This window comes from Acinetobacter gyllenbergii CIP 110306 = MTCC 11365 (assembly GCF_000413855.1).
Taxonomy (GTDB): Bacteria; Pseudomonadota; Gammaproteobacteria; order Pseudomonadales; family Moraxellaceae; genus Acinetobacter; species Acinetobacter gyllenbergii.
Genome location: NZ_ATGG01000009.1, coordinates 1 through 57,671, shown reverse-complemented (window position 1 = coordinate 57,671; position 57,671 = coordinate 1). Strand labels below are relative to the sequence as shown.

The following is a 57,671-nucleotide window of genomic DNA, read 5'->3' as shown; positions in this document are numbered from 1 at the left end:
GTTCATCCCATGCACGAACTGAGATACCAAGTTGCTGTTTGACTTTCTCTGCATTGAATCGGGTGCTGTGCGGAACCTTTACCACACCCGTATTCCCTTGCTGTCCACGTAAAGCGATCGCCAAAGTGTTGTTACAAACCACTCGAATGGATGTGAACTGAGCTGTGGTTGCCAATGTGCCGTCACAGGCTGTTGCCAAGAGAATATAGCCATTACTCACATCCTTTCCTTTTAAGGCAGTTGTTTGTCCAGTCTTTGCCAATGCCCAGAATTTCTTGCCGCCTTTGAGTACACCTGCGGTTTCCAGTTCAAAACCTGATTGTTCAGTTAAGTCTCGATAGAACTCCAGAATTTCCATTGGCTGGACTTCCTGAAAGCGCTGGCTGACTACGGATAACGGTGCATGGGTATCGGAACGGTATAAAACTCGCTGTTCTTCAAAGGGCATGATGATACTTTGCCCACGTTGGTTTTGAGCTATGTAACTGACATCTGACGATTCAATCCGCCAGTCCATCCCTGCCTGCTGTGCCCAAACCTCTAAAGGTTGGTTTGGTGTCAGTTGATTGCCTAAGCCATGCCAAGGGGTTTGTCCAGTGAATGCCATTGTTTCAACTAAATGTGCCATAAGATATGTCCTTTAATTCTGTTGTTAATTGCATACTCAGTATTTAGGTGTGCTGATATTGGATCGGGTTTGATCTGCCAGCACTAAAATCACACCACCTAAGGCTGCGCCTGCCACACCACCCAACATCGGTGAAAAACCTATCGACTTGGCAAGGTTCATGCCTAATATCGCCAAAGTTGTGGGTGCACTGGCTAGGCTGAGTTGCGGTGGTTGTGGTTCGCGAAAGCGAGGACTATACGGTTCTTCTTCTGTTTCCAAATACGACATGGACGTTCTCCAATGTTAGAAATGACTGTTTAAAACGCTGTTGCAGATCTCATTACGATGCTGCTTGGCATTTCTTCATTTCAGTAATATGTATTTGAAATAATTTAGAATCGTATGCCTGTTCATTTTTTACTGGGTTATACAGAACATCAGGACAAATCGAATTGACCTATGAAATCGTTATGATTATGATGGGCCTGCTGACCCACATGGTCAGTCGGTTTTGACAGACCGTTTACCCAAAGCACACTAAAAAGTCTAACTTTTTGGTGGGCGACCCTGCGTCTCCCCCTCTGCGGCGGAACGGGAGGGGGACACCTTCGGGTGTGCTGATCTTTTTGGGTATCAGTCTGTCAACCCCTTTTCGTTTCGCCACCATTATTTGACAGTGATGTGGTGAAACTTCTTTATACCCAAAGGAGTCAATCATGACTGTTTTTTATATTTCTAAATATTCTTCGCCTTTCCCTTTCTGTCATGGCTCATCGCCACATAAGACAGATCATTTAACAGACTAAAGCGATCTGCATCACAGCATTTTTAACGCTGATCAGGCATTTACTTTTCTAATTCCTCAATGAAACTTTAGTCATTGAAGTACTTCTATGTCTGAAATGTAGCAATGCTGTCTGTCTGCACGTTCTAAAAATCAATAAACAACAATAATCAGGATTTAATTTAATGAACAACCGAATCAAAGCATTTTTACAATACAGTGCTGTCACAGCATGCTTATCCATCGCCTCAGTTTGTCATGCTGATATGAATAAAGTCATGTCACTCATTAATGAGCCTTCCTCTGCTCCAACAATTAAACGCTGCGAAGGCAATGTAAATTGCAATGCTTTTGTGGCAATTAGCAGAGAATGGCAAATTATTCCTAAAGATGATCGATTACGTTATTACATCTATAGCGGTGATCTGAATGCCCTTATTCGAGAAGGTAAGGATTTAAAGGAACAGAGGTTAATTGATATTGATGACTTTGCTTATCAGGTCTTTGATTATCATGCCGAGAATATTAATGACAGATGGTTGTACATCAAAGGTATAGCTGTTCTGAAGTACGTCCAACGTACCCAGTTTAGTTCTCAGTAAACAAGCAATCTTTGTGTCATCCATTCTCGAATTAAAAGGAAATTCTGTCATGAAACAGATCTTCATTACGGCTGTCATTCTAGTGACTCTAACAGCCTGTCATAAAACACCAGAACCTTCCTCGCCAGATATTACAAGCGAATCAACTAATACTCCTATCCAAGATGATTCCAAGCAGCAATTGAAAGAGCAGGAAGCCGAAGCTGCTGCAATTGCCCATGATCGTTATGATCCAGACAGTATTTATACAGGAGCTGATAATACTGATATTCCCCCACCTCAACTTAAGCGCGAACTGCTACCAAGTGAAGCTGTAGAAGTTAAGTTCCGCCCTATTGGTTCTCCTCCAAACTTTATCGTAGTCACACAAACCATTTATGACACCACTCGTTTGAAAGTGGTCTCTGAGGTAAACGATGTCATTGATAAGGTTGAAATGGACAATCCAAACTGTAAAGTCGTTGGTCTAGAACCATTTACAGCTAAATTTCCAAATGTGTCTTATTACGGAGATGTATTTAAACTTGTTTTAAAGGGGTGTACTGCTGAAGAAATCAAAGAAGTTTATTTGTATACCACACATGGCAAACTTACTTATCAAGCCCTTGCCGAAGAATGATTTTATGATAATAGGCGCACGCCAATAAAACTCTAATCCAGACTATGTTAATTTTATAAAATTAACATAGTACAAAAATATATTTGAAACAATAGAAACAACAAGTTGTTGTATTTATTATTATTTCATTATAGATTTGATTAATTTCTTGATAGAAAATCAATCAATGTCTGAAACAAATAATTTAAAACTTGCAGTCTTGATCGATGCTGACAATGCTCAAGCTTCTGTTTGTGAAAACTTACTAAAAGAAATCGCTCGTTTTGGCACAGCCCACATCAAAAGAATCTATGGTGATTGGACTAAACCAAACTTAAAATCATGGAAAGAAGAATTACATAAACATGCAATTCAACCAGTCCAACAATTCAGCTATACATCAGGGAAAAATGCAACCGACTCTGCTCTAATCATTGATGCAATGGACCTACTGCATCAAAGTCATTTAGATGGGTTCTGCTTGATCTCTTCAGATAGTGACTTTACAAGATTAGCAACAAGAATTCGAGAAAATGGATTAGTTGTATATGGGTTTGGAGAAAAAAAGACTCCGAATGCCTTCATAGTTGCATGTGATCAATTTATTTTTGTTGAAAATCTTACACCTAAAGTTGAAGAAGTAGCATCAACTGAAACAGAGGATCAGAAACAGCCCAAAGTACCTAAAAAAGTTACCTTATCTAAAGATAAAAAGTTAAAAGATGCACTAAAAGTTGCCATTAATGCTTCATCGAAAGATTCAGACTGGGCTGCTCTATCTGGAGTAGGCGGATATATGATTAAAAGTGATCCTTCCTTTGACCCTCGTAGTTACGGCTATGAGAAACTAAGTGCATTAGTAGAAAATTTAAATTATCTGGAAATAGATAAACGTAAACCGAATGACTCATCTCAAATTTATCATATGTATATTCGGCTTAAAGCTTCCTAACTCCCAAAGATAGCTGTATTGATTAGATTAATTATTATTACATAGGATGCGTATTGCAGTAATACATTACACATCCTACTTTCTTACCATCTTTCCTGTTGAACGCTTTTACTCAGCTTAAATAGTCCCTCTACGCTTATTAAGCTCGTACTGCCCTTTGCCAAAGCTACGCATCCTTGGAGTTCTAGCTCGAAGATGTTGGTTATCTTTTTCTGGATTTACCAAATACATAGCTGCATTGATGGCGTTCTGAATTTGCTCAGGCTTATTCCTATGGATCATACCAATTCCCAATTTACCCTTTTTTTGAAATTGCTCCTTGTACTCAGGGGAGTTAGAGATAAAGTAATAACCTTTGTTCGCTGTTATCTCACTCCAGCACTGTCCAACCTGTATTGCCATACCAAAATCTTTTTGGTGTTTATGTCCATCATAGATCAGTAAGACATGACAGTGATAACCCTTAGTTGCGCCTTGTTCTAAAGCCCATGCATAACCTTGTAGACCTTTAAAACAAGTATCTTGGTTTTGCACTCTATTTATAAAAGTGCGTAGATAGGCATTAAATTGCTCAATATCTACAGTATGCTGATGTTTAAGCTCAACACTCAAATCTATACGAATAAATAATAGTTTGGAGTAATGTTGAGTTAGTTGTTGTAGATACTCGCGAAGACTACGCTGATTACGTTGCTCTTGGGCTTTTAACCCTATCATCTCAAGTGCAAAATTTAACTTCCCGTAATGTAGCAACTCTAATAAACGAGACATTTGCATAGGATTAAGATGCTTTACAGCAGAGATATCTTCACCATTCAACATTTTATCAATAGCTTTCGTCAAAGAATGAAAAGTCTCAATACTTTGGGCATATCGTAAGTGGGATTGATAGATTGCCTTAAATTGAGTAGTGAGTTGTATTAAACCATCTTTAAAACCTTGCTCAGTGTATCTCTTATACGACATAGAGGTAATGAAGTTATCTATATCCATTAATACTTTAGATTCATTAAGAGTAGGAGTAGATGTATTCATTGATGCTTCCTAGTTTGTTTTGAACTACATACAACTAGGAAGTTATTGAAGTTTTACAGAATGTACTTATGATATGTAATGAATTGATTATGAATAAAGCAATATTACTTAAGATATTAAAGAGATATATTCATTATATTAATAACCCAGTAAATTCCATAAAGTAAAAGACCGTAGTACACGAGCACTTAAACTATATGCATTCCCACATATCACAGAAGTCTATAATAAATCTTACAAGCTTAAGTTACGTTATGGTTCATCTGCATTCTTATGGCTCACTTAAGATGAGCTGGAAATTTTTTCCAGTTTTTTGTTGGATGTAGCCCTCTTTTTCTTCGTCGCAGCGATACTACTTTTTATCAAAAGTTTTGAGTCTGTTTCTGCTTGTCTATGTTCTTCAGCTGCCATAGTATTTTCTATAAAAACACTATGGCTTAAGAAAGTTGGAATAACTTTTTTTAAGAAATCTATCTTCCTTTCTTTATTGGTTGACTCAATAAGCAAGTGCTCCAAAAAATACTCCTTATTGGCCTGCATCATTGGTTTGCCTTCTACTTTACAAATTTTAAACTTAGGATTTTCATCCCAATTTAGCTTTGACTGAGCTTTATCCTTTACAAAGTTACACCACTTTTTATTTAACAATCGAGGTATCGAATTTTTATCAGCAAATGCTCGATGATCCAGCACAAAAAAGACATCAGCATAAAAATGTCCTTCATTATTTTTACTCCATAATCCAAAGTAGCCTGTCTTCCATGATAGGGGCTCTGCCCGTTGTGCTTGATGTAAAAAAGCAGTCCACAAAACAGCTAACTCAGCTTGAGGAATATGTCCAACTTCTGGAATCAATTCAACAGTCATTCTATAAATTAAACAATCTTGTTTCATCAATTCTTTGAACAAGACATTCGCTGCATTTATTCGCTTTTTATATTTCCAGTACGCATCCGTTCTCATTTCTTTAATTGTCTTTCTGTCATAACAGACATAATCTTGTGTAAAAGTATTACGCAAGGCAGATACATAAGATTGTGTGTAAACAACTATCTCTTTAGGATTATGCCCATTTACGATTTGCGTGAAAATTTGCTTACTTATTTGAAAAGCCTCAGATTCGTACAGCTTTGAATAATGTATTGTTTTAATAAAGTATTCATTTTCTACCTGAATTTTTCCTAGTAAAAGAAATCTCTGACCAAGACGAGTTATTGCCCGACGTAAAAGCTGCACTGTCAGTTGATCTTGATCTAAAGAATCATTTAGATCAAATGCCTTAAATTGGGCAGTTATCAATGTTTCAATAAAAATCTCAATATGCATCATAGATTGAAGCTTTTGCTCATCAGATTCAATCTCTCGATAGTAGTGCATTACTGCTTCTATATAGCCTTTACTTACGTTAGATAAGCTCTTAGTGTTCCAAACATTTTTTTCATCTTTCTCTGAGAAAAAGGGCTGAACTATTTTCTGCAAAGCTTTATTCGCTTTTTCTAAATCCTTTAAGGCATTCTCCACGGTAATGTCATGCTTGCGACTCTGATTCTCACTCTGCGCCACAACCGCATTGATGTAGAAGTCTAAATTTGCGTTAATAGCCAAATGATTTTTTAATTGCCTTGGCAAATAGGGCTCAATATGTAAATCAAGCGTATAGAAAAAGCTTAAGATCCAGTATTTGAATGCTGCAACATTCTTGGGTTGTGAGGCCCTGATAAGACCTACAGCAGTTTTAGAATAATTTTTTTTGATTACTGTATTCCAATTTCGAATATCAATATGATTTAAATTTCCTATAACCTGTTGGAGATACCGCCTTAACATCTCTATTGTATTTTTTTCTGAAAAACCTTTAGTAGGTTCAAACATTAAAACACAATGTAAATTCAGCCCTTCTTTGAAATGGGTCTCGATCTTAATGATCCCATGGAGGGGAGCAAGCTGGGCCAGAATCATACGAATCTGTTCAATCTGATGTATTTTCAACTCCCCTGATACCGAAGTCGGCTCTGATAATGACTTGAAGAAGCTCTCAAAGTAAATATCTAACACCAACACATAAACAGACTTATGTTTTCGTAATAAGTCATCAAAAACTCTCGTCTGCTGATTGAAATTATTAAATACATTTTCCTCTTGTGCTAACTGCCTATGGATACCTCGATCAATTCGATTCTGAATTTGAGAAATCACCCACAATAAATCTTCAAGAAATTTATTCTGTTCTAGCATAATTCCAAAAGTCGTAGTGTCGACACCCCTAGGTTTATCTACAACAAATGCTCTCTTTAAATATACCAATTCAATCTTTTTTTGCATCTGGGCGGAAGAATTAAGAGAATTGTCTTTTCGAATTTCGCTCTCTAGTATTTGATCAAAAAGTCTATATGCCCCATACACACTTTGAAAAAATAAATGATTGAACATTTCGGGGTGTGGGAATAAATATGCTTTCAAACGTAGATCATTAAATTGCTTTTTAATCTCTGGGTATACACATTTTAAAACTAATGAATCTTTCTCCCACACACTATCTTTAATCTCAAAAGCAAAGTTCTCTAACAGCTTTAAAGCATCTATGGTTTCTTTGAAAATTATACCTTCCCGCAAAGTCGAGGTAGTACGTTTTGAATAGCATGAGAAGATTCGATGTTTCATCAACTTAAAAAAATCATCATTAGAAATTTTTTCTTGAAAATCCATATAAATCCTATTCAAATGCTTTCATAGCAAAGGCTAATTTAATTTAATACTACATTACAACTTCCTATTAATCACAGTTATTTTCAAATAGAATCACACGAGTTTTAACTAAAATAACAGAGCCCTATCTAGTCCTAATCAAAAAAATCTGTACAAAAATGTGCAGCCCCCTGCTATTAAACTCCTCACTTCCGTTTGCAGTTTTCTAATGTATTTAGGCCAAGATTACTTTGGCATGTCTAATATTTGAGTGAGAAAGTCAGGTTGTTTACGTAATAAATTTTTGATCACTTCAGGCTGATAAGCTGTATTAAATGGAAGCTGCTTCTTCAGCAAAATTGATGGGTCATCAATCTGCAAGGCGTTTTGAAGCTCTCGGCATGTAACTCTAAGTTGTCTAATTTTATTGATATAGGTCTGCTCTCGAGTTGCAGTTATGATTAAGCCTGAACCTAGTTTGTAGCTTGGCGGATTTACTTTAAATTGTTTGAACTCTTGCTGAAGCTCTTCTAGAGTTTTCATTTTTTCTTCTAATTGGGTTTCTATCCACTTTTTATCAAATTGCTTAAGTACAAGGTCTAATTCTGGTAAGACACTGTCTACAGCTGTATTCAGATTATCCCATTTGCCTTGGGCTTGAGCTTTATTCAGCATAAAGTCAAAAATCACTTGATGCTTTTTATATAGGTTCTTTTGATACCGTTTATTTGCTCCACGCACTCCTCTTATTCTAGTATGAATTTTCTTGCTAAAAAGAATATCTACATCCATCTCAGCATACTGAATAATTATTTCTTTATACGCTTTTTTTATCTCTTTATCTGAGAGCTCATCAAATTGTTCTATCAGCTCAAAGATGAGACTTAAAACTTCTAAAAAGTCATGACTTGAATACGTTTTATTATATCTTTTAACAATAATAGGCTGCTCCATGAGTTCAACAATTTGTTGTAACTCCTCTTCCTTAAAATTCCTCTGAATCTCTTGCAAATAAGCTAGCCCCAAATCATCCCTATCGGGTGCTTCGATATCATGCTCATATGTAGCTTTCGTACAGTAGTTAAGAAACCCTTGGCATACCTCAAAAACAAATACAAATAATTCATTTTGATCTACATAAGCCATAAAACTTCCACCTCAATTATTCTGTTATTTATCAGATACGTTTTATATCACTATAGTATAGTAAATCTTTACTTAACTAGAATTATTAAAATCATGGACATGGATCGATATGATTGTGGCATAGCAAGTTAGAAAGGATCTAGCCAATTAGATTCATAACTTAAATGTCAATTTATTACTGGAATCATATACCATGCTAGAGCATCGTTATCGTGTTAGAGATTTGGTCAACTATCCTGAACGTCCCGCAAAGGACTATGTGGATCGTGGTGGCCGCAGAAGAAGACTCTCAAATAAGTCTGCCAGCAAAGGTTTGTTAAATATTGCAGAATCTACTTTTTGGAAGATGGTACGTCGAGGAGACTTTCCCGCACCGACATACCTGACCTCAAGTATGCCGACTTGGACTGAAAGCCAGATCCATGAGTGGCTTGAGCAGAAAAATAATTAAGCAGTATAAAAAACTGCCTGTCATAGACAGGCTGTTTTTTTATCGCGAATTAAATCATGAGATTTTGCATAAGCTTTGTTGTAGTTAATTTTAGAAAACTTAATTATCAGTATCATCTACTTCATAGGAAAACTCTAATGGGGTTACTGAACCCCAGCCAGCTCGTTCAGGCATTCCATTATAATGTCGTTTTGTACTTCCTTTAGTTGCAATAACTTTAAACCCTCTACGCATAAAAGCATTCACAACACGATCTCTTGGATGCTTTTTAGAGGATTGGGATGCTGATACAAATGCCGTCTTATTTAAAATAAGATTATGCGCATCAAAATTGATCGGCTCACCTAATAAACGGTTTAGTACAGTAGTAGATACATTTCTCCGACTACCGTGATGTGGTACTTGAACAAACTTTAAATCCTCTTTCAGTCTTAAATTGTTTTGTTCAGCAAAAATACAAGCTCTATCAATAGCTTCGACACCACTATCACCAGTAAGTACGAATCCGCGTCCTAATAAATTTGCATATAGCACTACACTACTATTATTTTCTGCTGAAGTTTGAACGTTATTAGGAAGATTCTCATCAGTCCATGATTCCTCTAGTAGCTTCGCAACTGTTTCAACAAGATTTTCTAAGCCATCCATAATATTTTCAAAAACCATTTTTGCTTTTGGTGGAGTTTTTGAAAAGTCTGGTACTAATGTATTTTTGTACCAATCTTCATCAGGAGACAGAACTGTAAATGGTCCAATTTGTGCGCCTGCATAAGGTTCATACACTGGAATAGATTGCTGTATAGCTAGTTCATACACACGATGTGCAAGTCTCAATTTAGTTTTCATACGTTCACTAAGACTATTTGCAGTCATACGTCCATCATGAAATAGATCTAGAATCTCTGCACTATATTTCCACGGTTGATGGATCCAAACTTCACCAACTTTCATATTTTCCAGCACATATGTTAATCCAGAAACATGATCACCGTCAGGATGTGAATTGATAAGATAGTCAATCTTATCCATACCATAGTATTTTTTAATATGTTCAACCATAGCTTTGCCAGATGTTTGAGTTCCACCATCATAGGCAATGATTTTTTCTACATTATCTTCAACGTAATGAAAAAGTATGCAATCTCCACTTTTTTCCCCATTTCCAACAGGCAAAAACTCTATCTCATAACTTGTAATCAACTTAAAACCCCAAAACCATTCTTGTATAGTAAGTGGTAGCTATTTTTTATATTTCAATTAAAATTTAATGATTTCTTTTAGTTAGTAAGTTATGCGTTGTTGGACTTTTTTGAATTTCTCCATCCCTGAAGTTAGCTATAAATTTTACTGATAACCTTGGGAGTGCGAGAGTAAGTCTTTAGAATTCCTGTATAGGAGTATCTAAACGCCTAATACTAAAAAACCTGCATCCTACCGAAACTACATATACTTTATAGAATGAGAAAATATAGTGAAACTATCCGACTATTTTGATCAATACTCACTTTCTGCACGAGTAAGACCTGCACTCTTTATTGTGTTACCAATTATATTAACGGCATATATACTGTTTGAACCACTTAGAACACTATTAGGCTCTCTGTTAACAATCTTATTGACTTGTGGAGTAGTTAATTTTTTTCCAACCAAATGTCATCAAAAGGAAATTTAATTCAACAGACATTATTTACTAAATGGGGTGGTGCCCCTACAACTCTTATTTTACGCCATTCAAACAATGAGCTTGATAAATTTACAAAACAAAGATATAGAGAAAAGCTAGTTTCCCTAGTATCAAATTTTAAAAATGTTACTGAAAGAGCTGAAAGGTCTAATCCTGCTAATGCTGATCAATACTATATTTCAGCAATTAACTACCTAAAAGAAAAAACAAGAGATAGTAAAAAATATCCTTTAATTCTTAAAGAAAATATGAATTGTGGATTTAGCAGAAATCTATTAGCTTTTAAAACCACAGCTATAGTAATTATCTTAGCCTCCTTACTAATAAGTCTTTCAATAATCTTTGTTAAATTCAAAGATAAATATGTTGATATAAACTCTCTAAGCTTATTACCATCTGAATACTATGTTCTAATCATCCTACACGTTATTTTTCTATTAATTTAGTGTTTCATGATAAATGAAACATGGGTAAAAGTTAGAGCATATGCATATGCAAAATGTCTTTTATCCTCTTGTGAAGAGATAGCTTAAAAAATTACTCACTCAGCACTCATTACAACTGCTATTTAAGACAATGGTCATTATATAAAATTAATTACTTATGCATAAACACCTCATTTCTTTAAAATAAACAGAGCCAATTTGAAAAAAATTGGCTTCTCTTAGACTTGTCTTTAATATTTTTTCCTAGCAATTTAATTACAAGATCAGCATTCTTCTCACTTCAGTTCACTATATTCAAGCAATGATTCCAAATAGTTAGCCCATTCCTGCATCATCTCCCTACGATTATTCAGAAACTTAGTTCGGTTGTAGGCTGTACCATTATTGTCTTTTACTTTATGGGCTAACTGGTGCTCAATAAAGTCCACACGCTGCTCCAGAATTTCATCCAGCATGGTACGTGCAGTTGCCCTAAAGCCATGTGCTGTCTGTTCACCACCATAGCCCAAGCGTTTTAAAGCGGAGTTAATGGTATTGTCAGAAATAAAGGTTTTACCATCCCGCCCTACGAAAATGTATTCGCTGTATGGATGCAGATCAATAATTGACTCAATCAAGTTAAAAGCTTGATCTGACAGAGGCACAATATGAAGTTGCTTGGTTTTACTGGCTGTAAATTTAAAGCAGCGTTCCTCACGATAGAAATAATCCTTTTTCAGCTTGCGAATCTCCCCAGGTCGCTGAAAAGTCAGGACCGAGATTTTTAATGCTACCTGTGTGGTCAGCAAACAACGTGTATAAAGCTTAGAGTAATTCCAAATTTTATTCAGCATTGGGGCTAGGTCTTGCTCTTCTGTCACAGCTGCAAAATTTCCACTCTGTGGTTTTGGTAATTCAATATCTTCAATCGGATTATATTGGATGAGCTTTTTTTTACGCGCAGATTTAAAGATTTGGTTGAGGTCTGATTTAAGGCGCTTGGCAACAGACAAAGCTCCACGCTCAATAATGCGCTTAAAGACCTTAATCTCAAGAATTTCTAAGGTAAGCTGTGGAAAGGTTAAATCACCAACGTATGGATAGACATCATGCTTTAAACGACGGATCGTCTCTTCATCTTGTTTTTGCTCTAGCTCACGTTTATACAGCCATGCTTCAGCGACGATACGAAAGGTGTTTTCTGCTTCTTTCTGTTTCTGAGACTTGGTTTCAATCCGCTCCATTGCTGGATCAATACCCTGCTTGATGAGTTTCTTATATTCATCACGAATAGTACGAGCGTCGTCTAACGAAACTTCTGGGTAAGTACCTAAAGATAAATCGTTACGCTTGCCTAGGAACGGACGTGTGTAATTGAAGATCCAATACTTGCTACCACTCTGGTCTATACGCAGATAAAGGTTTCCACCATCTGACAGTTTATACATCTTATCAGGATCAGGTTTAGCTTTTTTAACCTGTAAAGCACTAAGCTTGTTTATTCCACGAGTTGCCATAATTCAGACATAAAAAAATGCAGTAAGAAATAATCTTACTGCATTTTTTACTACTTTATAACTACCGATTGGCGTAGTGCGTCACGGCTTGTTATATTGTAAATCTCCAACTTTAACCTTATAAATCATAAACTTATATCGTGTTAAACAGTGTCAGAAACTTGAATTTGGCGGAAGCGGTGAGATTCGAACTCACGGAGGACTCACACCCTCGTCGGTTTTCAAGACCGGTGCATTAAACCGCTCTGCCACGCTTCCAATGGCGGCTATCATATAAATAAAAGTTCAACTTGGCAAATCTTTTATTCAAAATAATGCATCAACCGCTCAAAATAAAATCAACATCCTGTAATTTTAAGCATTTTCAGGTTTTTCATAGCGAATGGAATTGATATACCACAGTTTTTTTCCCAAGGGTGTATGTACTTCTACTTCATCATCCACTTGTTTCCCCAGTAAAGCACGGGCCATTGGTGACTCAATCGAAATATGTTGCGGGTGATGATCGTAAATTTCATCGACCCCCACCAAACGCAATTTTTTTTGCTCCCCTGCATCATTTTCAATTTCAACCCAAGCACCAAAGTAGACTTTCCCCTCCTGCTCAGGTACATAGTCAACAATTTTTAATTCTTCTAAACGCTTTCCTAAGTAACGGACCCGACGATCAATCTTTCTAAGTATTTGTTTATTATATTGATAATCTGCATTTTCAGATCGATCTCCAAGGCTAGCGGCCCAATTCACTTTCTTGGTGATCTCAGGACGTTCATCATGCCAAAGCTTTTTGAGCTCGGCGACCAATAAATCATGTCCAGTACGCGTAATTAAATTCGATTTCATAAGCCCAAATACGTTAATACAACAGTCCATTTACAAGTTTTTGCATTGTATTCCTTATTTCGCCACCACTAAAGTGTATAAATTTTATTCTTTTCCAAATCATAGGTTTGTGATGCAACTCTCAGTTTTTTATTGTGCAAAATTTGACATTCTTAGTTTTGCCGCTTAATATGCGCCCCTAAGTTTGTTTTTGTTTATTTTTTATACACTTTGTAAATGTTGTGAAACATTTGCATCATTTTTCCCTTTAATCAATGTCATTTTGAATGACGTTCATGATTTGCCCACCCCTTATTGAATTTATCAACTTTTAAAAGTTAAGGCAGTGTTTTGCTGAACTTTTTGGGCATAAATTATCTGTAGCGGAGACAACATGCACAGTAATTCAAGTTCTGGGTCGAGGCCTAGCCTTAACTCTTTATCTTCCAAACGACCTTTTCAAGCTTTAGCCTTAGGAGTAGCCATCCTTCCTTTCAATAGCTTGAATGCTGAAAAATCACATCAATACAACACGATTGTGAACACCAATATTTTAACAGTGGTTGCGGTTGAAACCCCAACAACAGTGTTTAAAGAAGGTGAATTCCTACATGGTTTTGGTTACGATTTAGCGCGTAAATACGCACAAAGTTTAAATGTAAAGCTCGATTTTAAAACGGTTCCCGACAATGCCACGGCATTGAAATGGGTTGCTCAAGGTAAAGCGAATATCGCGATGACCACAGCGAATCTGGCTGCAATTGAAAGTAAACAACTGGTTTCATTTTCAGCAAGTTGTGGTGACCAAGCAAGTTTGAGCAAAAATGGTTTAAATCCTCAGTTAAACTGGGTATTCAAACAAGCTGATGATCCGCTCACCCTGACCGCAAGTGGTTTTATCTGTCAAAGTAAGCAATCGGGTATGACCCAGCAATTGGCCTCGTTCTATAACCGCAATGTGGTTAAACCAGAGTCGTGGTCAACCATTCAAAGAGATTTGAAACAACGCTTACCGATTTATAAGGCCAGCTTTAAACAAAGCGCGTCTAAATACAATTTAGATTGGCACTTACTCGCAGCAATTGGCTATCAAGAGTCTTATCTTAAACCCAGCTCAGTTTCTCCCACTGGTGTCCGTGGTTTAATGATGTTGACTAATAGTACAGCCAAGGCAATGGGTGTGAGCAACCGCTCAGATCCTCTGCAAAGTATTCAAGGCGGTGCGAAATATTTTGATCTGATGCTAGATCAATTTGGCAATGTACCTTATCCAGATCGTAACTGGTACGCCTTAGTGGCTTATAATATGGGACCTGGCGCAGTCAGCCAGATTCAAAAACGTATTCGTGCACAAGGCAAAGACCCGAATCAATGGGTCAACTTATATGACTATTTACAACGCAACCAAGCGCGAAATGGTCGCTATAAGCAAGCGGTACAATATGTAACGCGTATCCGTACTTATTTAGAACACCTCAAAACCAATAGCCGTATTGATGTCTAAATAGAGATAAAAAAAAGCTTACCACTGGGTAAGCTTTTTTTTTATGCCAACAGTAATTAAGCTGTTTGCTCAAGTACTTTCTTAAATAAATCTTTTTGTTCTTGGCTTGGCTTCGCTGTTTGTAAAGCCATAAGTTGTGACATATCGCCTTGTACTTTGATTTTACCTGTCATGAATGCTTGCATTGCAGCAGCCATGTCAAATTCCAAGAATACTTTACGTAAAGTTTCAGCATCCATGTTCAAAGTTGTTTTCGCATTTGAAGATAAACCTTTTTGGATTTTACCTGCATCTAAAGCCAATTCAGTATTACCTGCTGCATCTGTTACAACCAAGTTAATCGCTAAATTCGCAAGTGCTGGTGGTAAATTTAAATCACCAGCTTCAGCAGTCAGTTTTTCAACAGTTGCAAACCAATCATCAGTTAAAAATGCAGCCATGATTATTCCTCAAATGTATTTGTTCAATTTCTTGTGCCATCTATCCAGACGACATCTCATGAAGCAATTTGCTTGTGCCCTGTTATAGCATGTAATTTTTAATTTAGGCTATGATTTTTTGTACGCGTGATTCAATTTTTAAATTTTTTATAAAAAAAAGGTACTTAAGCAGTACCTTTTAAAAAAGTTTTACACTTTACTCAGCAGCAAAACTCAGATTCACCACATCCAAACGATTTTTCAGCTCTTCTGGATCTTTCATGTCAAATTCACGTTGACCATCCAATGCTTCAAAATCGAATAGCTCACGATCCGCCAATTGCGAAGGAGAAACATTCTGTAAGGCACCAAAAATACTGTGTAAGCGCTTAGGATGCTGTTTATCCCATTCACGCAACATATCATTAATAATGGCACGCTGTAGATTTTCTTGTGAGCCACATAAGTTACACGGAATAATCGGGAACTGGCGTAACTCAGCATATTTGATAATGTCTTTTTCTTCGACATAAGCCAAAGGACGAATCAAAATATTCTTTTTATCTGAAGAAAGTAATTTTGGCGGCATTGCCTTTAAGCTACCACCATGGAATAAATTCAAAAAGAAGGTTGCCATAATGTCATCACGGTGATGACCCAACGCGACTTTGGTTGCACCAATTTCTTGTGCAAAGCCATACAGCGAACCACGGCGTAGGCGTGAGCACACTGCGCAATAGGTTTTACCTTCTGGGGTTAAACGTTTGGTAATGGTATAGGTGTCTTTTTCCAGAATGTAATACGGAATATTGTTTTCTTCCATATAACGTGGCAATACATCTTCTGGGAATCCCGGTTGTTTCTGGTCAAGATTCACCGCAACGATATCAAAATTGATCGGTGCAATACGTTTAAACTGCAACAAGATATCGAGCAAGGTATAGCTGTCTTTACCACCAGACACGCAGACCATGACTTTATCGCCATCTTCGATCATGTTGTAATCACGAATTGCATGCCCAACCTGACGACGAAGCTTTTTCAATAGACGATAATACGCTGAACTTGTCGGTAGTTCTGGCTTGAAATTAAATCCTTGATTGGACTCCACTGGCGCGTACATAGACGTGATTTACTCATAAACAAAAATACCGCAAGATTTTATCTCATTCCGAAAAAATGCGCATCTAAAGAATTTTTCAATTTCTTTCAATCGTCATATTTCAGTTTCATACTGGTAAAATTCTGATCAAAAAATGTCAAATTGGCCTAGATTGCTTATATTTCAAACTTTTCCACAGTTGTCCACAAAAGCTGTGGATAAATTTGTGGATTTCTTCGCTATTGACAAACTGTTTTTATCTTAAAATAAGGCTTCCCATTAGATTGATCATTTTTTAACCAATGATTTTATTAAAATGAAATCAACTAGTTACATAAGTCAAGACTTGGTTTTTAAAAAAAATATTTTAATTTTTTTTGCTGAACATTCGAACAAAAAGACTTGCTTTTTGTCCGACAGCCAAAAATAAAAAAATTGTAGCCAAAGTTCTTTTTTTACTTTTTTTTGTTAAACTGCTGTGAAGAACTTATGCTCATCCTTTCGTGAATATTATAATGATGAACAAAACAACGTATTTTTTTACCCTTTGTTTGGGGACAATCGGTTTTTTTAATGGCATAACTTCAAGTTATGCGGGGCAGACCATTTATCAATTTAAAGACAATAATGGCACTACCCTGCTCACCAATAAGAAAAAAGCTGAGTACAGTCATTTAAAAGTGATTAAAGCCACCTATTATCCAGACAGTAATATCCATAGTTATAGCAACTGGGGCGCCAGTGAGGCCTCAGTACTGCCAAGCTATAGCCGTAATAAAAATGCCTTTGATCACCTGATTCGCCAAGCAGCACAACAACATGGTATTTCAGAAGGCTTAATTAAAGCCGTTATGCATACCGAATCAGGTTTCAATATTAATGCACGCTCACCGGTAGGTGCCCAAGGCCTGATGCAGCTCATGCCTGCCACAGCACGCCGCTTCAATGTCAATAATGCCTATGACCCACAACAAAACATCTTTGCAGGTGCACGTTATCTGAGCTGGTTACTCAAGCGCTTTAATGGCGATACCCGACTGGCGATTGCAGCCTATAATGCAGGTGAAGGCAATGTGGATAAATATGGTGGCATTCCACCATTTCGTGAAACCCAAGATTATGTGCGTCGTGTGACCAGCCGTTATCAAAATCTTTATGCCTCAGGCTTAGGCAACTCGCTCAATACTTCCAACAACGCACCTACAAATGCCCAAGTATTGGCCCAATCGGCAAATTACACAGCCCCTGCCAATGAAACGACTGAAACCACACCAGCCCCAAGGCAATATAATCGCCAAATTATTACCCTTGACGATGGTACCTTTACCGATGCACCATCAGGGACATATACCACCACCAATGCCACTGCTTCTGCCAGAATACGCCTCAGTGATTAACAATTCAGGCCAGCTATTCTCGCAGAATGATTTTGCCTAATATTTTTTAGACAAAATTTCATTTAAGTCACTGTTTCATAGCCAATTCATCGTTTTATAGGCTAAATGTATCTGTGCCCACTTTTTGCTTGAATTTTTACAATTCGCCCTGCATATTAGCGTTATGATTTATAATTTATAAATCAGATCACTTTTTCTTTATAAGAGGGTTTTCTCAATGATGCGGATTGGTTTGTTCTTGCTAACCAACCTCGCGGTACTGGTTGTAGCTGGCATTATCTTGTCACTCTTCGGTGTCGGTAGTTACCATGGCGCGGGTGGCTTGAATCTAGGCAACCTACTGGTCATCTGTTTTGTCTTTGGTATGGTAGGTTCTTTAATTTCCTTATTCATGTCGAAGTGGATGGCGAAAAAAACCACTGGAACTGAATTAATCGACCCAAATGCACCTCGTAGTCAAGCAGAAGCTTGGTTATTACAAGAAGTCGCGCAATTATCGCAACGTGCAGGTATTAAAATGCCTGAAGTCGGTATTTTCCCTTCTTACCAATCCAATGCATTTGCGACAGGTTGGAATAAAAATGACGCCCTGGTAGCTGTTTCAACAGGTCTACTTGAGCGCATGAACAAAGATGAACTTCGTGCAGTACTCGCACACGAAATTGGTCACGTTGCCAACGGCGACATGGTGACCCTTGCATTGATTCAAGGTGTCGTGAACGCCTTTGTGATGTTCTTTGCACGTATTGCAGGTGACTTTATTGACCGTAATGTGTTCGGTCGTGAAGAAGGTGAAGCACCTGGACTTGCTTATTTTGCCATTACCATCGTACTCGACATCGTATTCGGTATTATGGCCTCTGCCATCGTGATGTGGTTCTCTCGTCAACGTGAATACCGCGCAGACGAAGCTGGTGCCCGTTTAGCAGGTAAACAAGCAATGATCTCTGCCCTGCTTCGTTTACAAGCAGAATCAGAAATGCCAGACCAAATGCCGAAAGAAATGAAAGCATTTGCGATTGCGGAAGGTAAGGAACAAGGCTTTAGCTTAGCGGCTTTATTCCAAACCCACCCAACTATTGAACAACGTGTTGCTGCCTTACAGCAATTAAATGTTCAATAATCAGTATCAGATAAATGATAAAGCCTCCATCATGGAGGCTTTATTTTTGCTTAAAAATCTAGTGAGCTTGAAAAGACTGATAAAATTGCCATAGATAGCTAAAACCAGCCCAAACCGCGACGATCAATAAAATCAGCACAGCAATACCCAATAAATCGGGGATTCTTAACCAAATCCAACTGACAATCGGATTACGCCAAAAAGCTGATGTTTTTTGCTTTTGTTCCAATGATTCGTGTAGGAATGGATGCACCACATGAATATCACTATGCACCTGATACTCTTCACGGATATGTGCATGTACGATTTCCAGTGTCCTGCGGCTTGGTCGAATAAAGACATCGAATACAGTGCCGACAATGGGAACAAATCCGACCAGCATATCCATAATTGCCAGCTTAAGCACACCTTTGAGTTTATGTTGCGGTACGCCCACTTCTCTGGCTTTTTTAAAGGCATATAGTGTCAAAACAAAACCCGCGATATCGCCAGCAAAAGGAATAGTACTCAATGCAGCATCGGCCCCGACTCCCTGTTTGGTAAAAGGAATCCGTACCAAACTATCCATGGTGTTGGCAAATTTGGCTAAATCACGCTCTACAGCGATGGCTTGCTGCTGAGTTAATTTTTTTTGTTCTGTTGAACCTGTCATTCACACAACCTAAAACAATGTTTATGCTTGAGAATAAAGCAGATTTCCCTGTTTGTCGGTACAATTATTATTACCAATCAGAATAAAATCATCGACGCGATAAATAAATACACCAATACCCCTGTCGCATCACAAATTGAGGTGACCAACGGCGCAGAAGCACTGGCAGGGTCAAGTCCAGCCTTATTTAAGATAAACGGCAAGCTCATACCAATCAGACAGCCCATCAATACAATCCCCATCATACTCAGCGCCAGTACCAAGGCCACCATCTCATCACCACGGAAATACCCCAGTAATGACACTGCAACCGCCATGGTGCCACCTAAACATAATGCCACTAAGCTTTCTCGCCCTAACAAATGAAACCAGTCTTTGAATTGCACATCACCTGTGGCTAAGGCACGCACCATCAAGGTCGAAGATTGAGATCCGGCATTCCCGCCGCTTCCCACCAATAAGGGCAAAAAGAACACCAATACTAGATTTTTGGCAATCACATCTTCATAGTGGGCAATCCCGATCCCTGACAGCAAGCTACCAAACACCAAGAAAACCAACCAAAACACCCGTTTCTGGTAAAGTTGTAGAATGGGCGCAGATTTAATACTGAGCTTAGATGATGCATTGACCGCACCAACTTTTAAGAAGTCTTCGGTTGCTTCTTCACTCGCCACATCCATCGCGTCATCGTAGGTGACGATCCCGACCATCATCTGTTGATGATCAATAATTGGCAATGCAAGCAAGTCATAACGAGCAATGGTTTTTGCCACTTCATCTTGGTCGGTATCGACATAAGCGGTTAAGACATTGGTCTCCATCAACTCGTTAATATTTTGCTCTTCAGGTGCAAGAATCAGTTGTTTTAAAGACAATACACCCAGAATTTTACGTGCTTCATCCAACACATAAGCAAAATAGATCATTTCGGTATCTGGTGCTTCAAGACGCAACATTTTAATTGCATCATTGACCGTCATATTCGGTTTTAAAGTCGCATATTCGGAACTCATAATCGCCCCTGCTGTGCCCTCTAAATAAGATGACAGTTGGCGGATATCCTCTCTCTCCGCCTGTGCTAAGGCTGGTAATAGCGCATTTTGTTGTTCTTCATCCAAGCATTTGAATACGTCAGCACGTTTGTCCGATGACATTTCACCAATCAATTCAGCCAAGACATTTCTAGGCATGGCTTGGGCCAGTTTGACCTGTTCACTAGGGGGAAGATAGGAAAAGACATAGGCCCGATCGGGTAAATGCGTCAGCAGTAATTGACTCTGCTCAACCGCAAGTTGCGTTAATACATCGGCAATATCCACCGCCTGAAAGGTTTCAACCGATGCCAATGCAAGATCAATATGATTATTTTTAAGTGCGTCGTTTAATAAATACAAAAAATTATTGTAGCTCATGTCTGCCTCTTCACTACAAAACATCTGCAATGAAGGTGACTAGACGCAGCGTATTATTTTACTGTCGAATAGGGAGCTTCATTCAGATGTGAATCAAGATAAAAATGTGTAATTTGAAATAAACTACAACTCTGCGTGTCCATTTGGGGGATCAAACCTCATTCAACCGCTTATGCGGCATCGCAATACTACAAATATTTTTTTATATTCTCAACTTAGACAACAAAAATGAACAATTCGAACCTTGATGAATGGAACGAATTGTTCATTGCTGCCGCTGATTTTGACTGTGCTTAAGCCGTTTCAATTTTTACTTTTGGCTTAAACATGGTTCTGACCAACACGTACATAAACGGAATAAAGATCAGCACCAGAATCGTACCAAACACCACGCCACCAAACACACTATAGCCAATCGCTTGTCGGCTTAATGCGCCTGCACCACTAGAGAACATCAATGGAATCACACCCGCGCCGAAGGCAATCGAGGTCATCAAAATCGGTCTAAGACGGAGACCTGCAGCATGTAAAGCAGCGTCCAGTGCAGTCTGGCCTTGCTGCTGCAAACTTGCTGCGAACTCGACCATTAAAATGGCATTTTTACAAGATAGGCCAATAGTGGTCAGTAACGCAATCTGGAAGTAGATATCATTGGCAAAACCAAACCAATAACTAAACAGAATGGTTCCGCCAATCCCGAGCGGAATCGCGGCCATGACCACTGAAGGAATTGACCAGCTTTCATACAGTGCAGCAAGACAGAGGAAAATAAAGGCCACAGACACCAGATATAACCAGATTGCCTGATTACTGGACTCCTGTTCCTGATAAGACAAGCCACTCCATTCTAGTCCCACGTCTGGCATTTTATCGACTAAACCACGAATGGCCTGCATCCCCTGCCCACTACTAAAGCCATTTGCTGCATCTGCTTCCAAGCTGATCGCAGGATAACCCATAAAGCGCTCCAACATCGGTGGCGCACCTTGCCAATTAATCTGACTAAATTGTGAGAATGGCACCATCTGCCCATTGGCATTTTTGACATACCAGTAATTCAGGTCTTCGGGCTTCGAACGATACGGCGCATCCCCCTGCAAATAGACGCGTTTAATTCGCCCACGATCAATAAAGTCATTGATATAACTACCACTCCATGCCGTCGAGAGTGTGCGGTTAATTTCACTGACATTGAGACCATGAATCATCGCTGCTTTATGATCAATCTTGATATTCAGTACCGCCTGATCATCGTTGCCCTTTTTATCTAGATTTTCGACCGAAGGCAGTGCATTACCCTCTTGCTGTAAACTTCGGAAAGAGCTCAATAAGCTTTCTCGACCTAAGCCTTTGGTGTCCTGCAGCCAAAACTCCATTTTGTCAGAGTTACCTAAACCACGAATAACAGAAGGCATCAGCACCATAATACGCGCTTGATTATTTTGTGAAAAATACTTCATTGCGCGCGCACGAATCTGCTGAGCGCTGTTTTCTGTACCTTTGCGATCATTCCAATGTTTCAATGAAACAAAAGCCTGCCCCAGATTTTGTCCTGTTCCTGAAAAGTTACGCCCATGAATCACCATCACGCCATTCAGGTTGGCCTTTTCATGTTCAAGGAAATAATCTGAAATTTGTTTTCCGACCTCTTCGGTCTTGCTCATCGGTGTCCCTTCCGGTAAACGGAATTGAACGCCTAACAAGCCTTGATCTTCTTGTGGTAAAAAGCTGGTTGGCAAATCACGATAAACCCAAATAAAACTACCGATCAGTAGTACGATCCCCAACAGCGAAATGGTTTTTAAGTTAATGACTTTTTGTGAAGCACGAAGATAACGCGTTTTAATATAGTCCAAACCCTGATTGAACTTGATCGCCCAACGTGCCTGTTTGTGCTGAGGCTTTAATAAAATCGCACATAAGGCAGGGGTTAGAATCAAAGCCACCAGCAAGGAAAGTCCCATGGCAACCACAAGCGTAATTGAGAATTGGCGGTAAATAATCCCTGTTGCACCACTAAAGAAAGACATTGGAATAAATACGGCGGTCAGTACCAAAGTAATCCCGACCAAGGCACCACTAATCTCATGCATGGACTGAATTGAGGCTTGCTTGGCACTGAGTTGCTGTTCATGCATCAGCCGCTCCACGTTCTCCACCACCACAATCGCATCATCAACCAACAAACCAATCGCCAGTACCATCGCAAACAAAGTCAGGGTATTGATGCTCATCCCTAAAACCGCTAAAACGGCGAAAGTTCCAAGAATCACCACGGGCACAGTAACCGCGGGAATTAAAGTAGCTCGCCAGTTTTGCAGGAAGATAAACATCACCAAGACCACCAGCCCAATGGCTTCAATCAAGGTTGATACCACTTGCGACATCGACTCTTTTACGAAAGGTGTATCATCGCGTGGATAGACCACAAAATAGCCTTCAGGGAGCGCTTTTTCTAAGCGTGCCACTTCCTTATACACCGCATCGGCAACCTGCATTACATTGGCCCCAACCGTCAAGGACAGTGAAAGCCCCGATGCGGGATAACCATTTAGACGGTTAAACACCTGATAGTTTTCAGCACCGACTTCGACACGAGCGACATCTTTTAAATAGACAAAGCTGCCATCTGTATTGGCTTTGACAATGATATTTTCAAACTGTTCAGGTGTGCGTAATAAAGAACCTGAGGTGACTTTGGCATTTAAATATTGATCTTGAGCGGCAGGTAAATCTCCAATCGCACCTGCTGCTACCTGTGCATTCTGGTTTTCCAAGGCAGAGCGCACTTCACTGACTTGTAATTGATAACGTTCTAGGCGCTGTGGGTCGAGCCAAATACGCATGGCATATTGCGACCCGAATACACTGACCTCGCCAATGCCTTCGATTCGGCTGAGATTTAACTCAAAGTTATTGGTTAAATAATCTGAAATATCTAAATTGGTTGAACGCCCTGCTTTATCTCCCAGACCAATCACCATAAATGAATCACTCAACGACTTACGGACATTGACGCCTTGTCGTTGTACATCTTCTGGTAAGCGATTGATCGCGCCATTAATCGCATTTTGCACCTGAACCTGTGCTTGATCTGGATCTGTACCTTGGTCAAAGAACAAGCTGATTCGGCTATTACCACTGGCATCACTGCTCGAGTTGAAATACAGCAGATGATCAATACCTTTAATTTGTTGTTCTAAAACTTGGGTAACACTGTCTTCAACTGCTTGTGCATCTGCACCACTATAATTTGCCGCAACCGTAATTCGTGGCGGTGCAATATCGGGATAACGCTCCACTGGCAATTTTAGAATTGAAAACAGACCGACAGCCATGACTATGATTGCCAGTACACCAGCAAAGATCGGGCGATGAATAAAAAACTTAGATAACATGGCTGTTTTATTCCATTCTAGAAACAGTCAATTTTTCAAAAAGATAGCTAAAAAACGAATACTTTCGATCTACGATCATTACTGAGCTTTCAGGCAAACACCATCCCTATTAACATATCATTTCAAAAAGCAGAAATTGAGGAGGAATAATGGATTTTGATCAAGTTCAGCATAAATTAATGCGCTGTATTTGCACAAATTTAACAGTTTAACTGTGCTAACTCATTTTATTTACTGTGCAATCAAATACTTCTTAATTTAGAATTGACACATCCCCTCGTTAAACCGATATTAGCACGCTTAACTCCTCTCCCTCACTGTACTAGGCATTTATGAAGGCCAGCTTAAAAAACTTGAATATTCTGCTGCTGATTTTGCTGCCTGCATTCATTACAGGCGGCTTGCTGATTGCCGCAGGTAATTTATCAGATGGTTTAAGGCTCGGCTTTTTGTCTCTCCCTGGTATTTTGTTTATCTATTTGGCCATTACACGGCAGAAAATATATTGGTACGTGCTTAGTATTGCCTGGTGGTTTATCGCTTGGCTAGATGCCTTGCTACGTTCCAGTACCTGGTTTTTATTCAATAGTGATAATGAAGCCTATTTTATTATTGAAGCGATTGCCAATACCAATCATCAAGAGATTTGGGGATTTTTACAGTTGCATCTAATCACGATTGCCGCAGTGGTTTTTGCTTTACTCAGCGTGCTGACTCTCTATAGTTTTTCTGTATTTAAACTGGTTAAACCTGTCCATTTTAGCCAACTCTGGCACAGTCGCCTTTATCGTAGTTGTATTATCTTATTGGTGTTATTAACCATTACCAGCTATGTGATGAAGCCCTCTCGAAAAGTCCACCCTATTATTTTTTGGACTGAGTTTGAGACTAAAATTGAAGACTTTAGAAATAGAATTAAGCAGCACAAAGATGTTCATCAGCAATGGGATGTTAGTGCTCGGGAAAATCTAACATTGACCCAACAAGCAGTTGGAAAACAGACCCATGTCTTGATACTTTCCGAAAGCCTCACCAGTTTGAATTTAGGTGTTTGCGGTTATGCACGAAATACCACACCTGAATTAGCGAAACGACTGGCTGATATCAAAGTATTCTGCAATGCTTTTTCACCCTCACCATCGACTATTAATGCATTACGGGTCTTGTTAACCGAAAGTCCTGCATCTGAACATGATCAATATTCACCTGAAAGTGTTTTAGCGTACGCACGCGCTGCTGGCTATAAGATCTACTGGCTCAGCAACCAAGATGATACCTATCTGTCCTCTTTATTTGGTTCCTATGCGGACAAGGCCGTGTATAAAAACAATCGCTCTGGACGAAGCAGTACCTCTTTAGACGAAAGCTTGCTCCCTGATTATCAGCAAGCACTGGCAGACCCGGATCCGAAAAAGTTAATTATTCTTCACCTAGTCGGTATTCATCCAAATTATAAAGAGCGTTATCCGGCCTTGTTTAATAAATTCAGCAGTGAAAGTAATGATACTGTAGAGACCGAGCTGAAGAATCGCGATATTGACCCTTGGATTCGTTTTTTACGTAATGATTATGATAATGCTGTGCTATATGAAGATTCACTGCTGGCGCAATTTTTAGATAGCTTGAGAGCCAATGCAGTACCTGACTTTAGATCATTCACGGTTGTGTCAGATCATGGTAATGAAGTTGGACATGAAATTGACTATGCTGGGCATAGTCCTAATACCAAAGCAGGCTATCAAGTTCCTGTAATTATGTGGTCAGATAAAATGCTCACCACGGGTGTCAATAAAGATAGAACCATCAATACCGCTGAACTTGATAATAATTTGATGCATATCATGGGACTCAAGGATAAGTCATCGCCGGGACAGTCTTATTGGCAAGATAAAAACTATCAATTTACCCCAGAAATCAATTGGCCGTATTGGAAGCAGAAATCCTGAAACTATACTCAACTATCCAGTTGTGATCACTTGCCCAACTGGATAGTTGCTATTAATTACCTACATATTTCAAGATTCTTGATAATTTCATAAAAGCATCATGCAACTGTCATTGATTTGATAACTTTAACTTTCAAACTAGCCGCTTAAATAAAAAATGATGAGTTTATTCATGTTTAAAAAAGCTGCGCTTTGTCTCTGTTTGATCAGTCTTGCAGGCTGTAATGATGACGATAATAATCAAAGTAATACCACTCAACCTGAATATCAACTGCCAAAAATTTTAGTGATTGGACATCGTGGTGCCAGTGCACTTCGACCAGAGCATACCCTTGCCTCATATCAAAAAGCCATTGATGACGGCGCAGATTTTATTGAACCTGATTTGGTTTCAACCAAAGATGGTGTCTTGGTCGCACGCCATGAAAATGAAATCGGTGGTACCACCAATGTGTCCACCCTCCCTCAATTTGCGGATCGTAAAAAAAGCAAAGTCATTGATGGCGTCACTTTAGAAGGCTGGTTTACCGAAGACTTTACGTTGAAAGAGTTACAACAATTAAAAGCCCGTGAACGTATTCCACAATTCCGACCAGACAACCAAAAATATAATGATCTCTATACCATTCCAACCTTAGAACAAATTATTGAACTGGCAGAAGCACATTATAAAAAAACAGGCAAAATCATTGGCCTATATATTGAAACCAAACATCCGACCTACTTCCAGCAACAGAATTTGGCAATGGAAGATGCTTTACTCAAAACCTTATCCAAATATCAATACAGCCGAGATATTGCACCTATTTATTTACAATCTTTTGAAGTTGGAAATTTAAAATATTTAAAAAGCCAGCTCGACTTACACAAGAGTGTTAAGCATGCGCAATTGATTCAACTCTACGATGCGCCAGAAGCAAAACCAGCAGATTATGTCGCACAAAACAATCCTAAAACCTATGCAGATCTGGCAACGGCACAGGGCCTCAAAGATGTTTCTAGCTATGCCAATGGCGTCGGTCCATGGAAAGTCTATGTCTTTAAAGATGCCGCAATGACACAAACCACCTCTTTTATTGCAGATGCACATAAAGTGAATTTAAAAGTACATCCTTATACTTTCCGCCCAGAAAACAACTTCCTACCTGACACATTGAAATGTAGTGCTGATGTTGCGAAAGCAGCTGAACGTTGCCCTACAGGATCACTCAAAGAAATGCAGCTTTATTTTAAAGCGGGGGTCGATGGCGTGTTTACCGATGATCCAGCCTTAGGCCGTCAAGCGGTACAGACCTATCAAGCAACGACGAAATAAGACTTAAATACACATAAAAAGGGCAGCTGAGCTGCCCTTTTATTTATAAGTGAAACTGTTGTTTTTGTTTGACCTGTTGCCATTGCCACCAACCATAAGCAGCCAAGCCAACAAAAGCCGCATAGAGTCCCGCGGTCAGAAAAACCTCTTTGTAAATAAACATGCCCACATAGATGATGTTGACAAAAATCCAGAGAATCCATGTGGCAATATGCTTACGGCTGGTCCAATAGGTTGCAAGTAAACTAAATGCCACCAATTGTGAATCTAACATCGGTACAGCAGCATCGGTAAAATGCTTCAGAAGCAAACCAAACAGCACACCAAAGATCAATGCTAAGCACATTTGCGCCAAAACAGTGGTCTTGGCAATTGGTTCAATCCGAATATCATGGTCTTCACGTTTGCCTTTGAGCCAGTAATAGAATCCATAAACATTCATCGCAATAAAGAAAAATTGTAGGATCGTTTCACCATATAACTTAATGCTAAAGAAAAAATAAGCATACAAACTACACGCTAGAAAATTAAACCACCAGCACCACATATTGCGTCGAATGGTTAAGGTCACACCAATCAAGCTAATCACTACCGCAAAAATTTCAAAGGCAGACAAGAGCAAACTTCTTTCAGAATTTGATGGCAACATTATGGAAAAATCTGCAATTTTAGCAATGCCCAATTGTTTATTTACTTTGCTTATATTTTTATCTTTATTTGAGAAAACGACTATTTTTCCACCTAAAGCCTATGTTATAAAAATCTAAAGCTAATTTAAGAATGTTGATATGTTCAGCAACAAAGTGTCTTCCCCACCCTTCATCATGATGTCGCATGCTATTTCTGCCCATGCAGCATGGCGACGTGTCTGCATTTTTATGCGAGGAGACTTTGTACAGCTTCATTCGATGCCCCCTTAAAAAAAGCATCATTTGAATCCCAAGGTCGCCTCAACAGCGACCTTTTTTGTTGCCTATATTTTTTAATCCCATCTAGCGTTGTTATAACAGGAACCTCAACATGAGCCAGTTACCCGAAAAGAATTTTATATCCAGCACACAGATACAACCGGCTGTGGCCCTTGTTTCCCCTCGCCTTGCTACAGTCGGTCAATTTATTGCAGTCGTGCTGATCTGGTCATTCACACCTTTGGCCGCAGTTTTGACCGTGCACGAGATTCATTGGGCTTGGGGACTATTTTTCCGATTCAGTATCGCCATTCCATTGGCATTGATTTGCCTATTTTATTTTCGACAAAAGCTTATTCTGACACCTCAGGCCTTGATCAGTTATAGCGCAGGTGCGGTTGGCTTATTTGGTTCTATGACTTTTTGTTATATGGGTGCAACCCGTGTTTCATCGGGTATGATTTCAATTATTTATGGCACGGCGCCACTCTGGTCAGGTCTGATTGCCGTGTTTATTCTGAAACGTGAACACTTTTTAAAACGTCAGTGGTATGGACTCACACTGGCACTTTTTGGTTTGTCTCTGACACTGGGGATTGGTACTGATGATATTCAATTAGACTCACTTGGGGTGTTGTATGAAATGATTGCCGTATTACTCTATGTCTTTTCCATGTTTGCCGTTGCCAAAGTTGGTGCAGAGATTCACCCCATTATCCAAACCACAGGTTCAACGCTAGTTTCATGGTTCGGTTATCTGTGCTTATTGCCTTTTTTCCTCACTGAGGCACCAACGCAGCTCCCTAGTCTGCAAACCAGTTTGGCCCTGCTGTATAGCGCCTTATTTTCTTCTGTGCTGGCCATGATTTTTTACTTTCATTTAATTCAGAAACTCAATCCAACCACAGTCATGCTGATTACCATTCTGACACCTGTGTTTGCCACCTGTTGGGGCATTTGGTTTAACCATGAGCCTGTCAGCTCACATCTGGTTATTGGCTTAATGTTGCTGTGTTTCGGTCTGTTTCTTTACGCCTATCGCAATCGACCACGCCCACAATAAATATGCAAACGGCTCGGTCAGGCAACTATACCGATCCGTGATAGCATCTATTGATCGGCTCAAGTACACTGTGCTAACGCTCCGCGTGACATCACAAAGATTTGTTCAAGGATGAAATAATCGATGCGTTCTTACGTTTTATGGCTTTGCTGTAGTCTGATATTGGTGTTACAAGGTTGTGTACATGCGACGACACAACCTCATTCAATAACGCTGAAAACAGTAGAACTCAAACAGCGCTATTACCAAGCCAAAACCACTGCACCTGATGGCACGGTACTCGCATTTACCGTGTATCAACCCCATTTAACATCGAATCAAACTGCCCCTTTACTCTTACATACCCATGGCTTTGGTCTGTCTCGAATGAAACGCCCTGAGCTCAGTTTGTATGGTTTTTTATTACCCACAGGGCAAGTGGCAAAAACTGCTTGGCAAAATGGTTATTGGGTCATCAGCTATGACCAACGTGGGCATGGAGGCAGCCAGGGCAAAATTCGTCTGACTGATCCAGAAAAAGAAGCGCAAGATGTCATCACCATGATGAACTGGGCAGAAAAAAACTTGCCACAACTAGCCAAAAATCAAAACGGTGTCCGTACCGGTATGATTGGTGAATCCTATGCAGGTGGTGTGCAGTATCTTGCTTCAGCTTTAGATCCACGTTTACAGGCCATTGTACCGATTACCACTTGGTATGACATCGTGGATAGTCTAGCCCCCAATGGTGTACCTAAAAGTAATTGGATTGGTTTTCTCAATTTAATTGGAGATTGGTGGAACTGGAATAAATTTGACCCTGAACTGAAGCAGGCGTATTTAGCTACTCAACAAGGACAGTTAAAACAGTCCGCCTATGATTTTCTTAACACTCATCAAGCCAGCTGGTTTTGCAGTCACAATCAAGCGCCTCAAGCTGATGCCCTGATTATTCAAGGCTTCAGGGATGTGCTCTTCCCTTTTAATGAAGGGGTTAAAGCAGCACAATGTATCCAACAGGCGCAGCATGAAGTTCATTTAATTGGAGTACAAGGAGGGCATTTACAGCCATTTACCCAACATTCACCACGAGGGAACACCCCCTTTTGGTATATTGGCCAATCGGTTCGTTGTGGTGATCAACAACACTACAATCTACAAAAAACCATCTTGGACTGGTTTAACCGCAAGTTAAAAGATCAATCAGCGACTGCATCATTACCCGAGTTATGTGTCGATCAAAGTCCCATCAATTATTTTGCCGATCTGCAACCCAGCAACAGCTATGATTTGAAAAAAACATGGATTGCACCGACAACAGCCCAAGCCGTCTTTGTGCCTATCCATACTGCCCAACAGCCTATCTCAATCACAGGTTCAGCGCTGCTAAGTTTAAACATGGAAACCACAGCGAAATATGCAGACTCGACCTTATTTATTTCCATGGCGATTAAATCCAAGATCACAGGAAAATATACCGTTTTAAATGATCAAACTGCCCCATTTAATCCAGCCAAGAAAATAAGTTATGATCAAATTCGATTGGGTTCAAAGGCTCAGAATGGAAAAATACAAAGCATCGAATTACCGAGTGTATATGGACAACTCAATGAGGGAGATACGCTGGGTTTATTGATCAATAGCGAAAGTCTGTATTATCAAAAAATACAACAGCCCAAAATTGAAGCATGGATCTCAGGGCAAATTGTGTTACCAAAACTTTGGCAGGTAGCAGCTGCGAATTAGTTATTATTATAGAAAAACCAACGAGAGTGAAATTTACCACTCTCGATTGGCAATCAATTCTTCCATTTCAATGTCCAGATAACCCACATCTTGCACCACCATCATCATGGCTTCAGCAATATAATCTGCGGCGGTATCATCTAAACTTGACTCCAAGTCTTCAAACTGCGGCTTCATTTCGTTAATTTCAATCAGGGTTTGATGTGCATAACGATAGATTTCAGTCTCAGATAAATCGGTACGACTGACCTTTTTGGAAAACTGCTGGATATGCTGCTTCACTTCAGCAACGAGAATATCTGGATAATATTCATCGTCAAACATCGGGAGGAGTAAATTTTCAAACATAAAAAATAATATGCAATAAAACGCCATGCTTATAACATAATCCAACCAAAATCACGATATTTAGCCATAAAAAAAAGCGGTTTTTCCGACCGCTTTTTTGAACATGGATAATGATCTACTTTTTCAGGCCTTCCCTTTTGATCTGAATCATCAGCATTTTGCAAAGATGAAATACCGCCAAATTGATTTTTATAAGGCAAATTGTTGCGCATATTTTGAGAGCTGTTGATAAGTGATCGATGCACCACCACAAACAATCACCAGTACATCATCAGATGGACTAAAGTTAAGTTTTTGATCGTATAAAATAGATAAGGTTGCACCACATGCAGGTTCGACCAAGGTACGATGATCATCTAAGAATTTTAAACATGCGCTTACTGTATCTGCATCAGTAACCATTATTCCCTGAACATTTTGCTGTTGGGCGATCCTAAATGCTTGCTCACAAACCCGTTTCGCTGCAAGTGTGGTCGCAATACCTGTAACCTGATCTAAGCTAATATGCTGCCCACGTTGTATTGACATATTCAAAGATGCTGTGCCTTCTGTTTCAATCGCATAAATGGGAATGTCCAGATGATGCGTTTGCAATCCTTGAGCAACACCAGAAAGTAAGCTCCCTCCACCAACCGATAAAACCACTGCTGAAGGACGTATTCCCTCGGCAATCACTTCATCAATGATACAGGCAACGCCATCCCACAGATATTGATCATCAAAAGGATGAATATAAATGGCTTCCGCACTGACAAAAGAGAGCGCAAGTTCATTGGCTTCAATCCAAGAGTCACCATGAACAATCACTTCAGCAGCTTCCTGTCGCATTAAATCGATTGCTTTTTGTGACGTTGTTTTCGGGACAACCACCGTCACTGCAATGCCTAACAGCTTACCCATATGCGCAACAGAAATCCCTGCATTACCACCGGAAGAGCTCACAAATTTCTTCGCGCCTTTTTCAGCATATTTTAAACAGGCATTACCCATACTACGTTGCTTAAAGGAACCTGTAGGCTGAGCAGACTCCATTTTTAACCACACATTGCAGTCATTCAACTCACTTAGCTTACTCGATCTAATCAACGGGGTCTTCATATCAACGATCATTTCTTTATTGTGAAAATCAAAGGCATTCGCGATCAGTCACTTGATGTTTCCGACCGCTTTGCTAAAAACACAGCTTAATCTTTTTTCGCGCCCAAGCTTTTGGCAATCTTGGTAAGCTCCACGAACTCCTCTCGCATTTGATAGGGGTCAGGCTTGGCAGATTGCTGTGCCAACTGGATAATTTGATCCCAGCCCATAGCACCATTATATTGGCCGCCTTTTAATTGCTGCGCATAGGAAGCCACTGCAATCGCAAAACGAGTATCGTTATCGGCCTGTGCAAGGGTTTTGCTTTCAGCTTTCACCGCTTGATTGAGTAAAATACTTTTTTCTTGGTTTGGTAATTTATAACGCAAGTTTACAAAGGCATATTCAGACTTTTTCGCTGCATCTGTTTTCGAAGACTCCTGATAACGTGAATCATTGAGCCAACCTTGCTGACCGACTGGAATGATTTCATAAATTGCTGTGACATTATGCCCTGCGCCAATATCACCTGCATCGACTTTATCATTATTGAAATCTTCCTGCTTTAACATGCGATTTTCATAACCGACTAGGCGATATTCTTTCACCGTGGCTGGGTTAAATTCGACCTGAATTTTGACATCCTGTGCAACGGTTGCCAAAGTTGAGGAAAGCTGACGCTGTACCACTTTTTTCGCTTCATTTTTATTATCGATATAGCTGTAGTTTCCATCGCCTGCATCTGCAAGTTGTTCCATCAACTCCTCATTATAGTTGCCTGTACCAAAACCTAAAGTCGTTAATGAAATCCCGCTTTTTCGTTTCTCAGCCACCATGCCTTTTAAAGTATTAAAGTCGGTAATACCCACATTAAAGTCACCATCGGTCGCCAGTAAAATTCGGTTAATCCCATTTTTTACCAAGGCTTTTTCAGCTTGTTTATAGGCCAGTTGAATCGCTTGTTCACCCGCAGTTGCACCACTGGCTTGCAAAGCATTAATCACGGCGAGAATCTTATCTTTTTCATTCCCCGCAGTCGGTTCTAAAACCAGCTTTTCACCACTGGCATAAGTAATAATGGTGACTTTATCCTGAGGGCGTAATTGCTCCGTCAGTAAGCGCAATGTTTGCTTAACTAAAGGGAGTTTATCTGCTGCATCCATACTGCCAGAGACATCCACCAAAAATACCAGATTGGCAGGAGGTAATTGTTTGGTGGTGAGATCTTTAGCCTGAATCCCGATCTTAATCAGCTTGGCATTTTCCTTCCACGGCGAATCAACAGTTTCAGTGGTGACTGAAAAGGGATGAATACTATTCGGCTGTGGATATTGATAATCAAAGTAATTGATCATTTCCTCAGCACGAACCGCATCAACAGGCGGTAAACGACCATCATTCAAAAAACGGCGGGTATTGGTATAACTCCCTGTATCCACATCAATACTAAACGTTGAAACGGCCTGATCAGCCACGCGATGAACAGGATTGACCTCATTTTTTTGGTATTTTTCAGTATTCTGCTCTAACCGTGGTCTCTCCATTGTTGGCATGACTGCAATATAAGATGCTGGAGCGACCATCTTACGCGTTTGAGCAAGGCCTTGATTTGACATCGTAACAGGCGCCGGTGAGACTGGCATTGTCGTTTCAATCATCACCTGATCATTGTGTTTGACAGGCACACTACAAGCCATGATCATACAACTAAGTAAGCTGAGTGTAAGTATTTTTGTAGATTGATGCATGCTTAAATTCCCAAATTCTATTTTGTCTTTTCAAATGAAATATATATGCAAAGATTGTATGCAAAAAAACAAAGATACATGGTATTCGTATGTATCTTACTAAAATCAGTTATCGTGGATCTAAAGCTTAAATTTTACTCAATTGCATAATTAATGGTCACCACCACACGGGCAATTTTGTTGATGGTGGCTTTGTCATAAGCACCGCCATAATCACTATCATCGTCAGAACCACTTTCAGGCAGGATATAAAATGCACCTTGGCTGGCTGAACGCATCATTCCAACCTTTACACCACCAACTTTGGCAAACTCATTGGCACGGCTATAGGCATTTTTGGTGGCATTGGCAATCAAGGACATTTTGATTTCTTCAAGATTTGACACCAGATATTCAGGTTTTTGTTCAATCGCAATGCCTTTTTCATCCAGTAAATAAGCATCTTTTGCCGCCTGTTCAATTTTCTTGATATCGCGACTACTGATCACCAACGATTGTAATGCGATATAGCCTTTGAACTCACGCTTAGTACGCCCCTCACCTGTATCAACTTCCTCATAATAAGAATCAGAACGTTTATTTCCGAGTTGCATATCTGCGGCTTTAAAGCCATGTTCAACAAAGAACGCCTGTAATGCTTTCATTTGTTGATCAAGTAATTGATAGGCTTCTGGAATCGTGTCAGAAGTGTGGTTAGTTTGTAAGTTGATTTCCCATCGTGCAGAATCTGCTTGAATCGGCTTTTCCGCTAAGCCTTTGACTGTAATTGAATTTTTTGTGCTATTAAACTGTTTAAGCGCATAACCCATCACACCAGCAGAAACAATAAAACCAAGACTCAGAATCAGGGCAAACACCCATAAACTTTTATATGTGATTGTTTTATTTTCCATTTTTAATATTACTCATCTTCATTATATATTTGTTATATTTAATCTGATTCAGCAAGTCAATAGAGCCTTAGCGCTCTACTGACTCAGCCCAGCTTAGTTATTTTGCATCCTGTTCCAGACTTTAATGGCATCACTGGTGGCTTTTACATCATGTGCCCGTACAATATTAGCACCCTGCTGAATACTCAATACATGCCCCATTACGCTTCCAACCGCTCGCTCCTGCGCCGGTACACCATCTAAGGCCTCTCCAATAAAACGCTTCCGCGACAGACCCGATAAGATTGGATAGCCCATTCGATTGAGTTTCCAGAACTCGTTTAGTAATTGGAAATTTTGCTGTGCATTTTTAGCGAAGCCAAAACCAGGGTCAATGATGATATTTTCTTTTCTCACCCCAACTGCAACCGCTTGATCTAAGCGTTGTTGCAACTCCTGAATCACCTCTTCAGTCACATCGTGATATTGATCCAGTTGATTCATATTAGTAGGTTCACCGCGCATATGCATTAAGACCACAGGGATATTCAACTCAGCTGCGGTTTCTAAAGCCTGTGGGCGAGTTAATGCACGGACATCATTCCAGATATGCGCACCTGCCTGTACGGCTGCACGCATCACTTCAGGCTGACTGGTATCAATCGAGATGATCACATCGTATTTAGATAATGCTTCAACCACAGGAATCACACGGCGAATTTCTTCTTCTAAAGCAACGGGTGATGCATTGGGACGAGTTGACTCTCCTCCAATATCAATAATGGTTGCACCATCTTGCATCATCTGCAACGCATGTTGAATGGCTTGGTCTTTTTGATGATGTTGCCCACCATCACTAAATGAATCAGGCGTGACATTTAAAATTCCCATCACTTGGGGTTGGGAGAGGTCTAATTTAAAACGGCCACACTGTAACTGACATTGTGCTAAGGGCATCAATTGCATCAAAATGCTCCACATTGGAATCGGCTTATTTTAACAAGACAGAGATTGCTGCGTAGCTGATTTATTTTCAGTTTAGGCCAAAATCAAGACAAAAAAAGAGCGACCGAAGTCGCTCTTTTTATTTTATCTTGGATTAGCCCATTGCTGGTAATGGTGGTGGCGTCGATGGACCATCTTTCGGTGGTTCAAATGCAGCCACTGGATTATCAGCAACATAAACTTTAGGTGGTTGTGGTTCACGCCCTTCCATAATGTCACGGATTTGATCACGATCGATTGTTTCCCAATCCATCAAGGCTTTTACCATGGCATGTGCGATATCTTTGTTATTTTCCAAGATATCACGTGCAACTTTGTACTGTTCATCCAAAATACGGCGAACTTCTTCATCTACTTTTTGTTGTGTAGCTTCAGAAATGGTACGGCTACCCACATTACCGAAGAAACCATTTTGGTTTTCATCTTCATATACCATCACACCAAGGCGATCTGACATACCATATTTGGTTACCATTGCACGCGCCATTTTAGTTGCACGTTCAAAGTCGTTAGATGCGCCAGTCGACATTTGGTTAATGAATACTTCTTCAGCAATACGACCACCAAACAAGATTGAAAGTTCATTCAACATCTTATCTTTATAGTGGCTGGTCTGATCTTGCTCAGGCAACTGCCAAGTCACACCCAATGCCCAACCACGTGGCATGATCGTTACTTTATGCACAGGGTCTGTACCTGGCAAAATTTCAGCAACAATCGCATGTCCTGCTTCATGGTAAGCCGTTGCACGACGTTCTTCTTCACGAATCACCATCGATTTACGCTCAGGACCCATGTAAATCTTGTCTTTCGCATCTTCAAAGTCATGCATATCCACCGTGTTTTTATTACGGCGAGCAGCAAACAATGCAGCTTCGTTGACCAAGTTTGCCAATTGTGCACCAGAAAAGCCCGGTGTACCACGTGCAAGTACTTTAAGATCTACACCTGTCACTGAAGGTAATTTCTTCAAGTGAACATTCAAGATTTGCTCACGACCACGGATGTCAGGTAAACCAACCATCACTTGACGGTCAAAACGGCCTGGACGAAGCAAAGCTTTATCCAATACGTCTACACGGTTGGTTGCAGCAATAACGATAACGCCTTCATTGCCTTCAAAACCATCCATTTCAACAAGCATTTGGTTCAAGGTTTGTTCACGCTCATCATGACCACCCCCTGTACCAGAACCACGATGACGACCAACTGCATCAATCTCATCAATAAAGATGATACATGGCGCATGGCGTTTTGCTTGTTCAAACATGTCACGAACACGTGAAGCACCGACACCGACAAACATTTCAACGAAGTCAGAACCCGAGATACTAAAGAATGGAACTTTAGCTTCACCCGCGATTGCTTTCGCCAATAATGTTTTACCTGTACCAGGAGGACCAACCATCAATACACCACGAGGAATGGTTGCGCCTAAGCGTTTGAATTTGGCTGGGTCTTTTAAGAAATCAACGATTTCAACCACTTCTTGTTTTGCTTCGTCACAACCAGCAACGTCACTAAATGTTAACTTGATTTGATCTTCAGATAACATTTTTGCTTTTGACTTACCAAAACTCATAGGACCGTTTTTGCCACCAGCACCACCGCCCATATTACGCATGAAGAACATGAATAATAAGATGATGAGCAATACTGGGAAACTCGCAATGAGAAGTTGCATCAAAATGCCTTGACGTTGTGGCGCTGTGCCCTCAACCACTACATTTTGTTTATTTAAGCTTGGTAGCAACTCAGTGTCTTCGACTTGTGGACGAACCGTCTCAAATGAAGAACCATTGGTTTTTTCACCATTAATATTTAAACCGTCAATTGTGACTTGTTTAATTTGCCCAGCGTTCACCGCTGCAACGAAATCAGAATATTTCATCGCTGCAGGCTTATTGCGGTCACTGACGTTGCTAAAAATCAAAATCAGAACACCGAGTATGATGAGCCACAATACGGCATTCTTGAAGTAATCGCTCAAGGCTTTATTCCCATATCAATCTAATTTGATCATACCTAATCTTGGCTGACCTTCACAAAAACAGCAATGAATTTGCTTTGCAAAAAACTTAAAAGGTACAAAATGCACAATTTTTAACAACTTGGCAAGTACACTTTTATTGCAATGCCTTTTTACGACCTTGACCAATCAAAAAAACCTCTTTCGATCGAGCACGTGAAGCCGCAGGTTTGGCTGTTTTTAATACATCAAAACTATCGACCACTTGTTTTCTGAACTCATCGAATCCTGTCCCTTGGAACACTTTAACAATAAACTGTCCGTTTGGTCCGAGTACTTTTTGAGCAAAATCCAAAGCCAATTCACATAAGTAAATTTGACGAGGTTGATCAACAGCCCTATTACCTGATGTATTGGGGGCCATATCTGAAATTACAACGTCTACTTGACGTCCATTTAAAATATTTAACAATTTTTCGAAAACTTCTTCCTCGCGGAAGTCACCTTGCAAGAAGGTCACATCTGGAAGAGCATCCATTGCCAAGATATCTGAAGCAATGACTAAACCATTTGAGCCAACCAGTTTACCGGCAATTTGAGACCAACTACCTGGCGCAGCGCCCAAGTCGACAACCGTCATCCCAGGCTTGATCATTTTATATTTTTCTTGGATTTCAAGTAACTTATATGCCGCGCGTGCGCGATAACCTTCCTTTTGTGCTTTCTTTACAAAAGGGTCATCTAAGTGCTCTCGCATCCACACACGACTGCTTTTAGACAATTTTTGATTGGTAATGCGTGTCGCCATAACTCACTAAATTTCAAAAAACTTCTGATGACTCATTGTACGTGAAAATTACTCTCATTACAGTACGGATGTACTTCATTCACACGAACTTTTACAGATTTTTTTCGATCATCACCATTGGTTATTTCGGCAATTTTCACAGATTTGTTTCAAGTGACTGTCTGCTGAATCTATCTTAGAAACGGGATGCAAGTTATACTAGGTCGTTTTCCCAATCAGGTATTTTTAATGGCGGCTTTATCTATCCATGAACGTAAACGTTTACGTCAAATTGGTCATGCACTTAATCCAGTGGTAATGGTTGGTGGCCAAGGTCTTACAGAAAACGTCATTGAAGAAACAAATCGTGCGCTAAATGATCACGAATTGATTAAAGTGAAAATTGCGGGTGAAGACCGTGATGCGCGTGCTGCAGTGATTGATGCCATTGTTGAAGCAACAGGTGCGGAATCTGTACAGAAAATTGGTAAAATTGTTTTGCTTTATAAAAAAGCAGCAAAGCAAAACCAACACCTGTCTAACTTGGTTCGTTTTGCTCATTTAAATAATAAGTAATTACGATGGCAAGTTATGAACTGTCTGCTTTTGATCGCTTTAGCGCCATTACGGTGGTTGGCGCGATTGAGCAACAAACACCAGCAACACTGAATGTTGGTTTTTGGGTTCGTGACCCAAATCAATTTTTGATTTACCCAGATCAAGTTGCAGCGAATCCACGCCATGACTTTTTATGGGAACAAACTTGCTATGAAATTTTTGTGGGTGTGAAAGATCAGGATTTCTATCGTGAAATCAACCTTTCCCCTTCTCAAGCTTGGCAAGCCTATCAATTTGAAGAATACCGCTTCCCAGAAGATATGCCGCCCATTGCCGCATATGATATTAAGTTGAATCATTTACAGCGTACGCATTACGGTTTGAATGTCAGTTTAGATCTGTCGCAATTTATGCGCGAGCATCAACTCAAATGGGCGGATCTGTATATCGGTTTAACGGCCGTGTTAAATACCACTCAAGGTATGCATTATTTTGCAATGCAACACAGTAGCCCTCAAGCCGATTTCCATAACAAGCGCGATTGGTTACATCAGTTTTAATATCTTAAGCGTAAAAAAAGCGAGAAAAAATCTCGCTTTTTTTATCGCTATGCCAAATTAGCTGGCACGTACTTTGTTCCAAGCTTCAACTGCTTGTTCTTTGGTACGTTTAAAACTACCCACTAAAGTATCTTTATGCTTCACTGAAATCTGGCTAATGTCATCTTTCAATTCTTTGCTGACTTTAGTCAGATCTTCAATCAATGCATTTAATTCTGTTTTCAATGCATTTTTCAATTCAAGCAAGTTACCTTGAGATGAATTAAGTTGAGTTTTAATCACCTCAATACGCTCTAAAAGATCTTGCTTGATTTGAGTCAATTGATTTTGAATGTTCTGGTTCAATTCTTTCGCTTCAGTCTCAATTTTCTCTTGAGTTTCAGCAAGTGCTTCTTTAACTTGACCCTGAGTTTCAGCAATCACTTCTTTTGCTTGCTCTTGAGTCTCAGCAATGACTTCTTTTGCCTTCGCTGTTTTTTCTGCTACCACTTCTTTCGCTTTTGCAGTTTTCTCAGCAACCACTTCTTTGACTTCAGCAGTCTTTTCAGCAACAGTGTCTTTTGCTTTTGCAGCTTTTTCCACTACAGCATCTTTCACTTCTTCAGCAGTTGCAGCAGGAGTTGTTTGATTCGCAGCCATGTTGATTACCCTCTTTATTGATTGTTGATTTTTTGGCTAGATATAAGATAAAACCACGGCCCCTCAAACTCAAAAAAAATTGTCTGACAATTTGCATAATATCTCAGAATATCGATAGAAGGATGATTGATATTGCAATAGACATTGCCCTACTGATGCTTATAAAAGAAATTGCTGAATTGTGACTTTAATAAATAAAACACATAGACTTTTCACACACTCATGCGTATAATGCGCTGTTAAGTTACAAGCGAGCAGACTGGAAGGAGGGGCATGTTTTTTTAAGACGGCCTGCCTTTTTTTATGTCTACTCGCTTTTTTACAGCCCTATTTTTGTGGTCTTAGTTCAGGAGCTTTGGTTTGAGCACCCCCGCCATTTTAGCCCTCGCAGATGGAACGATCTTTAAAGGAACGTCTATCGGTGCATCGGGTAGTACGACTGGTGAAGTCGTTTTTAATACAGCCATGACTGGTTATCAAGAAATTTTGACTGACCCAAGCTACGCGCAACAAATTGTGACGTTGACTTATCCTCATATTGGAAATACTGGCTGTAATAGTGAAGACGTTGAATCAGGTCGCATCCATAAAGTATGGGCGAATGGTTTGATTATTCGTGATCTTCCTTTATTACACAGCAACTTCCGTGCTGAACAATCACTGAGTGAATACTTGGAACAACACAATGTTGTTGCAATCGCTGATATTGATACCCGTAAATTGACACGTATTTTGCGTGACAAAGGTGCACAAAATGGTTGCATCCTTGCTGGCGAAAATATTACAGAAGAAGAAGCAATTGCCAAGGCACGTGCATTCGGCGGTTTGAACGGTTTAGATCTTGCAAAAGAGTGCTGTGATCCTGAAGGTTTCGAATGGACTGAAGGTTCTTGGACTTTAGGTCAAGGCTTTACTCAACCAGAATTTAAATTTCATGTTGTTGCATACGATTATGGTGTCAAAACCAACATCTTACGTATGCTCGCAGACCGTGGTTGTAAATTAACAGTTGTTCCTGCGCAAACCCCTGCTGAAAAAGTACTCGCATTGAATCCAGATGGCGTGTTCTTGTCAAATGGTCCTGGTGACCCAGCAGCATGTGATTATGCGATTGAAGCAGTGAAAACTATTGTTGAAACCACAACACTACCTGTATTCGGTATTTGTTTAGGTCATCAAATTTTAGCGCTTGCTTCGGGTGCGAAGACCATGAAAATGAATCACGGTCACCACGGCGCCAACCATCCTGTACAAAATCTTGAGAATGGTACAGTGATGATTACTTCTCAAAACCACGGCTTTGCTGTCGATGAAAGTACCTTACCTGCAAGCTTAAAAGTGACACATCGTTCACTGTTTGACGGTACAAACCAAGGTATCCATCGTACTGACAAACCAGCATTCAGCTTCCAAGGTCACCCTGAAGCTAGCCCGGGTCCACATGACTGTGCTCCATTGTTCGATCATTTCATCGAACTTATTGAAGCCGCTAAGAAGTAATTAAGGAGCGAATAATGCCTAAACGTACGGATATTAAAAGCATCTTAATTATTGGTGCTGGTCCTATTGTCATTGGTCAGGCGTGTGAGTTTGACTACTCAGGTGCGCAAGCATGTAAAGCGCTTCGTGAAGAAGGTTACCGCGTTATTTTGGTGAACTCTAACCCAGCGACCATCATGACTGACCCTGCGATGGCGGATGCAACCTATATCGAGCCAATCACTTGGCAGACAGTTGCACAAATCATTGAAAAAGAACGTCCAGATGCAGTCCTGCCAACCATGGGTGGCCAAACTGCATTGAACTGTGCCCTTGCCCTAGACGAGCACGGTGTTCTTGAAAAATATAATGTAGAACTGATTGGCGCATCAAAAGAAGCGATTGAAAAAGCAGAAGACCGTAAACTGTTTGATATCGCGATGCGTAAAATTGGTTTGGAATGTCCGAAAGCAGCCATTGCAGAAACAATGGAAGAAGCTTTGGCGATCCAAGCGGGCTTCGGCTTCCCAGTGATCATTCGTCCATCATTTACGATGGGTGGTTCTGGTGGCGGTATCGCTTATAACCGCGAAGAATTCCTTGAAATCTGTGAACGTGGTTTCGACCTCTCTCCAACGCATCAGTTACTGATTGATGAATCATTGATTGGTTGGAAAGAATACGAGATGGAAGTTGTTCGTGACAAAAACGACAACTGTATCATCGTCTGTGCAATCGAAAACTTCGACCCAATGGGCGTTCACACAGGTGACTCAATCACGGTTGCACCTGCTCAAACATTGACAGACAAAGAATACCAATTGATGCGTAATGCATCGGTTGCAGTTCTTCGTGAAATCGGTGTAGAGACTGGTGGTTCAAACGTTCAATTCGGTATTAACCCGAAAGACGGCCGTATGGTTGTGATCGAGATGAACCCACGTGTGTCACGTTCATCTGCACTTGCATCTAAAGCAACAGGTTTCCCAATTGCGAAAATCGCAGCGAAACTTGCGGTCGGTTATACCCTTGATGAATTGAAAAATGACATCACTGGCGGCGTAACACCAGCATCTTTCGAACCGTCGATTGACTATGTTGTGACCAAGATTCCACGTTTCAACTTCGAAAAATTCCCACAAGCTGAGCCTGTATTAACAACTCAGATGAAATCTGTGGGCGAAGTGATGGCAATTGGTCGTAACTTCCAAGAATCTGTACAAAAAGCACTTCGTGGTCTTGAAGTGGGTGTCAGTGGCTTTGATGAAAAAGTTGAAGCTGGTACAGCCAATGCCAAAGACATCATCTTAAAAGAGCTTAAAGTTCCTGGCCCAGAGCGTATTTGGTATGTTGCCGATGCATTCCGTCATGGTTTCTCTTTAGATGATGTATTTGAAGCGACCAAGATTGACCGTTGGTTCTTGATTCAAATCGAAGACATCATTAAAACTGAAGCTCAAGTAAAAACTTTAGGCTTTGGTGATTTAAACGCTGACAATATCCGTTCATTCAAGCGCAAAGGTTTATCTGATCTGCGTATTGCTGACTTGATGGGTATTTCACAAAAGCAATTCCGTAAACAACGTTGGAACTTGGGTGTCTATCCAGTTTACAAACGTGTTGATACCTGTGCAGCCGAGTTTGAATCGGGTACTGCTTACATGTATTCAACTTACGATGAAGAATGTGAAGCAAATCCATCAAACCGTGACAAGATCATGGTCATTGGTGGTGGTCCTAACCGTATTGGTCAAGGCATCGAGTTTGACTACTGCTGTGTACACGCTGCGCTTGCAATGCGTGAAGACGGTTATGAAACTATCATGGTGAACTGTAACCCTGAAACGGTTTCAACCGACTATGACACATCTGACCGTTTATACTTCGAACCAGTAACGCTTGAAGATGTACTTGAAATCGTACGTACCGAGAAGCCTAAAGGCGTGATCGTACAGTACGGTGGTCAAACACCATTGAAATTGGCACGTGCTTTGGAAGAAGCTGGTACACCAATCATTGGTACATCTCCTGATGCAATTGACCGTGCAGAAGACCGTGAACGTTTCCAGCAAATGATTCAGCGTCTACAGCTTCGTCAGCCAAACAACAGCATCGTAAAATCTGCTGAAGAAGGTATTTCTGAAGCAGCTAAAGTGGGTTACCCACTGGTTGTTCGTCCATCTTATGTATTGGGTGGTCGTGCAATGGAAATCGTCTATAACGAAGAAGAACTTAAACGTTACCTTCGTGAAGCAGTACAAGCGTCGAATGAAGCCCCTGTCCTACTTGACCGTTTCCTTGACGATGCAACAGAAGTTGACGTGGACTGCGTATCTGACGGTAAAGACGTTGTGATCGGTGGAATCATGCAGCACATTGAACAAGCCGGTATTCACTCAGGTGACTCAGCATGTTCGATTCCTCCGTACTCGCTTTCTCAAGAAGTACAGGATGAGATGCGCCGCCAAACGGTTGCAATGGCAAAAGAACTTGGCGTAATCGGTTTGATGAACGTCCAGTTTGCGGTCAAAGGCGACGACATTTATGTACTTGAAGTGAACCCACGTGCATCACGTACCGTTCCTTTCGTTTCTAAATGTATTGGTGACTCTTTAGCAAAAGTTGCGGCACGCTGTATGGCGGGTCAATCGTTGGAATCACAAGGTTTCACCCAAGAAATCATTCCAACTCATTTTGCAGTTAAAGAAGCTGTATTCCCATTCGCCAAATTCCCTGGCGTAGACCCAATGCTTGGGCCTGAGATGAAATCTACAGGCGAAGTGATGGGCGTGGGTAAAACATTTGGCGAAGCATTCTATAAAGCGGTGCTTGGTTCAAATGAACGTTTACCAGGCTTACCAACTGAAGGTGAAGTGAAGCATGCCTTCTTATCGGTTCGTGAATCAGATAAGAAATACATTGCCAATATCGCGAAACAATTGATCGAGTATGGCTTTAAGCTTGTAGCAACCAATGGTACACATCGTGTACTCAAAGAAGCAGGCATTGAGTGTGAAGCAGTGAATAAAGTGACCGAAGGTCGCCCGCATATTGTTGACCGCTTGAAAAATGGTGAAATTCATCTTATTGTCAACACAACTGAAGGCAAACAAGCTCAGTATGATTCTGCCATGATTCGTCGTGCTGCCCTCCAAGGCAAGGTGTATTACACCACGACAATTAACGGTGCTGAAGCAGTTTGCCAAGCATTTGCTGTGAAATTGCCAATGGATGTATACCGCTTGCAAGATTTACAAACTGTAGGTTAATTCTCTACCGATAAAGTCCCGTCACCTTATCGGTGGCGGGCTTTTTCTTTTTTTAATCCTGTATTTTCCCAACCAATTTAGAGGGGACCAGAATGCAACGTTATCCTATGACTCCCGAAGGCAAGGTTGCCTTAGAGAAAGAATTACAACAGCTCAAGACAGTGGATCGCCCACGTATTATCCAAGCGATTGCTGAAGCTCGTGAACACGGTGATTTAAAGGAAAATGCTGAATATCATGCTGCGCGTGAACAGCAAGGTTTCTGCGAAGGTCGTATTCAGGATATCGAAGGTAAACTGGGCGCAGTACAAGAAATTGATGTCAAGACGCTTGAGCAAAATGGCCGTGTTGTCTTTGGCGTGACCGTAACCATTGAAAATCTGGATACCGAAGAACGTAAGACTTATAAAATTGTCGGTGATGATGAAGCAGATTTTAAAATCAATAAAATCTCAGTGAACTCACCGATTGCGCGTGGTCTTTTAGGTAAAAATGAAGGCGATGAAGCAAAAATTCAAACACCGCAAGGTGAAGTTGAATACGAAATCGTAAGTGTTGAATATCTTTAATATTTAACAATAAATAAGCCTCCTATTGGAGGCTTATTTATGAGCCTTGAATAGATTTCATGTAATTATTGAACTGTTGAACGATATCTGGATTACCATCGAAATATTCCTCAAAAAAATAACGATGGGTTAAAAACTCTGGTGGAGTGATATAGTACTCTCCATCTTCATATTCTTGTTTAATCCAGTTTTTAGAAATTGTTGGATCGGTGATTTCAAATAAATTTTTATCGAATAAAATTGGTTCCATCCGTCCATTGAATAAACGAAATGTGCTATCGCTGATTTCGAGCACCTCATATTCTTTGCCAATAATTAATGCATGTTGTTTCACGACATCATCATAAATATCATCGCTTTTATTTTTAAGTACCCTTACTTTCATTATTTTTCCTTAAAACTTATAAAAATATATAGCAAATGTAAATACATTCCCCATGATAAGTTTGCTCACTATCCAACGCGATGTCATTCTAGAGTTTATATTACCCAATCAAATCAAGATGTGTGATTTGGCTGTGGAAATTTTCCTCCAACTCGCATTCTCTGCTCATTTAAAAGCTATAATGGCACAGCTTTCTTTTGGTATTTTGTCTCAGTTATGGATCCACTAATCAACTCCCCTGTTAAACATTGGTGTGAGTTTGAGTTTATTGCTAAAACGGTAAACAATCCGAATATCCATATCAAAGGCAATTACTCCTATTATTCAGCTTACTGGGATCAGGGTTTTGAACGCTGTGTGGTGCGCTATCTGCATGACAAAGCAGCTACGCCTGAAAAACCAATTGATCAACTGCATATTGGCAATTTTGTCTGCTTTGGTGCGGAATGCGTGATTATGATGGGTGGCAATCAACTGCACCGCCCCGACTGGATTTCAACTTTCCCATTTGATACACGTAGCTTTCAACCTGCGGGTGATACAATCATTGCTGATGGTTGCTGGATTGGCAGCCGTGCCATGATCATGCAAGGTGTTAAACTGGGGGAAGGTGCTGTGGTAGCAACAGGCGCAGTGGTGACGCAAGATGTACCGCCTTATGCCATTGTCGGTGGTGTGCCTGCCAAAGTGATAAAATATCGTTTTCCTGAACAAGACATCGAAAAACTGCTTTCCCTCAGACTGTATGACTTAGATGAAAAGCAAATTTTAAAAATGCGTGAGCAGTTGCAGACAGATGATGTGGATGCACTGATTCAATTCTTTGAGTGTGATTAAGACTACTTTTATAGATAAATCATAATGATAGACGTCTTTTATTTTATGGAAATTTCATCTATTCTTAAATACATCCAAGCTTAACCATAATGCTATAAATAATAACTATCCCTATAAAAATGCTAGGTTTTATTTTCTTAACAACAGGTTTAATATAGAAATATAGTCTGTATTTTAAACAACTTTTTATTCTGAAATTCAATGCAAAATCATAAATATAAGGAGTATCCCTCATGGCTTATCAAAAAATCTTAGTGGCGATCGATGACTCTGAAATTGCAGCAAATGTCATTCGTGAAGCAGCACAACTGGCCAAAGCCTTAAACAGTGAACTGACGGTTGTAGAAGTGATGACTTTAGATCCTTATCTTGCAGATGCCTATATTCGTATGGGACAAAGCAATGATTTGATTGAACGTGTCAGAGGTTATGTTCAAGAAAATTTAACGAAAGCTGAGCAAAAATTTGAAGAACACGGTCTAACCGTTGCAACACAAATTCTGGAAGGTTTTTCAGTCCATCAGGAAATTATTGGCGCAGCGCAAAACCTAGGTGCAGACCTAATTATTATGGGTTCACATGGGCGTACAGGTTTTAAACAATTTGTACTCGGTAGTGTGGCACAAAAAGTTTTAGCAGAAAGCCATATTCCAGTATTAGTTGTACGTTAATAATTTATATTCATTATTTAGAAATATTAAAAAAGCATGATAAATATTTATCATGCTTTTTATTGTTTTATTACTGAGCTTTTAATTGATTGGTTTTGCTTTTTCTAAAACCTCTTCAGAAAGCACATTCGTTGAAACAATCGTTAATGATTGACCATTCGCTTGAAGATTTTCTTTGTTTAAGTCATTTAGAACAACGTTGGTATCTTTTGTATTTAAACTATACATCGCCCCAGTCGCAGGATCGATAATTAATAAACCGATTATGCCACCAAATAAAATATTCCCGATATACCAGCCATTCATGCTCGAAGTAACTTTGATTTCTTTCTTTTCATAGCCTTCTTTTTCAAAAATAACTGTATATCTTTCAGGAACGAAGAAACCAGCACCACGATTCAGACTTACCGTTACAGGTGCTTTTCCAACATGAATTTTCTTGCCATCACGATTTAAAATCGTAATATCACTGAGTTCAGGTGTACTTTGGAACGTCATGGTTTGGGTTTTACCCGAGATAATACTTGCACATCCAGATAAACTCAGTGCAGCAACCCCAAAAATAACAGACAGTTTTTTCATTTAAATACCAAAATTATTTCAATGTAATTTTATGTATCCAAATTGTAAGTAAAACGTAAACTCATTTCAATATTAAATCTGATCGTCCGAAACTATTTTAAGGCTGCCAAGCAAATATTTTTAAGCTGACCTTGCCATTTAATAAATATACCCCTTCTGCCTCTAATAAACTTTGCTGAACATTTTCACCTTTCTCATTGATTCGAGACACACTGATCTTGCCTTGTGAGTTAATGACGCGATACCAAGGAATTTCACTGTCTTTATCTAAATGCTTGAGTACATAACCCACTAAACGCGGATGTTTAGGCAGGCCTGCTAACTTGGCAATTTGCCCGTAACTTGCCACTTTTCCATAAGGAATTAAGGCAATCACTTCTAAAATTTGCCGATGTAGTTCATTGGTATCTTGCACCATACAAGCTCCAAAAATCTGCTAAGATAATCAAAATCATGCGAAAAGCCAGCTTTACAATAATTAAAACGCAACCATTTGAGAGTACAAAAAATGCGGTTAAAAATCACGGCCCTGACACTATTATGTCTGATCTTTAGTGCATCTTGTACCACTCAAAAAGCCCCGATAAAAAAATTGCCCTATCAGTATCCGCTGGATGCCGAGCACTTGCCTGTGGTCAATGTCAGTTTTATTGTGACCAGCAATCGCCCAGAAGTAACAGCCCTAGATCGTAAAGCACAAATGTATAAAGAATTGGCAATTTTAAATCGCTATTTTGTTGATGAAAATAATCAAAAAATCTTTAAGTTTAAAATTCATCGTTACTATTCTTACCAAGATTTTAGTAAACGCAAATGTGACCTTGCCAATCAATTAAGCCAATCCAAAGCCATCGTTCCAGACAATTTACCTAATGCGGTCAGAAGCTGCTTCCCTCGCCGAAAGAGTAAGGAAGTGCTGTTTATCATTTATGATTCTTATGGCGAAAAATTAAAAGATGCCGATATCACCAGTTGGGGATTCCGCAATCAGGGACAACCCTTTATTTTGATTGATTGGCAACGACTGAATTACCAAACTCAAGCTGCCAGTATCCATGAAATGGGACACGCCTTTGGTCTCAGTCATGTTTGCTCACCTAAAGCCACCAAGACCACACCGACCAATATTATGAGCAGTTATGATTGTCGCTTAGGCAGTGGTGGCTTACGCAATCTAGGTTTTAACAAAGAACAACTGAACATCATGCTCAACAATTACAACCAATATCCTTAAAAACAGAGCTGAAGATAATGACCTAAGTCATCCTGCCCAACAATGTAGTTTGCTGGATCTAGTTGATGGATCAATAATGATTTTGCCTGTTCAAATTGCAGTTCATCAACAACGTGAGGTTGCCAAAAGGTCTCGCGATTATGGGTATAGATTGGATATAGTCTTAATTGAGATTCAGTTAAATTGATTCGCGCAATTGCCCCATACGGCAAGGCCTGATATTTTTCAAAATCACCATTACTGTTAAACACCCCATTACCAATACCAAAAATAACCGGCTTTTGATGAATGGATTGAATCGGCTGGATAGTATGAGCGCCATGACCAATCACCACATCGACGCCAATCTGAGTCAGGACCTTAGCCAGTTTTTCTTGCTCAGGATGGATTGATTTAAAATCCACTCCCCAATGACAAATCACCATAATTTTATGCGTTGGATGTGCTAAACGGTATTGCATCAGCTGTTCGAATAAAATCGCATTGAGACAGGCCACCCCAGCACTGTTACCGAGTGCATAAAAATCATAGTCTTGATAGGCTGGTCTTCTATGCCAATAGCCATTAAAAATAGCCAAGCATTGCCCCTGATTATTTTTAATTTCTAGACATTGATGTGCCTGTTGTTGATTTTCACCTGCCCCAATAAAATCAATATTGGCACACTCTAACTGAGTTAAAGTATGTTTTAGACTGGCTTCACCATAGTCTTTTAAATGGTTATTGCCCAAACACAAAGTATTAAGATGAACACGTTTAAATTCAGCCAAGGTTTCCTGAGCTTTTGCCCCCAAAATATAGGCTTTTCTTCCATCTAAAACTGAATTTTCTTCAAGATTAAAAACCGCTTCTAGATTGGCAATATTAATATCATCAGGGCCAAAAAATTGTTTAATTGCTTGAAAAGAATGGCTATAACCATAACGTTGCAAAGCATCTTCTATGCCTTTATTTTTTCTTTTCTGGGTATAAAACTCACCCAAATAGGTATCACCAATGAGATTAATCCATTCAGTTTTGACTTGTAGTTGTTTAGTTGGCAATAACCCTTGTTGGAAATAATGATAATACGGGACTAAATGATCAATTCGATGTAGCTGATCTAAGAGCAGAAAAATACCTAAGCTCTGATTCTCATGGCGATAAGAAAAAAAGTAATCGTGTTTTTGATCCTTGAGATAAAGCACTGCATCAAGTTGGGTACAGGTCGATAGCGAGTGGATCGGAGAAATCTCCTGCCCATTGATCTTCAGTGCTTTGACAAAAACCTGCTTCAGCAATTCAATCGGCAGATTAAAGATGGATTCCGCCAAACCATAGAGTTTTTGCAGGGTGTTTTTGGTCGCATTAGGTTGATGTTGCATGCTCAATCCAAACTGCCCTGCTTTACTGGCGATTTCAATTTCTGCCTGTTGCCAATTTCCAAACAGGCGGCAACCCAAAAGCTGTTGGGCAGCATGATTTGGGCTAAAACTGAGATATTGCAATAACTGTAAAACTGAATTGCTTGAATTCCAGATCAAATCAGAGGAATCCGTTTGCTTCGCTTGGAGAGTTGAATCAACAACTATCAGATCTTCGAGTTGTAACTGGCCTTCAACAACTGCCTCTAAAGCCAAATACAATAAAATCCAAGCAGAGCAATCCCCTGTAATTTCTGTCTGCCAAATGGCATGCTGGAAGTTTTCATTGCCTAGCTGGCTGATGATTTTGATTTCTTGAGGTGTACTCATCAATTTCGCCCTCAAGCTTCCGTTTCAAAATGCTGAACATAAGCAACATAACCTGAAAGATTATGTTCTTGGTCATCAATCCGTACACGAAAACGATCATGCCTCACATAGAAAGCATTCAATACTTTATCTGGCAGTGCCATATACATGGCCACTTCTGGATAGAAAAATCCTGTGCGCTGGAACTCAGCCCGAAACTCAATCAGCTTTTTAAGATCATCAAACTGTGCCTTTTCGAACAAATCTCCTAAACCTAGTGCTCGAAGTCGAAGCACCATTTGATACACTGCCATCATCATTTCCAACAAAGTGGCATAAGCTGTTTTACGATTACGGATAAATACCAGATGCCTTAAATAATTATTCAGGCCAAACTGGAAATATTTTTCTTCAGGGCAAATTTTGGTCAACTCATTACTACAGTAGCTGAGCCAGTGATCATGATAACGATCATATTTTTTTTCAATGAATCGTTCAAACATACATTTGACGGTTTGAAGTAGTTTTGGGTCTGCATGAAGCTGGTAAAGACGTAATAAGGCTAAAGCGGCTTCACCATCATAATAAATGATGCGGAATTTCTCTTTGATCTCATAACTTGGATAATGCAATACATGCGTAGTTTCGCCCGCATCATTGATCATGGATAAAATGCCATTGGCTAAGGCCTGTGCGTAAACCAGATAGCGATCATCACCTGTGACTTCTTGATATTTGCTAAGCATTAAAATCGCTGCTGCATTGGCCCCTAGCTTAATTTCATCTAGATCGGTGGCTTCATTACCATCCAGCATATACGCCAATTTCGTCTGTTTCTCGATATAGAAATGCTGCAAAGCATAATCAATCGCCAACTGAATTTTTTCGATATCGGCCTGATGTGATTGAATTGCTAAAGTTTCGAGCAAGGCATACACCGACGTACAATGTCGCACTGTATTGTAGCTTCGGATTTCACGGTCATAGGCGGGGAAAAAACCATAAGCGAATCGCCCATCTCGTTGGATTTGCTGATGAAGAAATTTGGCATTTTCCTTAATCATTTTTTTAAAATGCTGCTTTTTCGGTTCCAGTAGATAACGCACACCATTTTCAGTGAACTGACTGTGCAAAGGAATCAACTGCCCTGCCTCATAAATCACAGCCAAAGTATCAAAAGTCCAAAGCTGTTGAAGCTGTTCAATTTTAATACGGTGCTGCTGATTCGGATATTTTCTTAAAAGGCTTTTATTTAAGTTTTTTTCATCAAGAAAATTAGGGCTGTTATAGCTCAGCGCACGAATAATGGCTCTGCCATATAGCTCTTGCTCTAAGAAACAGCAGTTAAAATCTGCATCGAAACTGATTCCTTTACGATAATGATTATTATGGAATTGGTTTTTTAAAGTCTGTTCAAGATTTTGCCAATTTTCTTGTTGGATATTAAAAGCAACATCAAATTTTAGAAATGTAGGCAGCTTTTCAGTTCCAGCGATGTGTTGCTCAAGAAAATTAAATAATTGCATTTGAATATCAGCAAAATCTGAGCAGGATGAATTCCAGACTTGGCAACGTTGTGTGTGTTCTCCATAGGAACAGAAAATCACTGCTTTAGACACATCAATATGCGGCTGTATCTGCTTAAAAAAGTGTTCACTCAGCAAATGTGTCAATTGTTCAAGCGCTGAAATCGTTGTAATGCTCATATCTTTGGTTTTTAGAATTTTTAAGTGTTTTACACACCATACCATATATTTTTATGATCTTCTCAAAATGAAAAAGAGAACCCGAAGGTTCTCTTTTTTTAAAGTGAAGGATTTGGATTAGTAAATGATTTGTCCATTATTCAGTAAATCATTCAGTGTTAATGATGCTGTCGGTTCATCCACATGCAATGTCAACAACTGTGTACTTGAATAAGTAAGACCTAAACCATCACGATCTACACTAATCGTGGCACTTTGAGTTGCCGCATCATAGTTAACCGAAACATATAGACCTATGGTTAAGCTGTTTGGATCACCAAGTAACAAGTTACTTAGATCAATCTTATCCGCTTGACTATCAGTCGCCACATTACCCACATGGAAGTCAGTCCATGTATCGAAACCATTACCACCAGTTGCACTGGTAACGTTTGCAGCCGTCAAGGTGTTATAAATCAAGGTATCCGAGCCATTACCGAGCGTGAAGGTATCATTTGCAGAAGTACTGACTGCAAGGCTATTCAACTCTTGACTTAAGTTAATGGTTAATGTGCTGGTAGACTCAGCACCAGTCACAGAGACCAGTTTGTAGTTAATTGAGTCAAAGGTTGCATTTGCGGCACTATCAAGTGCTTTGTAGTAATACGAACCATCATTGTAAAGATACAACGTACCTTCGCCTGTATTGATCGCTTGACCTGCTGCAATTTGGTAATTGCCCGGTGATACTTCCACATACAATTGTGAAGCATCTTTGATATCTGCCACTCCACCCGTTGTATCGCCTAACAAGATATTGCCATGAATCCAATCTGTTAAGCTGTCTGGTGTATAAGTATCCAAGTGCGTCGCTTTGGTTGTAACCACAGAGTCGAGAGTAACTGTACCAATCGGAAGGATACTTGATAAAGTAAATTGAACTCTATATTGACCAGCGGATAAATGAGCAATATCCGCAGAGAATGCCGATACACCAACACCACCCGCTAAAGCTGTCGCAGATCCAGTATAAACTGTATCTACCCATGAACTTCCCACAAGCTGTTGAATTACATAGCTCGTGGTTGGCAAGACAGATATTCCTATACCTGATGTCACATAGTTCAATGCGACATGTATATCACTCACCGTATTGGTAGCAATCGTAAATTCACTAGAGGTTACTGAACTAGTTAAAACAGGAGGCAAGGTACGTATCGTAACGGTGCCACTTGCTACATCTACAGTCGACGCATCAGTGACTTGCTTCATACTAATGGTTGCATCATTAATATCCGCATTCGCCACTGGTGCTGGGATGACTGCATCTGCACCAGGATTCGCTGTATTCCAATTGATATCCACATCTGGCGAACCAATTTGGATATGTAAATTCGCAGTATCTGTTCTACCTGTAACAGGGTCAACCACGGTATAAGTAAAGCTATCTACTTTACCAATATTCAGAGTATTCGCTGTCGCTTGATAGCTATAGCTACCATCTGAGTTAATGGTTAAGCTACCATATGCACCCACAATAACAGTCGCTAAGCCTGTGCTTACACCCGCTGTATTACCATTTTCAGCTGTCACCGAAGTCACAACCGTTGTGGTGGTAATATAATCTGGGGTATAACCAGGGCCATACACACCTGAATTATTATCTGCAAGCACATTACCTGTGACTGGATCTACAACCAATGTCGGTACTTGAGTAATGTCACCATGATTCAAGGTGATATCCGCAGTGACGTTACCGAGCGCGGTAAGAAGAGTATTACTCTCCATAAATAACTCATAAGTACCCGCACCAAGGTTATCCACTTTGAATTTCACTTCAGAACCAAAGATACCGAGTAAATCAAGGATACCTGTATTAGAGCTATCCGCAATCACGGTACGCGTACCGTCTGGATTAACTCGGGTTAACACCACATGTAAACCATCGACAACTGTGGCAACTGAACCGAAGTTCACCGCGAAAATTGCCTCTGTAACATGACCTGGAGCAACCGTGAAGGTTGCTGTACCCTCTTTGGTTCCGATCACAATACCACCGACACCGAGTAACCAGTTGTAGCTGATTGCATTATCAAAGAACTGAGTAGTCGTTGGATAAACCAGATCAATCTCAGCTGACGCAACGTTATCCATTGCATCTACAGGTACTGGACCAGTAATCACAGCAGGTTGAGATGGATCTGCTGGATTCCATGTCATGTCGACACCGTTACTATCCAAGTGGACATATAGAACCGCTTGAGAAGTATTGCCTGTTGCAGGATCTCTTAAAGTATAAGTAAATTCGTCAACTTGACCGAGATTTAAGCCATTCGCATTTGGTGTATAGGTATAGTTACCATCTTGGTCGATCACCAAGGTACCGTATGTACCCACAATGGTCGTTGTACCCGTTGCACTTACTGGATCGCCATTCACCATTGAGATGACAGCATTGCTGCTCGCTGCATCAACGGCACCATTGAGACCAACATCTTTAATAACATTGCCAGAGATTGGTTCAACTGAATATCCAGCAATCACATATGGATTATAAACATCCATTGTGCCTGTTAATGTTCCGCCTAGCCCAACACCTAACAAGCCTTCATAACCGATAAAGGCACGATATTGGCCTGCTTCCAAACCTTCTACTACCGCAGTTGCAACCCCACCAATGAGGGATAAATCAACCAAAGTTGCTTGTGGATTGGTACCACCAATAGAGATCCATTGTTGTGTTGTTGCATCATATTTTTGAAGAACCAAGGTATAGTCACTCAATACATTCGCAGTCAGTAATCCACTGAATGTAAATGTTGCAGTTCCTTCACGATCGGCATCAACATTAAATGCAATTGTGGCATTCCCCAACAGTTGTAAGTTTAATCCAGCCAGAGAAACGGCAGCCAGATAACTCGCACTACCAAGTGCAAGATCATCAGTAACAAGCAAGGCTTCTGGATTAATTTCTGCGACAGCAAGGTTATCGGCTGCTTTCACAGAGCTTAATTGTATGTTCAGTGTCGCTTGAGCCAGATCACCCGTTGCTGAATCTCTTAAGACATAGGTGAATTGATCGACTTGACCAATCCCTGCCGCTGCTGAGTTCGGTGTGTAGACATATGAACCATCAAGATTGATGACCAAGTTACCATAGGTACCAATAATCACAGTACCATCTGTTAACACAGGTTGACCATTGACTGCATTAATCACAGTTGTTGGTGTGACCACATCAGCTTGACCACTATCATTAATGTCTACAATCACGTTACCAGTGGCCGTTTCTGTGTAGAATCCACCAATTTGCGTTGTATCATAGACATCCATCGTACCAGTTAAAGTACCAAGTAAACCAATACCTGCCACACCGGTATAAGCCATAAACGCACGATATTGTCCTTCCTCAAGACCATCAATAGTGACACCAGGAGTAGAACCTAATAACGTGAGTTTAATAATATCGGCTTGACCACCACCATATACCGAAGTCCATTGACCACTCACTGGATCTAATTTCTGAACCACAAGTGAGTAATCTGCCAGTGCGTTCACACCGATGAGTGCGCTATAGGTGAATGTTGCATTACCTTCTTGATTTGCTCCAACAGTAAAACCAACGCCATCCGAACCTAGTTGTAAATTAAGTCCTAGCAGTGAAACAAGTGCTAAATATGTTTTGCTACCGAGCGCTGCATCGTCTTGTACCAGCAATGGTTGCGGTGCAAGTACTGCTGTATCAAAGTTGTCATAGGCAATAATCGAGCTGCTAGCAAGCGTATAAGTTTGCGTACCTTGAAGATTGCTGCTATTACCAACTGCATCGGTAAAGGTTGCGGTTGCTTGGATGGTTAAATCAGCATCTAGTGCAAGTTGACCACCAGGTACTCCAATACTCCATGTATTTGTGAGTGGATTAATGGTTGCTGTGTAATTAGTTCCATTTACATTCACTTGAACTGTGGTCGTTACCGCATCAGCTGGAATCGTCAATGTACCTGTAATCGTTACCTGACCAGATGCTTCAATTGCATCAAGAACATTGTCTCCAGTAATTAAGTCAATCGCAATCGCAGCAGTGTTGATATCTGGAGGTGTTGTATCAATATTGATTGATGAATCAGCGCTATCAATATTGCCCTGTGCATCGACTGCTTCTGCATGAATCGCTAATGAGCCATCCGCCAAGACCGCAACTGCTGCTGTGATGTAGCCATTGACGAGATCTGCGGCAGTCACCGTGAAGTTGTTGCCATTTACGGTCACCACTGTACCAAGCACTGCATCTGGTCCCAATGCCACGCGTGCATCGAAGCTACCATCCGCACCTAATTCAGTCGCATTCAAGATGCCGTCACCGTTTAAGTCATCTGGCACTGTGATTGCACCAATCAAGTCAGCTGG

At 40.0% G+C, this 57,671-nt stretch carries 49 protein-coding genes and 1 tRNA gene (1 of these 50 running past the window's edge); 20 read left to right on the top strand and 30 right to left on the bottom strand.

The window, feature by feature from the left end; translation table 11 throughout:
- Positions 1–628: the 5' portion of a DUF932 domain-containing protein gene (locus F957_RS15900; protein WP_016541162.1), read on the bottom strand. 422 nt of this gene lie to the left of the window's left edge; 628 of the gene's 1,050 nt are visible here — the first part of the coding sequence; its start codon is at positions 626–628; the stop codon falls past the left edge of the window.
- A 36-nt stretch (positions 629–664) separates the two neighbouring features.
- A complete protein-coding gene (locus F957_RS15905) occupies positions 665–898 on the bottom strand; it encodes a hypothetical protein (RefSeq protein ID WP_016541161.1) in 234 nt (77 codons plus the stop codon).
- Between the two features lie 681 nt (positions 899–1,579).
- Here F957_RS15905 and F957_RS15910 point away from each other — a divergent pair.
- The 3 genes from F957_RS15910 to F957_RS15920 all read left to right on the top strand — a co-directional run bounded on the left by F957_RS15910 (position 1,580) and on the right by F957_RS15920 (position 3,546).
- Complete coding sequence (locus F957_RS15910; protein ID WP_016541160.1) at positions 1,580–1,996, top strand: hypothetical protein; 417 nt, start codon at positions 1,580–1,582, stop codon at positions 1,994–1,996.
- A 49-nt stretch (positions 1,997–2,045) separates the two neighbouring features.
- Positions 2,046–2,615 (top strand): hypothetical protein, encoded by a 570-nt coding sequence (locus F957_RS15915; protein WP_016541159.1) that lies wholly within the window; start codon positions 2,046–2,048, stop codon positions 2,613–2,615.
- Between the two features lie 166 nt (positions 2,616–2,781).
- Entirely contained in the window at positions 2,782–3,546 is a 765-nt protein-coding gene (locus tag F957_RS15920) for an NYN domain-containing protein (RefSeq protein ID WP_016541158.1), read from the top strand.
- A gap of 117 nt (positions 3,547–3,663) precedes the next feature.
- Here F957_RS15920 and F957_RS15925 read toward each other — a convergent pair whose 3' ends face one another.
- The 3 genes from F957_RS15925 to F957_RS15935 all read right to left on the bottom strand — a co-directional run bounded on the left by F957_RS15925 (position 3,664) and on the right by F957_RS15935 (position 8,412).
- A complete protein-coding gene (locus F957_RS15925) occupies positions 3,664–4,581 on the bottom strand; it encodes a YagK/YfjJ domain-containing protein (protein WP_016541157.1) in 918 nt (305 codons plus the stop codon).
- A gap of 282 nt (positions 4,582–4,863) precedes the next feature.
- Positions 4,864–7,287, bottom strand: coding sequence for a hypothetical protein (locus F957_RS15930; RefSeq protein ID WP_016541156.1), 2,424 nt, complete (start codon positions 7,285–7,287; stop codon positions 4,864–4,866).
- Between the two features lie 225 nt (positions 7,288–7,512).
- On the bottom strand, positions 7,513–8,412 hold the full coding sequence (locus tag F957_RS15935) for a hypothetical protein (protein WP_016541155.1): 900 nt from the start codon (positions 8,410–8,412) through the stop codon (positions 7,513–7,515).
- 193 nt (positions 8,413–8,605) lie between these two features.
- On the opposite strand from F957_RS15935, the gene F957_RS15940 reads away from it, so the two are divergent.
- Positions 8,606–8,863 (top strand): helix-turn-helix transcriptional regulator, encoded by a 258-nt coding sequence (locus F957_RS15940; protein ID WP_016541154.1) that lies wholly within the window; start codon positions 8,606–8,608, stop codon positions 8,861–8,863.
- A 99-nt stretch (positions 8,864–8,962) separates the two neighbouring features.
- Here the strand turns inward: F957_RS15940 and F957_RS15945 are convergent, their stop codons facing one another.
- Entirely contained in the window at positions 8,963–10,063 is a 1,101-nt protein-coding gene (locus F957_RS15945; protein ID WP_032860717.1) for a ComEC/Rec2 family competence protein, read from the bottom strand.
- A 450-nt stretch (positions 10,064–10,513) separates the two neighbouring features.
- On the opposite strand from F957_RS15945, the gene F957_RS21835 reads away from it, so the two are divergent.
- Positions 10,514–10,993: a hypothetical protein gene (locus tag F957_RS21835; RefSeq protein ID WP_016660198.1), complete on the top strand. Its 480-nt coding sequence runs from the start codon at positions 10,514–10,516 to the stop codon at positions 10,991–10,993.
- Positions 10,994–11,268: 275 nt separating this feature from the next.
- On the opposite strand, the gene F957_RS15950 is transcribed toward F957_RS21835, so the two are convergent.
- The 3 genes from F957_RS15950 to greB all read right to left on the bottom strand — a co-directional run bounded on the left by F957_RS15950 (position 11,269) and on the right by greB (position 13,332).
- Positions 11,269–12,489: a tyrosine-type recombinase/integrase gene (locus tag F957_RS15950; RefSeq protein WP_016541152.1), complete on the bottom strand. Its 1,221-nt coding sequence runs from the start codon at positions 12,487–12,489 to the stop codon at positions 11,269–11,271.
- 168 nt (positions 12,490–12,657) lie between these two features.
- Positions 12,658–12,747 (bottom strand) — tRNA-Ser (locus F957_RS15955).
- A 96-nt stretch (positions 12,748–12,843) separates the two neighbouring features.
- A complete protein-coding gene (gene greB, locus F957_RS15960) occupies positions 12,844–13,332 on the bottom strand; it encodes a transcription elongation factor GreB (protein WP_005202026.1) in 489 nt (162 codons plus the stop codon).
- 373 nt (positions 13,333–13,705) lie between these two features.
- Here greB and F957_RS15965 point away from each other — a divergent pair, with 373 nt between their 5' ends.
- A complete protein-coding gene (locus tag F957_RS15965; RefSeq protein WP_016660197.1) occupies positions 13,706–14,815 on the top strand; it encodes an MltF family protein in 1,110 nt (369 codons plus the stop codon).
- 56 nt (positions 14,816–14,871) lie between these two features.
- Here F957_RS15965 and F957_RS15970 read toward each other — a convergent pair whose 3' ends face one another.
- Positions 14,872–15,255, bottom strand: a complete 384-nt coding sequence (locus F957_RS15970; RefSeq protein ID WP_004651955.1) for an SCP2 sterol-binding domain-containing protein — start codon at positions 15,253–15,255, stop codon at positions 14,872–14,874.
- A gap of 196 nt (positions 15,256–15,451) precedes the next feature.
- Positions 15,452–16,357, bottom strand: a complete 906-nt coding sequence (gene ttcA, locus F957_RS15975; RefSeq protein WP_004651954.1) for a tRNA 2-thiocytidine(32) synthetase TtcA — start codon at positions 16,355–16,357, stop codon at positions 15,452–15,454.
- A 497-nt stretch (positions 16,358–16,854) separates the two neighbouring features.
- On the opposite strand from ttcA, the gene F957_RS15980 reads away from it, so the two are divergent.
- Together F957_RS15980 and htpX are read left to right on the top strand one after the other, a co-directional pair.
- Positions 16,855–17,733: a lytic transglycosylase domain-containing protein gene (locus F957_RS15980; RefSeq protein ID WP_081401612.1), complete on the top strand. Its 879-nt coding sequence runs from the start codon at positions 16,855–16,857 to the stop codon at positions 17,731–17,733.
- Positions 17,734–17,950: 217 nt separating this feature from the next.
- Positions 17,951–18,856, top strand: coding sequence for a protease HtpX (gene htpX, locus F957_RS15985; protein ID WP_016543056.1), 906 nt, complete (start codon positions 17,951–17,953; stop codon positions 18,854–18,856).
- Positions 18,857–18,914: 58 nt separating this feature from the next.
- Here htpX and F957_RS15990 read toward each other — a convergent pair whose 3' ends face one another.
- The 3 genes from F957_RS15990 to F957_RS16000 form a co-directional block, all read right to left on the bottom strand.
- Positions 18,915–19,508, bottom strand: coding sequence for a DUF4112 domain-containing protein (locus F957_RS15990; protein ID WP_016543055.1), 594 nt, complete (start codon positions 19,506–19,508; stop codon positions 18,915–18,917).
- A gap of 77 nt (positions 19,509–19,585) precedes the next feature.
- Complete coding sequence (gene mgtE, locus F957_RS15995; protein ID WP_016543054.1) at positions 19,586–20,923, bottom strand: magnesium transporter; 1,338 nt, start codon at positions 20,921–20,923, stop codon at positions 19,586–19,588.
- A 293-nt stretch (positions 20,924–21,216) separates the two neighbouring features.
- Complete coding sequence (locus tag F957_RS16000; protein ID WP_016543053.1) at positions 21,217–24,321, bottom strand: efflux RND transporter permease subunit; 3,105 nt, start codon at positions 24,319–24,321, stop codon at positions 21,217–21,219.
- A 332-nt stretch (positions 24,322–24,653) separates the two neighbouring features.
- On the opposite strand from F957_RS16000, the gene F957_RS16005 reads away from it, so the two are divergent.
- Together F957_RS16005 and F957_RS16010 are read left to right on the top strand one after the other, a co-directional pair.
- Entirely contained in the window at positions 24,654–26,267 is a 1,614-nt protein-coding gene (locus F957_RS16005; protein WP_016543052.1) for a phosphoethanolamine transferase, read from the top strand.
- A gap of 172 nt (positions 26,268–26,439) precedes the next feature.
- Positions 26,440–27,582 (top strand): glycerophosphodiester phosphodiesterase, encoded by a 1,143-nt coding sequence (locus tag F957_RS16010; RefSeq protein WP_016543051.1) that lies wholly within the window; start codon positions 26,440–26,442, stop codon positions 27,580–27,582.
- A 43-nt stretch (positions 27,583–27,625) separates the two neighbouring features.
- Here F957_RS16010 and pnuC read toward each other — a convergent pair whose 3' ends face one another.
- Positions 27,626–28,231 (bottom strand): nicotinamide riboside transporter PnuC, encoded by a 606-nt coding sequence (gene pnuC / locus F957_RS16015; protein WP_016543050.1) that lies wholly within the window; start codon positions 28,229–28,231, stop codon positions 27,626–27,628.
- A gap of 371 nt (positions 28,232–28,602) precedes the next feature.
- Here pnuC and F957_RS16020 point away from each other — a divergent pair, with 371 nt between their 5' ends.
- Complete coding sequence (locus tag F957_RS16020; protein ID WP_016543048.1) at positions 28,603–29,553, top strand: DMT family transporter; 951 nt, start codon at positions 28,603–28,605, stop codon at positions 29,551–29,553.
- Between the two features lie 123 nt (positions 29,554–29,676).
- Positions 29,677–31,278, top strand: coding sequence for an alpha/beta hydrolase family protein (locus F957_RS16025; RefSeq protein WP_016543047.1), 1,602 nt, complete (start codon positions 29,677–29,679; stop codon positions 31,276–31,278).
- Between the two features lie 33 nt (positions 31,279–31,311).
- Here F957_RS16025 and F957_RS16030 read toward each other — a convergent pair whose 3' ends face one another.
- From F957_RS16030 to rlmE, 8 genes are all read right to left on the bottom strand, one after another.
- Positions 31,312–31,626 carry a DUF5713 family protein gene (locus tag F957_RS16030; protein WP_016543046.1) on the bottom strand — a complete coding sequence of 105 codons (315 nt, stop codon included), beginning with the start codon at positions 31,624–31,626 and terminating at the stop codon, positions 31,312–31,314.
- A gap of 29 nt (positions 31,627–31,655) precedes the next feature.
- The gene (locus F957_RS0120505; RefSeq protein ID WP_016543045.1) at positions 31,656–31,826 is read right to left on the bottom strand and encodes a hypothetical protein; all 171 of its coding nucleotides are present in this window, start codon (positions 31,824–31,826) and stop codon (positions 31,656–31,658) included.
- Complete coding sequence (locus F957_RS16035; RefSeq protein WP_228129661.1) at positions 31,816–32,724, bottom strand: pyridoxal-phosphate dependent enzyme; 909 nt, start codon at positions 32,722–32,724, stop codon at positions 31,816–31,818. The genes F957_RS0120505 and F957_RS16035 overlap by 11 nt, the downstream gene beginning before the upstream one ends.
- Before the next feature lie 86 nt (positions 32,725–32,810).
- Positions 32,811–34,451, bottom strand: a complete 1,641-nt coding sequence (locus F957_RS16040; protein ID WP_016543043.1) for a vWA domain-containing protein — start codon at positions 34,449–34,451, stop codon at positions 32,811–32,813.
- Positions 34,452–34,585: 134 nt separating this feature from the next.
- A complete protein-coding gene (locus F957_RS16045) occupies positions 34,586–35,344 on the bottom strand; it encodes an SIMPL domain-containing protein (protein WP_016543042.1) in 759 nt (252 codons plus the stop codon).
- A 93-nt stretch (positions 35,345–35,437) separates the two neighbouring features.
- Positions 35,438–36,289, bottom strand: a complete 852-nt coding sequence (folP, locus tag F957_RS16050) for a dihydropteroate synthase (protein WP_016543041.1) — start codon at positions 36,287–36,289, stop codon at positions 35,438–35,440.
- 133 nt (positions 36,290–36,422) lie between these two features.
- Positions 36,423–38,318: an ATP-dependent zinc metalloprotease FtsH gene (gene ftsH, locus F957_RS16055; protein ID WP_016543040.1), complete on the bottom strand. Its 1,896-nt coding sequence runs from the start codon at positions 38,316–38,318 to the stop codon at positions 36,423–36,425.
- Between the two features lie 136 nt (positions 38,319–38,454).
- The gene (gene rlmE, locus F957_RS16060; RefSeq protein WP_016543039.1) at positions 38,455–39,105 is read right to left on the bottom strand and encodes a 23S rRNA (uridine(2552)-2'-O)-methyltransferase RlmE; all 651 of its coding nucleotides are present in this window, start codon (positions 39,103–39,105) and stop codon (positions 38,455–38,457) included.
- Positions 39,106–39,333: 228 nt separating this feature from the next.
- Between rlmE and yhbY the strand changes: the two genes are divergently transcribed.
- Together yhbY and F957_RS16070 are read left to right on the top strand one after the other, a co-directional pair.
- Complete coding sequence (gene yhbY, locus F957_RS16065; protein WP_004651934.1) at positions 39,334–39,660, top strand: ribosome assembly RNA-binding protein YhbY; 327 nt, start codon at positions 39,334–39,336, stop codon at positions 39,658–39,660.
- 5 nt (positions 39,661–39,665) lie between these two features.
- Positions 39,666–40,202 carry a DOMON-like domain-containing protein gene (locus tag F957_RS16070; RefSeq protein ID WP_016543038.1) on the top strand — a complete coding sequence of 179 codons (537 nt, stop codon included), beginning with the start codon at positions 39,666–39,668 and terminating at the stop codon, positions 40,200–40,202.
- Positions 40,203–40,259: 57 nt separating this feature from the next.
- Here F957_RS16070 and F957_RS16075 read toward each other — a convergent pair whose 3' ends face one another.
- Entirely contained in the window at positions 40,260–40,841 is a 582-nt protein-coding gene (locus F957_RS16075) for a hypothetical protein (protein ID WP_016543037.1), read from the bottom strand.
- 360 nt (positions 40,842–41,201) lie between these two features.
- On the opposite strand from F957_RS16075, the gene carA reads away from it, so the two are divergent.
- The 3 genes from carA (at position 41,202) to greA (ending at position 46,158) form a co-directional block, all read left to right on the top strand.
- On the top strand, positions 41,202–42,341 hold the full coding sequence (gene carA, locus F957_RS16080) for a glutamine-hydrolyzing carbamoyl-phosphate synthase small subunit (RefSeq protein ID WP_016543036.1): 1,140 nt from the start codon (positions 41,202–41,204) through the stop codon (positions 42,339–42,341).
- Between the two features lie 14 nt (positions 42,342–42,355).
- The gene (gene carB, locus F957_RS16085; RefSeq protein ID WP_016543035.1) at positions 42,356–45,589 is read left to right on the top strand and encodes a carbamoyl-phosphate synthase large subunit; all 3,234 of its coding nucleotides are present in this window, start codon (positions 42,356–42,358) and stop codon (positions 45,587–45,589) included.
- 92 nt (positions 45,590–45,681) lie between these two features.
- Positions 45,682–46,158, top strand: coding sequence for a transcription elongation factor GreA (greA, locus tag F957_RS16090; RefSeq protein ID WP_016543034.1), 477 nt, complete (start codon positions 45,682–45,684; stop codon positions 46,156–46,158).
- Between the two features lie 37 nt (positions 46,159–46,195).
- On the opposite strand, the gene F957_RS16095 is transcribed toward greA, so the two are convergent.
- A complete protein-coding gene (locus F957_RS16095) occupies positions 46,196–46,543 on the bottom strand; it encodes a hypothetical protein (RefSeq protein WP_016543033.1) in 348 nt (115 codons plus the stop codon).
- A 216-nt stretch (positions 46,544–46,759) separates the two neighbouring features.
- Here F957_RS16095 and F957_RS16100 point away from each other — a divergent pair, with 216 nt between their 5' ends.
- Positions 46,760–47,380 (top strand): CatB-related O-acetyltransferase, encoded by a 621-nt coding sequence (locus tag F957_RS16100; protein WP_016543032.1) that lies wholly within the window; start codon positions 46,760–46,762, stop codon positions 47,378–47,380.
- Between the two features lie 233 nt (positions 47,381–47,613).
- Positions 47,614–48,051, top strand: coding sequence for a universal stress protein (locus tag F957_RS16105; protein ID WP_016543031.1), 438 nt, complete (start codon positions 47,614–47,616; stop codon positions 48,049–48,051).
- A gap of 81 nt (positions 48,052–48,132) precedes the next feature.
- On the opposite strand, the gene F957_RS16110 is transcribed toward F957_RS16105, so the two are convergent.
- Positions 48,133–48,633, bottom strand: a complete 501-nt coding sequence (locus tag F957_RS16110; protein WP_016543030.1) for a hypothetical protein — start codon at positions 48,631–48,633, stop codon at positions 48,133–48,135.
- A 97-nt stretch (positions 48,634–48,730) separates the two neighbouring features.
- The gene (locus F957_RS16115) at positions 48,731–49,051 is read right to left on the bottom strand and encodes an MGMT family protein (protein ID WP_016543029.1); all 321 of its coding nucleotides are present in this window, start codon (positions 49,049–49,051) and stop codon (positions 48,731–48,733) included.
- Between the two features lie 90 nt (positions 49,052–49,141).
- Between F957_RS16115 and F957_RS16120 the strand changes: the two genes are divergently transcribed.
- The gene (locus F957_RS16120; protein ID WP_016543028.1) at positions 49,142–49,867 is read left to right on the top strand and encodes a zinc metalloprotease; all 726 of its coding nucleotides are present in this window, start codon (positions 49,142–49,144) and stop codon (positions 49,865–49,867) included.
- Here the strand turns inward: F957_RS16120 and F957_RS16125 are convergent.
- From F957_RS16125 to F957_RS16135, 3 genes are all read right to left on the bottom strand, one after another.
- Complete coding sequence (locus tag F957_RS16125) at positions 49,864–51,600, bottom strand: CapA family protein (RefSeq protein WP_016543027.1); 1,737 nt, start codon at positions 51,598–51,600, stop codon at positions 49,864–49,866. The two genes, F957_RS16120 and F957_RS16125, sit on opposite strands and share 4 nt — an antisense overlap.
- An 11-nt stretch (positions 51,601–51,611) precedes the next feature.
- Positions 51,612–53,285 carry a poly alpha-glucosyltransferase gene (locus tag F957_RS16130; RefSeq protein ID WP_032861217.1) on the bottom strand — a complete coding sequence of 558 codons (1,674 nt, stop codon included), beginning with the start codon at positions 53,283–53,285 and terminating at the stop codon, positions 51,612–51,614.
- Between the two features lie 117 nt (positions 53,286–53,402).
- Positions 53,403–57,671: beta strand repeat-containing protein (locus tag F957_RS16135; RefSeq protein WP_016660194.1), on the bottom strand; the 4,269-nt coding region annotated here is incomplete at its 5' end.

Bases quoted from the DNA above. Each gene is read 5' to 3' on its own strand.
- F957_RS15905 (WP_016541161.1), bottom strand. From the start codon at position 898: ATGTCGTATTTGGAAACAGAAGAAGAACCGTATAGTCCTCGCTTTCGC.
- F957_RS15910 (WP_016541160.1), top strand. From the start codon at position 1,580: ATGAACAACCGAATCAAAGCATTTTTACAATACAGTGCTGTCACAGCA.
- F957_RS15915 (WP_016541159.1), top strand. From the start codon at position 2,046: ATGAAACAGATCTTCATTACGGCTGTCATTCTAGTGACTCTAACAGCC.
- F957_RS15920 (WP_016541158.1), top strand. From the start codon at position 2,782: ATGTCTGAAACAAATAATTTAAAACTTGCAGTCTTGATCGATGCTGAC.
- F957_RS15925 (WP_016541157.1), bottom strand. From the start codon at position 4,581: ATGAATACATCTACTCCTACTCTTAATGAATCTAAAGTATTAATGGAT.
- F957_RS15930 (WP_016541156.1), bottom strand. From the start codon at position 7,287: ATGGATTTTCAAGAAAAAATTTCTAATGATGATTTTTTTAAGTTGATG.
- F957_RS15935 (WP_016541155.1), bottom strand. From the start codon at position 8,412: ATGGCTTATGTAGATCAAAATGAATTATTTGTATTTGTTTTTGAGGTA.
- F957_RS15940 (WP_016541154.1), top strand. From the start codon at position 8,606: ATGCTAGAGCATCGTTATCGTGTTAGAGATTTGGTCAACTATCCTGAA.
- F957_RS21835 (WP_016660198.1), top strand. From the start codon at position 10,514: ATGTCATCAAAAGGAAATTTAATTCAACAGACATTATTTACTAAATGG.
- F957_RS15950 (WP_016541152.1), bottom strand. From the start codon at position 12,489: ATGGCAACTCGTGGAATAAACAAGCTTAGTGCTTTACAGGTTAAAAAA.
- greB (WP_005202026.1), bottom strand. From the start codon at position 13,332: ATGAAATCGAATTTAATTACGCGTACTGGACATGATTTATTGGTCGCC.
- F957_RS15965 (WP_016660197.1), top strand. From the start codon at position 13,706: ATGCACAGTAATTCAAGTTCTGGGTCGAGGCCTAGCCTTAACTCTTTA.
- F957_RS15970 (WP_004651955.1), bottom strand. From the start codon at position 15,255: ATGGCTGCATTTTTAACTGATGATTGGTTTGCAACTGTTGAAAAACTG.
- ttcA (WP_004651954.1), bottom strand. From the start codon at position 16,357: ATGTACGCGCCAGTGGAGTCCAATCAAGGATTTAATTTCAAGCCAGAA.
- F957_RS15980 (WP_081401612.1), top strand. From the start codon at position 16,855: ATGAACAAAACAACGTATTTTTTTACCCTTTGTTTGGGGACAATCGGT.
- htpX (WP_016543056.1), top strand. From the start codon at position 17,951: ATGATGCGGATTGGTTTGTTCTTGCTAACCAACCTCGCGGTACTGGTT.
- F957_RS15990 (WP_016543055.1), bottom strand. From the start codon at position 19,508: ATGACAGGTTCAACAGAACAAAAAAAATTAACTCAGCAGCAAGCCATC.
- mgtE (WP_016543054.1), bottom strand. From the start codon at position 20,923: ATGAGCTACAATAATTTTTTGTATTTATTAAACGACGCACTTAAAAAT.
- F957_RS16000 (WP_016543053.1), bottom strand. From the start codon at position 24,321: ATGTTATCTAAGTTTTTTATTCATCGCCCGATCTTTGCTGGTGTACTG.
- F957_RS16005 (WP_016543052.1), top strand. From the start codon at position 24,654: ATGAAGGCCAGCTTAAAAAACTTGAATATTCTGCTGCTGATTTTGCTG.
- F957_RS16010 (WP_016543051.1), top strand. From the start codon at position 26,440: ATGTTTAAAAAAGCTGCGCTTTGTCTCTGTTTGATCAGTCTTGCAGGC.
- pnuC (WP_016543050.1), bottom strand. From the start codon at position 28,231: ATGTTGCCATCAAATTCTGAAAGAAGTTTGCTCTTGTCTGCCTTTGAA.
- F957_RS16020 (WP_016543048.1), top strand. From the start codon at position 28,603: ATGAGCCAGTTACCCGAAAAGAATTTTATATCCAGCACACAGATACAA.
- F957_RS16025 (WP_016543047.1), top strand. From the start codon at position 29,677: ATGCGTTCTTACGTTTTATGGCTTTGCTGTAGTCTGATATTGGTGTTA.
- F957_RS16030 (WP_016543046.1), bottom strand. From the start codon at position 31,626: ATGTTTGAAAATTTACTCCTCCCGATGTTTGACGATGAATATTATCCA.
- F957_RS16035 (WP_228129661.1), bottom strand. From the start codon at position 32,724: ATGAAGACCCCGTTGATTAGATCGAGTAAGCTAAGTGAGTTGAATGAC.
- F957_RS16040 (WP_016543043.1), bottom strand. From the start codon at position 34,451: ATGCATCAATCTACAAAAATACTTACACTCAGCTTACTTAGTTGTATG.
- F957_RS16045 (WP_016543042.1), bottom strand. From the start codon at position 35,344: ATGGAAAATAAAACAATCACATATAAAAGTTTATGGGTGTTTGCCCTG.
- folP (WP_016543041.1), bottom strand. From the start codon at position 36,289: ATGCAATTGATGCCCTTAGCACAATGTCAGTTACAGTGTGGCCGTTTT.
- rlmE (WP_016543039.1), bottom strand. From the start codon at position 39,105: ATGGCGACACGCATTACCAATCAAAAATTGTCTAAAAGCAGTCGTGTG.
- yhbY (WP_004651934.1), top strand. From the start codon at position 39,334: ATGGCGGCTTTATCTATCCATGAACGTAAACGTTTACGTCAAATTGGT.
- F957_RS16070 (WP_016543038.1), top strand. From the start codon at position 39,666: ATGGCAAGTTATGAACTGTCTGCTTTTGATCGCTTTAGCGCCATTACG.
- F957_RS16075 (WP_016543037.1), bottom strand. From the start codon at position 40,841: ATGGCTGCGAATCAAACAACTCCTGCTGCAACTGCTGAAGAAGTGAAA.
- carB (WP_016543035.1), top strand. From the start codon at position 42,356: ATGCCTAAACGTACGGATATTAAAAGCATCTTAATTATTGGTGCTGGT.
- greA (WP_016543034.1), top strand. From the start codon at position 45,682: ATGCAACGTTATCCTATGACTCCCGAAGGCAAGGTTGCCTTAGAGAAA.
- F957_RS16095 (WP_016543033.1), bottom strand. From the start codon at position 46,543: ATGAAAGTAAGGGTACTTAAAAATAAAAGCGATGATATTTATGATGAT.
- F957_RS16100 (WP_016543032.1), top strand. From the start codon at position 46,760: ATGGATCCACTAATCAACTCCCCTGTTAAACATTGGTGTGAGTTTGAG.
- F957_RS16105 (WP_016543031.1), top strand. From the start codon at position 47,614: ATGGCTTATCAAAAAATCTTAGTGGCGATCGATGACTCTGAAATTGCA.
- F957_RS16110 (WP_016543030.1), bottom strand. From the start codon at position 48,633: ATGAAAAAACTGTCTGTTATTTTTGGGGTTGCTGCACTGAGTTTATCT.
- F957_RS16115 (WP_016543029.1), bottom strand. From the start codon at position 49,051: ATGGTGCAAGATACCAATGAACTACATCGGCAAATTTTAGAAGTGATT.
- F957_RS16120 (WP_016543028.1), top strand. From the start codon at position 49,142: ATGCGGTTAAAAATCACGGCCCTGACACTATTATGTCTGATCTTTAGT.
- F957_RS16125 (WP_016543027.1), bottom strand. From the start codon at position 51,600: ATGAGTACACCTCAAGAAATCAAAATCATCAGCCAGCTAGGCAATGAA.
- F957_RS16130 (WP_032861217.1), bottom strand. From the start codon at position 53,285: ATGAGCATTACAACGATTTCAGCGCTTGAACAATTGACACATTTGCTG.